The sequence below is a fragment of the Sporosarcina sp. QA0331 genome, from assembly GCF_055808055.1.
This window is the reverse complement of the sequence record NZ_CM147850.1, coordinates 400,982-458,652: the sequence shown is the minus strand read 5'-3', so window position 1 is coordinate 458,652 and position 57,671 is coordinate 400,982. Positions and strand designations below refer to the sequence as shown.

Sequence of the window (57,671 nt, the reverse complement as noted above, 5' to 3'; positions counted from 1 at the left end):
CCGTTGCCAGCATCGGGTCGACGAGAATGAATTCACGCTCCGATACATCGGAAGGAAGTTTCACGAAATACTCATGCGGTTGAAGTGTTTCCGGATCACGGAACAAGCCGATATGTCCAACTTTCGCTGCCGGAATCAAGTTCAAGATGCCATCGACCATGCCGATGCCTGCACGAAGAATAGGTACGATCCCAATTTTTTTGCCTGCCAATACATTTGATTTTGCAGTCTGGACCGGTGTTTCCACTTCCACTTCCGTCAACGGAAGATCGCGGGTAATTTCATACGCCATCAATGTCGCCACTTCGTCGACGAGCTCGCGGAACTCCTTCGTTCCCGTGTTCACGTCACGAATATGCGTCAATTTATGCTGGATGAGCGGATGATCGAATACATGTACTTTTGCCATTGCTTATCGCTCCTTTTCGGAATGTCCTGTACATTATAACAGAAACATGTCGATTTACACATCGCGAATGTGGATAATGTCGGTTATGCGTGGATTTTGTGTTATATGCGGATTTGTGGCGGTTTATGCGTGGGAATTCTGATTTATGCGCGTATTTAATGATTTATGCGAGGAAACTGCGATTTATGCGTTTTTAGGTTGATTTTGGATAGGTCGCGGAGATAGTTTGATGGCAGGGGCTCTTCGGCGCGCTGAATGCTTTTGACAAATTAAATGCACTTCTTTGCGGGCGGCTTAAGCAATAATAAAAATCCCCGCTCTCGCGCAGAGAGCGGGGCTAATTAATTATGCGTAGAGCGGGAAACGGTCTGTTAATGCTTTGACGCGCTCGGCCGCTTCTTTTTTCGCAGCTTCGTCTTCGTGGTTTTTCAATAGGTTGGCGATGATGGAGCCGATCTCCTTCATCTCTTCCTCTTTGAAGCCGCGTGTTGTGACAGCTGGTGTTCCGATACGGATGCCGGACGTGACAAATGGGCTTTCCGTGTCGAATGGAATAGTGTTTTTATTCACAGTGATGCCGACTTCGTCAAGGACGTGTTCAGCGACTTTGCCTGTGATGCCGAGTGATTTCAAATTGACGAGCAACAAGTGGTTGTCCGTTCCGCCTGATACGATGTCGACACCTTCAGCCATCAAGGATTCCGCAAGGGCTTTCGCATTTTTCTTCACTTGCTGGATATGCGATTTAAACTCAGGCTTTTGGGCTTCGCCGAATGCAACCGCTTTTGCAGCGATGACGTGCATGAGCGGGCCGCCTTGGATGCCAGGGAAGATTGTCTTGTCGATTTTGCGTCCGAATTGCTCAGCGAATTCCTCGTTGACAAGGATCAATCCGCCACGTGGTCCGCGCAATGTCTTATGCGTCGTCGATGTGACGAAGTGCGCGTGCGGCACTGGATTCGGATGCTCGCCTACTGCGACAAGGCCAGCGATATGTGCCATGTCGACCATCAAGTACGCACCGACTTCATCCGCGATTTCACGGAATTTCGCGAAGTCGATTTCACGCGGATACGCGCTTGCGCCGGCAACGATCAATTTCGGCTTATGCTCAAGCGCTTTTTGACGGACGTCTTCGTAGTCGATACGCTCGTCTTCTTTGCTGACGCCGTACTCGACGAAATTGTACAGGATGCCCGAGAAGTTGACCGGACTGCCGTGCGTCAAGTGCCCGCCGTGGGAAAGGTTCATACCGAGAACAGTGTCGCCCGGCTCAAGAATTGTGAAATAGACAGCCATATTCGCTTGCGCACCGGAGTGGGCTTGCACGTTTGCATATGCCGCGCCGAAAATTTCCTTCACACGGTCGCGTGCGATGTTTTCAACGACATCGACATGCTCGCATCCGCCGTAGTAGCGTTTGCCTGGATAGCCTTCAGCATATTTATTCGTCAAGTAGGAGCCTTGTGCTTCCATGACCGCTTCCGTCACGAAGTTTTCGGATGCAATCAATTCGATATTCGCGTTCTGGCGGTTCTTTTCCGCCATGATCGCTTCGTACACTGCTGTATCTTCACGTTTCACATTGCTTAAATCCATGATTCCATTTCCCCTTTTCTGAATTTATATATCCGGATGCAGGCGCTGACCAAATGTGCAAGCTTGTCCGGTGATTAAACGCCGCTGTTCTTCTGCCAAGCCGGAATATATACCGGATATGGCGGAGAAAGCTGGCAGGCGCTTCTATTGAAATGAAGATTAGTCTTCCACCGGGCGGCTATAGATTGCCCGTTCACCGCCGATCAATTTCGGGCGGGTCGTCGCTACAGTGACGACGGCGTCCCCGATTTTGTCGATGGACGTGCGCAGCGGGACAGCGACTTGCTTCAGATGCATGCCGATCAGTGTCTGGCCAATATCGATCCCTGCATGTGCGCGGATCGATTCGACGACGACTGCGTCTTTCAAATGCTCAAACGCATATGTGGACATTGATCCGCCGGCATGTACCGCCGGAATGACGGATACCGTGTCGAGATTCATTTTTTCCGCAGCTTTGCGCTCGATCGTCAAGGCGCGGTTAATATGCTCGCAGCCTTGGAAAGCTAATTGTACATCATACTTTTTTGCAAATGCTTCTAACGGCTTGAATAGTGCTTCGGCGACTTCTAGCGCGCCTCCCGTTCCAATCCGTTTGCCAGCGATTTCAGACGTCGAGCAGCCGACGACGAAAAATGTACCTGGCGTGAATGTTGTCTGCTCCGCCATTTCTGATAGCAGCTGTTCGAGCTGAAGCTTCAATAAATTCAATACATCATCCATTGCCTTGCTCACCTCACTTATTTTCAAGCTCTGTCAATTTGGCGACGCGTCGTTCGTGACGGCCTCCCTCAAATGAAGTGTCGAGCCATGCTGTTGCAACTTCCCGCGCTAGGCCTGGTCCGATAACACGTTCTCCCATGGCAAGGATATTCGAATCGTTATGCCCTCTCGTCGCCTTCGCACTGAAGACATCATGAACGAGCGCACAACGGATTCCTTTCACTTTATTCGCAGCGATCGACATGCCGATCCCCGTTCCGCAAATGAGGATGCCACGGTCGAACTTCCCGCTTGCAACACCGTCTGCTACAGGTTTGGCGTAATCCGGATAATCGACCGATTCGTCGGAGTTCGGACCAAAATCTTCATAGTCCAATCCTAGTTCCGATAATAAGTCCATGATTTCATGGCGCAGACGATTACCGCCATGATCCGAAGAGATTGCGATTTTCATTGCGTCCCCTCTTTTCTTAATTTACTCACAAATCATTCTACCATTGTTCGACAAAAAAACACAGCCCTGGTGTTACTATTTCGGGCTGTGAAATGAATGATATTGTTATGAACGATCGAACTGGCTAATGACTTTATAAAGGTCTTCCGATTGCTTCTTCAAGTGGCTCGCCATAATGTCGGTCTGCTCGATCGATTTCACTTGTTCTTCCGTGGCAGCGCGTACTTCTTCTGCGCCTGCTGATGTCTGTTCCGCGATTGCTGCGACTTCTTGCGATTGCATAGCGGTCGTTTCGATATTCGATAGCTGGTGTTCAACGAGTTCCGAAATTTTGACGACGGAATCGGCCATACCATTCACTTTTGCCGCCATCGCTTCAACGTTGCCGCTCGTTGCATCGGCGCGGTTTGCTTCGTTCGCAGCCGTGCTCACTTGCCTTTCCATTTCTTTCACGACTTTCGTGACGACGTCGGACTGGATCATTTTCACAAGTTCGTCGATGCTATGTACCGCTTTCGCACTTTCATCCGCAAGTACCCGCACTTCCTCCGCGACGACTGCGAAACCTTTTCCATGCTCTCCAGCACGTGCTGCCTCAATGGATGCGTTCAACGCGAGCAAATTCGTCTGGCTGGCGATGCTGCCGACGAGCTGTACGATTTCACCGATTTTTTGCGCGTTTTGATCGAGTTCGCGAATTGTACCGAGCGACTGCTCGCTTTGATTCGACATGTCCCGGATTCCTTTTACGAGCGCTCGGAATACTTCTGTCGTGCGCTCAAGTTCCACAAGCATCTCTTTCGATTGCTCGGACGAATCTTCCGCACGGCTGCTCACTTCCGCTGCCAATGTCCGTACATCCTCAATCGCCTCTGCCGTTTCCTGGATCGCCACTGCTGAAGCTTCTGCGCCCGAGGAAATTTCCATAATTGTTGAAGCAACCGCGTCTGCTGTGATGCCGCACTGCTTGTCTCACCGGATAACCGATCAACCGTATGAGCCGTCTTTTCGAAATTCGTCTCTATTTCCGCGACGATTGTTCGCAAATTGACGACGAGCTGTTGGAACGCTTCCGCAACGGAGCGAATTTCGTCGGACGACTTCGGCAGCTCGATATCCGTGCCGATTTTTCCGTCTGCTACCTCGATAGCCGCCTTCTCCAAGTTCTGCAACGGCTTCGTCAAAATTATGCTGAATAAAGCCGCCAAAATGCCTGACCATATGATTCCTAACGCATATGTACTGATCTCAAATACGAACGGCTGGATGTTCGGAAAGAACTCCGGCCCAATATAGTTGATGAACAAGGCGCTCGTCGAATATGTGACAACTGCAAGTACCGTTACGAATAATACCAATTTTTTACGCAAGCCGAATTTCTTCTTCATTCCCCATCCTCCGTCAGCTTCATCTTCAACTGCTCAATCAACATGTCCAATTCATCGAAAGTCGTCCGGTACGTCGCTAAACTGCCGCCGTACGGATCGTGCACATCCCCGAAATCCCCCGGCGTTGCGAACTCTTTCAACGTAAAGGTCTTTTTTCAACTTCCGGGAATACATGCAGCAAAAAATCCTTATGCGACATCGTCATCGTCAATACGAGATCCGCCCATTCCAGCTCCTCCGCTGTAACTGCATTGGAAACTGGCGTGTATGGCATGCCCGCTTCTTCGATTAGCGTCTTGGCGTTCGTTGAGATTGGCAACCCGTCAACCGCACTTACGCCAGCCGACCGAACCTTGACGCCCTCTATCGCCTTTGAACGGAGAATCGCCTCCGCCATCGGACTCCTGCATGTATTCCCTGTGCAAATAAAATAAATATTCATTCATGATCACCTACCTTTAGAATACCTGATAGCCGTGAAGAAAGAAATAGATAATTTCATCGAAACCATGACAATATCCCCATGACCAATAAAGCAAGTCCCGCAATAAAGCGAAGCAGCCTTCCGTTTTTAATGCTCAAAAATCTTCCGAAATAAAGGGCCAAGCAGGAAAAAAGAACGAGAGGAATCCCGAAGCGAGAATGAACAGTATTTTATTCAAATGGAGCATGCCGAAAGAAACGCTCACCGAAAAGGTGTCCAAGCTGACAGCTAGCGCAATGATTGCAGGATGGAGCTGCCGTTTCAGCATGCTGTTATCATCATCCTGCAACAACATGTGGATACCGATCAATGCAAGCAAAACCCCTGACAGCAAATGGCTCCACACCGTAAAAAGATTGGCGGACCAGTCCCCCATGACAAATCCTGCGAATGGCAGCACCATGTTCAGAAATGTTATCCACAGTGCGAGGACGAGCCTTCCTTTCCGCAATTGGAGCAACGATAAAACAACGACGACATCGATTGTCGTGACGCTTGCAGCGAATATTTCCAACAATGATTTGACCTCCCAACTTCCGCATCCATCCATCTTATGCGCTCGTTTAGGAGGTCATTCATATCCTATTATCCATTCATCTTCTTATCCGTTCATCTTCGATTGTTAGGAAAATGGTTCATTCATTACCCGTTGTACCGTTTCCCATCCGCCGCTTTCAACAGCCGGTTCATGACCGCTGCGCCAACTCCTTCTGAATCGGTCGCAGCAGCGAGAATAACATCGGCGTCCGTTGAATCGCATTGGCGGATCGCTCCGTAAAGATTTACCGCCATCGCCTCGTTATCATGGAGCGGACCGACCGGGAAATACCAGTCTGCCAGCGCAATGTCGAATTCATCGGGCCCAATGACAGCTACCCGTTTCCCTTCTGATTTCAGCTGCACGACTGCTTCACGGATTACCGACTCGTCCGGCTGAATGACGAAAAGCGGCGACTCCGGGGCGTAATGCATATATTTCATGCCAGGTGCACGCGGTGCTTCCTCATCGGTCGCACTTGGCGATTTGCTTTCAGCGCGAACTGCGCCAATCACTTCCTCGATCATTTCGCGCGTCACACCACCGGGGCGCAAAATTTCAGGAGGCGTAGCCGTCATGTCGAGAACAGTCGATTCAACACCGACACCCGTCTTTCCGCCGTCGACGATGAGAGGAATCCTTCCGTTGAGATCGGTCATGACATGTGCAGCTTCCGTCGGGCTCGGCTTTCCACTTCGATTCGCGCTCGGTGCAGCAAGCGGTCCGTCAAGCGTACGAAGAAGCTTTAGCGCGACAGGATGATCGGGCATCCGCAAGCCGACCGTATCAAAGCCCGGCGTGACATTTTCCGCAATGACACCAGGCCTTTTATGGAAGACGAGTGTCAACGGGCCAGGCCAAAATGCATTCATCAGCTTACTTGCATTTTCCGGTACGTCCACTGCATATTTTTCCACATCTTCTGCATTTCCTATATGTACGATGAGCGGATTGTCGGAAGGGCGCCCTTTCGCTTCGAAGATCCGTTGTACGGCAGCCGCATCAGTCGCAAGTGCGCCGAGACCGTAAACCGTTTCGGTCGGGAACGCGACGACGTCTCCATCTTTCAACATATCCACAGCACGTTGATAACTTATTGAGTTATCCATATCGTTATCCACTGAAACAATTTCAGTTTCCAAAGTTCAAACCCCCATTTATACACAATTTCATCCACTTATCCACAATTCGAAGTGGATAACTTTAATCAAATAACGACTTTATCCACTCCCAAATGAAGAAAGTGACTTTCTCGTCGTCAGATTCTTCCACATCTTTGTCAGGGAAACAGACCCTTGGGAATAAAGAGCACCACCAATTGTCACCCCGCCCGCTGCCGATCGTCAAAATATACGCGTCATACGGCGCTTGCGGCGTAATAACAAAGCCCGACCGCTTCGGCGGGAACAGAGCTGCTGTCCGCTCGAAGCGTACGTCTTGTCCGTCCGCCATCGATTTAGCAGTTTCCAAAATGGTTGATTCTATCGCTTTTAAGTTATCCACAATTTCTGATTTCGATTCTGCTTGTGAAATCGCTTGATTGATCATCGGCTCGATGACAAGCTGAATTTCTTTCTTCAATTGCTGATCGGCAGGTGCATTTGAGTGCGACAGAATCCGGAACCTGATCTCCTCTTCCTGCTCTCCCTGCCCTGTAAATAACATCAACGCGGATTGGATGAGGAACAGAACGAGAATGAACTCAACAACTGCCATCACACGATCCATCCGCTTATTTGGTTTTAGATTAGTAATTTCATAGTCTTGCAACATATCGATCCCCTCCTGACCTCATTGTGGACAGGGTCGGAAGGTTTTATTCACGAATCTCGCAAAATATCATTCGATCTTTTCCGTTCACATCTTTTTCTATGGAAACCCGCGCACCCGGGAACGCCTTTTGGAAAAGCCCGCTCACTGCCGGCCCTTGAAGATAGCCGATCTCGACGCCGATGAGCGAAGGCTTGTTCATAAGCGGCGGCAATTTTTCCGCAAGCTGCTTATAGAAGAAAAGTCCATCATCATCCGCGAACAACGCGCTATGCGGCTCATAATCGAGCACTGTCGCAGACATTTCTTTGGACTCGTCCCAAGCAATATACGGCGGATTCGACAGGACGATATCCCACTTTTCTCCTGCAATCGGTTCCGTCATATTGCCGTGTCTGAAATCGACGTCGACTCCATTACACTTCGCATTCCGCTTCGCAACTTTGAGCGCCGCTTCACTAATATCTGTCGCCGTGACAAGTGATTCAGGTCGTTCTTTTTTGAAGGCAATCGCGATTGCGCCGCTTCCTGTACCGATATCCGCCACGCGGCATTCAAGGAACTTGCGGCTACGTTCAAGCGCGCCAAATACGAGCTCCTCCGTTTCAGGCCGTGGGATGAGTACGTGTTCGTTCACCTCGAACGACAGCCCGTAAAACTGTTCTGTGCCGATAATATGTTGGACAGGCTTGCCTGTGAGCAGCTCATCGGTTTTATTCCAAAACGCTTTGTGCTGTTCAGGTGTGAGCGGCTCTCGCAAATCTGCGAGCATTGCGGCACCGGATTTTTGCGTCACATGCTCCATGAGCAGCTGTGCGGCATGGCTGTCCAAGTTTTTCGATTCGAGAAGAGATTTCGCTTTATTGAGCGCTTCATAGATTTTTTCAGTCATTCTTATCTAAGCTTTCTAACCGTCTTGCCTGATCTTCGACGATAAGCGAATCGATTACTTCATCGAGCTTCCCTTCGATGATCTGGTCGAGTTTTTGGATCGTGAGTCCTATACGATGGTCTGTCACACGGTTTTGCGGGAAGTTGTACGTGCGGATCCGTTCGGAGCGATCGCCCGTCCCGACGGCGGATTTCCGCTTTTCATCGTATTCCGCTTGCGCTTCCTGCATGAATTTATCGTAAATACGCGCGCGGAGGACTTTCATCGCTTTCTCTTTGTTTTTGATTTGCGATTTTTCATCTTGGCACGAAACGGTGATGCCTGTCGGCAAATGCGTCAGACGGACAGCGGACATCGTCGTGTTGACGGATTGCCCGCCCGGTCCGGATGAAGCGAATGTGTCGGTTCGGATGTCTTTTTCGTGGATATCGATTTCAACTTCTTCCGCTTCCGGCAATACGGCGACGGTTGCAGTCGACGTATGGATGCGGCCGCCCGATTCCGTTTCCGGCACACGCTGGACACGATGCGCTCCGTTTTCATATTTCAGCTTGGAATACGCGCCGCTCCCGTTGATCATGAAAATGATTTCCTTGAATCCGCCAAGCTCGGTCGGCGAGGAGTCCATCACTTCCACTTTCCAATGATTCGTTTCTGCGAACCGGCTATACATTCGATATAAGTTGCCCGCAAACAGCGCCGCCTCGTCGCCGCCCGCCGCGCCGCGGATCTCCATAATAACGTTTTTATCGTCGTTCGGATCTTTCGGAACGAGCAACAGTTTCAGTCTCTTTTCAAGCGACTCGATCTGTTCATCGAGCTCCGCGATTTCCATTTTGACAAGTTCTTTCATTTCGTCGTCTAACGGTTCCTCGAGCATTTCCTTCGCATTGTTATACTGCGTCGTCGCGCTCTTAAATTCACGGTACGCATCGACGGTATCCTGCAAGTCGGACTGCTCCTTCGAATACGTCCGCAGCTTAGTCATATCACTCACAATATCCGGATCGCTCAGCAATTCATTCAATCGCTCATATCGATCCTCAACGGCTTGAAGCCTATCAAACATAGTCATTGCACCTCTTCGTTCTCAGTCTGTTTTGTATACTAATTGTACGGGAATAATGCGCTGAAATACAGTGATTTCTTCGGGTGTGGGTGTTGGCGAGAGTGTTTTGAGCGCGCAGGGCTGACTTTGGACGTGTGAAGGATCACTTTGGACGTGAGGCGGATCGCTTTGGACGTGCGGGGGCTCGCTTTGGACGCGCGACAGCTCACTTTGGACGCACGACGGCTTGCTTTGGACGTGGAGGGAATGCTTTGGACGCGCGGAGGGTCACTTTGGACGCGCGGAGGGTCGCTTTGGACGTGCGAGGGGTCGCTTTGGACGCGCGGAGGATCACTTTGGACGTGCGAGGGGTTGTTTTGGACGCGCGGAGGATCACTTTGAACCTGCGAGGGGTTGCTTTGGACGTGCGACAGCTCACTTTGGACGCGCGACGGCTCGCTTTGGACGCGCGACGGCTCGCTTTGGACGCGCGGCGGCTCGCTTTGGACGCGCGACGGCTCGCTTTGGACGCGCGACGGCTCGCTTTGGACGCGCAGCTAGGGTATAGTATGACGCGATTAAAAAAACGCTTTTGACAAAGCGTTTGTAAAAAATCATCTTATATAAAATGCAGTCCTCCGATTGCCTTTCATGATTAGTCCTGAACTCTTCAATAATCTTTTTGCTATAGGCTGATGTTCTATGCCTGAAAACGAACGAAACTGTCGGTTGGTTATATAACTATCCATTAAGTAGAACCAATCGTCGAGAAGTGGCAGATGACAATTTAAATCACTATGAAAACAGCCTGAACAACGCCATTTTTTATAGCGCCACTCCATTCCTTTACGGTTACACTCCGGGCAAATCACCCCTGGTATTATATCGTCTTTTTGCTATATTCAACGTTTTTGTTAAAGGAAAAGGATTGTATTCCTTGTGCGAATCGATCATAGCATGAGCAATTTCTATGATGCTATTTCTACTCAATAATTCCTGATCGATTACCATGCTATACAGTCGAATCGGAATTTCATGTGTGAATAAAATATCCGCATTCGTTTTCTCTTCAATGAATAATTCATTCGTGTAGGCAAGTCCGATCATTCCTTTAACAGGAACATCAATCCCCTTCTCCTTTAACCATCTTTCCAAGAATATTATTTTTCGTTCCAGCTCTGTGATTGGACTTTGAATAATTTTTCTTTCTCCCTTGATTTCTTGTATGAATTGAGTTGGATTTGCCTTGACTGTGATTTTTCCGCCAAGATTTTTTATTTCAAAGATAATAATTTTGTCTGGCAGAATCAGTACTGAATCCATTTGAAAGAAAATCCCATTGTAGATAAGACAAATATCATGAAGTAAGCCGAAAGGGTGTAATGGGCGGAATTCATTAATGTGCTTGTCGAAATTCAATTCACCTCCGAATCCCGCCTTTCTTCTTCTGAGATCTTCCTCGATTATCGCATATTGTTGGTGGTGGTTAGGCAGCCGGCGGATTAATGACTGTAATCCTACCAAAGACAAGGGTTCGCTCCGTTTTTTGATTAACATTTCATCACCTCGCTAGCATTGTACCAGTAAGGAAATATTTCAAAATGGAAGGAAATTTTGAATTACCCCTGATATCCGGATTAAAATTCATTTTTGGTGCGAAAAGAGCATTTAAAATTAATTTATCGAGGAATTTTTGAAAGCCAAATGGACTTTGATGAGCTCGAAGCGGTCTACTTTTTTGCACATGGAATTGGTTTGGACGCGGAACACTCAGCTTTAGACGAGAATTGAATCTCTTTGGACGCGAGACAGTCGACTTTGGACGTGAGGCGGGTTGCTTTGGACGCGGCGCAGCCGGCTTTGGACGTGTGGCAGATTGCTTTGGACGCGAAACAGCCGGCTTTGGACGTGAGGATTGCTTTGGACGCGAAACAGCCGGCTTTGGACGTGTGGCGGATTGCTTTGGACGCGAAACAGCCGGCTTTGGACGTGAGGATTGCTTTGGACGCGAAACAGCCGGCTTTGGACGTGAGGATTGCTTTGGACGCGAAACAGCCGGCTTTGGACGCAACATTGCAACTTACTTGATAACTTCTACATATTTTTCCGCAGTCCTAATCTCAATCGTCAAAGAACTCTTGCCGTATATGGTTTTAATAAGGAATGGGGCGTCCGCAGTATTCTGGAATCTGAAGTCGAGGCCGCCGTAGGAAACGGTTGCATCTCTTCCTTTCGGGACGTAGCCGATGTCTATTGAATGATGGTGCCACTCGATGTATTTCACCGGAAGCTGATCGACAGCATTGAATAAAGTGGAGGATGTTTGGCAAATCCCTCCACCTATTCCCATGACAAGTTTTTTGTTGATAATTTCAGGGGCTGGCTGGTAGCCGTTCGCTTCGTCTCGCGGTCCGACGACGGTGTTGAAGGAGAATTGGTCGCCCTTGCCGACGATGACTTTGTCAATTGCGGTTGCTGAAAGTTCGATGTTTTTATTCCGATTTTTGTCCGCAGGATTGAAATAGGTCGTATAGGAGGCGATGACAACATCGTCCAAATGCGTGAGATCTTCCGGAGCATAGCCGCTTTTTGTTATTTCAATCGGCAGTTCAACAGTCCCGCCCGTGGCTGACACTTCCATTATCCGCTCCACTAGAATGCTTTCCCGCAAAAGGATCAGCGGGTTGCCTTCGATGAGATTACCCTGTTCGTCCAATCTGTCGAGGACCATCCTTTGATCATAGCCAGGTTTTCCATCGACTCCGCGTGCAAGCTCTTTTGCAAGTTGTTCGATTTTCGCTATGTACGCAGTGATGTCCATTTCATAGCCAAGGTCCATCGGAGTTATTGTGTGGATCATTTCATCGGTTGTCGGGTCGATAATGTTGATAACTGGGGCCAGCGCCGGGATGATTTCCGTTTGGGCAACCGGCTGCTTGGCCGATTCTGCTTGTTGTTCCGCCTGTTCTTCCCGTTCAGGCGTTTCCGCGCTTTCTGTATGTTGTTCAATCACCGATCGCTGTTGGCAGCCGAACAATCCAATCATCATGATAAAAAGAAATGCAGAAATCCATTTTTTCATTTTCATCCATCTCCCTTCCTTTACTCGTTGCCATTAGCCATAGTATTCAAGGGTTGTGGATAGTGTGTGTTTCAATGGCAATAAAAAAACAGCATAGAGAAGATCCATGCTGTCATTTCAATATTTATTTAACCGCCACGTTCGCGGTTACGCCGTTTGGGACTTGATGGTGCATGCGGCATCTTGCTTCGTATGCTTCGGATGCGCCGACGAGGATGATCGGATCGTCATAGCCAGCAGGTTTTCCGTTAATAAGCCGCTGTGTTCGGCTTGCAGGTGATCCGCAAACTGTGCAAACAGCTTGCAGTTTTGTGACGTTTTCAGCGACAGCCATGAGCTGCGGCATTGGTCCGAATGGTTCTCCGCGGAAATCTTGGTCGAGACCTGCGACGATAACTCGGAATCCACGGTCCGCCAATTCCATGACGACGTCGACGATGCCTTCATCGAAAAATTGTGCTTCGTCAATTGCGATGATATCGTAATCATCTTTTACAAATTGCTCAATTTGCGTCGATTCAGCAACCGGCGTTGCTATTACTGTCGTTCCGTTATGGCTGACGACAGCTTCTTCGCTATACCGGTCGTCGATTTCTGGCTTGAAAACAGCAATTTTCTGTTTCGCGAATTGAGCGCGGCGTACGCGGCGAATCAATTCCTCGGATTTTCCTGAAAACATGCTTCCACAAATCACTTCTATCCAGCCGCCTTGCATTGTTACGTACATGTTGGTTCCCCTTTCAATTCTTGCTCTATGTAAAGTTGTTCTATTAGTTGTCGGAATGTCTATCATACATTAAAAAACTGTGGAAAGGACGTCTTTTATTTCGTGTCAGAATATGTTATGGAGGGTCCGTGGGAGGCGCTATTCAAGGAAAATTATCTTCGCGCCGAATGATAAATAAAGGAGTGTATTCAAAAAGAAATCTATTCGTTTTATTCCCAAATTGAAAACCCGCCAAACAATGTTGGCGGGTTGGAAGGTTCTTATTCTTGTCCTTCTTCTTTGAAGCCATATTTTTTGTTGAAGCGGTCGATACGTCCGTCCGCTGCAGCGAATTTTTGGCGTCCAGTGTAGAATGGATGGCATTCTGAACAAACTTCAACGCGAATGTCCTCTTTTACAGAACCTGTTTCGAATGTGTTTCCACATGAACAAGTGACAGTCGCAACTTTGTAATTTGGATGAATTCCTGCTCTCATCGGTCTCTCTCCTCTCGCCCTGAACCATCCGGAACAGAGTATTATTGTAGGGTGTTGCATAAGACTGATGCCTTACACGGTCCGTATATGTCAACCGCATATGCAGCAGATGGCTATAAACCATACTCAAGAATTATAACAAATTCATTAGGTATATGCAACTATTTTAAATCGAATATTACACTTCGATTTCACTTCATAATTGCTGCTCGCAACGCCGTTCTTCGTAACGGCGTTCACTATTTTATTTCGAATCAAAGGAGCCCTTTTCCATTGCGATGGGCTTTCATTTCTTCATTGAGCTTGTCGAAGAACTCTTCGTTCGATTTGGATTGACGTAGTTTTTTCAGGAAGCGTTCTGCGAAATCTGGCGCGTCGGAGAACGTTTTTCGGATTGCCCATAGTTTTTCGAGCTGTTCGGTCGGGATAAGCAATTCCTCTTTCCGCGTTCCAGATCGACGGATGTCGAGAGCCGGGAAAATACGGCGTTCTGCGAGGCTGCGGTCAAGATGCAGCTCCATGTTTCCAGTCCCTTTGAATTCCTCGTAAATGACTTCGTCCATACGTGAACCTGTGTCGATCAAAGCGGTTGCCAAAATCGTCAAGCTGCCGCCTTCCTCGAGATTCCTTGCCGCACCGAAGAATCGCTTCGGACGATGGAATGCTGCCGGGTCGATACCACCAGAAAGTGTACGGCCGCTCGGCGGGATGACGAGGTTATACGCGCGCGCCAATCTTGTAATGGAATCCATTAGAATGACGACGTCTCGTTTATGTTCTACGAGGCGCATGGCGCGTTCGAGAACAAGCTCAGCCACTTTAACGTGGTTTTCTGGAACTTCGTCGAATGTCGAGCTGACAACATCAGCGTTGACAGAACGTTCAATGTCCGTCACTTCCTCTGGACGCTCGTCGATGAGGAGGACGATTAATTCTGCTTCAGGATGATTCGTCGTAATGGCGTTAGCGATTTCTTTCAACAACATCGTTTTCCCCGCTTTTGGAGGAGCGACGATGAGTCCACGCTGACCGAACCCGACTGGGGATACTAGATCCATAATGCGGGTCGACAGTTTATGTGGTTTTGTTTCAAGTTTAATATGACGATCTGGGTAAAGCGGTGTGAGTGCCGGGAAATGGACGCGTTCCCTTGCAACTTCCGGATCTTCCCCGTTGACGGCTTCTACTTGCAGCAGGCCGTAATACCGTTCGTTCTCTTTCGGCGGCCGCACTTTCCCTGTTACCTTGTCTCCGTTCCGTAAATCGAATCGTCTGATTTGGGAAGCGGAGATGTAGATGTCTTCGGAGCTAGGCGAGTAGTTGATCGGACGGAGGAATCCGTATCCTTCTGATTGGATGATTTCGAGTACGCCTTCCATGAAGAAGAACCCTTCCTGTTCGGCTCTTGATTTCAGGATAGCGAAGATCAATTCTTTTTTTGTTAGTTTGCTGTAATAGGAGATTTTGTATTCTCTTGCAAGCTCATATAACTCTTTCAGGGTCATATTTTCCAAGCTGGCGATTGTTAGAATTGGCATAGTATCGTAAGCTCCACTCTTTATTTGTTTTTCGTTTGTTTGGGTGTTTGTTGTTCATTCGGGTAGGTGAATCGGACAATAGAAGTATGCCCGGCGAAATGCCGGGCGAATGAGGCTTGCTATGTGCTAAATAAAACTAGTTGCTTTAAATAAGCTTTCCGTTCCGACGCTCCCTTTCCGCGGGCGTTGCCTTAGCCAATCGAACAGCGAAGTGTTCGATTTGCCGTATTTCTGCGCATTTTGCAGAAATCAAGGCATCCTGCTCCCTTAAGGTCGCAAAAGTCGTTCTTCGTAACGACTTTCGCAGGAGTCTCGCGTCTGCACTCCAAGCTAGAGTGAAATGTAAAAACGGCCTTTTCTACACACAAAATTATCTATGTTTTAGTCTTCCATCACTAAGTTCGGTTTTTTCTTCATGCTGTGGCGTCCTTCTACGAAACGGATTGTTCCGGATTTGGAGCGCATGACGAGTGAGTGGGTTTCGCTGTAGCCGCCTTTGAATTGGACACCTCGCAGCAATTCGCCGTCTGTAACGCCTGTTGCAGCGAAGATGGCGTCGTCGCCTTTGACAAGGTCATCCATGTAAAGGACTTTGGAGACATCGATGCCCATTTTTTCGCAACGGAGGCGCTCTTCTTCATTTGAAGGGACGAGACGGCCTTGGATTTCTCCACCTAGGCATTTAAGTCCGACTGCTGCGATAACGCCTTCAGGTGCTCCGCCGAGGCCGAATAGGATGTCTACGCCTGTGTCGTCGAATGCCGTATTGATCGCTGCTGCAACGTCTCCGTCATTGATGAGCTTGATCCGCGCGCCAGCGGCTCTGATTTCTTCAATAATTTTCGAATGGCGCTCACGGTTGAGGACAGTTGCCACAACTTCATCGATTGATTTGTTTTTCGCTTTGGCGACAGCGTGCAGGTTATCCGTGACGGATGCATTGATGTCGATTTTACCGACCGCTTCAGGTCCGACCGCGATTTTATCCATGTACATGTCAGGAGCGTTGAGGAGGTTTCCTTTATCCGCGATTGCGATGACTGCGAGCGCATTCCAGCCTCCTGATGCGACGATGTTCGTGCCTTCCAGCGGGTCAACGGCAACGTCCACTGCCGGACCTTCGCCTGTTCCGAGTTCTTCACCGATATAAAGCATTGGTGCTTCGTCCATTTCGCCTTCGCCGATTACGACGACTCCTTGCATCGGAATCGTGTCGAACACAGTACGCATCGCTGTCGTTGCGGCGTCATCCGCTTCGTTTTTCAAACCGCGCCCCATCCAGCGGGAAGCTGATACTGCTGCCGCCTCTGTTACACGTACTAATTCCATCGATAAACTGCGTTCCATTATGATTGTTCCTCCCGTTTAGCGCATTTCATTATAACTTAAACGCTATTCTTTTCAATTAAATACTTTTTTTGTCTAGCTTCAGGCGCTAGACAGGTGCCTTAATTTCTGCAAAAACCGCAGAAATACGGCAAATCGAACCCTTCGCAGTTCGATTCGCTGTAAGATTCGTCTTTAGTATAGCATAAGGTTTTTATTCACTGATAATCGCTTTTTCGGGTACCGACTCCTTTCGGATGTCCGCCCCGATACCACGAAGTTTCTCGATTATAGAGCTATAGCCCCGTTCGATATGTTGGATTTCTTGGATTTCCGTTTCGCCTTCAGCGAGCAATCCCGCAATGATGAGAGCTGCGCCTGCGCGGAGGTCGGAAGCTCGGACCGTCGCTGCCTGAAATGATGCAGGTCCCGAAAGAATGACGGATTGCCCTTCCACTTTTCCATCCGCATTCATCCGTCTTAATTCATCTATTTGCTTGAAACGCGCAGAATAGATTGTATCTGTGATGACGGATGAGCCGTTTGCCTGCGTTAATAATACGGAGAACGGCTGCTGCAGATCGGTCGGGAATCCTGGGTAGACGAGCGTTTTCACGTCGACCGCCATCAAATTCTCCGGTTTCGGAATGAAGATGTGCTCTTCCCTCTCCTCCACTTTGACGCCCATCTCGCGCAATTTCGCGGTCAATGCTTCAACGTGGAATGGAATGACGTTATCGATTGTAATGCCGTCACCGACAGCCGCCGCCATAATCATGAATGTGCCCGCTTCGATCCTGTCAGGAATGATCGTATGCTTCGTACCGTGCAGCCGCTCGACGCCTTCGATGCGGATAACATTCGTCCCTGCACCTTTTATGTTGGCACCCATGTTCGAAAGCAAAGTAGCGACATCGATGATTTCCGGTTCTTTTGCCGCGTTTTCAATGATCGTCCGCCCTTTTGCACGAACTGCAGCGAGCATGATGTTAATTGTCGCACCGACAGAGACGACGTCCAAATAGATTTTAGCGCCGCGCAATTCATCAGCACGCAAATAGATGGCACCGTGCTCGTTCGTCACTTTTGCTCCCAATGCTTCGAAGCCCTTAATGTGCTGGTCAATTGGACGAGGACCTAAATGGCAGCCTCCGGGAAGGCCGATTGCTGCATGTTTGAAACGCCCAAGCATGGCACCCATCATGTAATACGATGCTCTCAATTTTTTCACGTTGCCGTTTGGAAGTGGCATGGCGATCATTTCTGTCGGGTCGATCGTCATCTTTCCCGATTCGAATTCCACTTTCCCGCCAATATCTTCAAGGAGCGCTTTGAGAGTGAGGACGTCCGAGATTTCCGGAAGTCCGTCGATCGTTACAGGTGAATCCGCCAAAATAGAAGCCGGAATCAATGCGACGGCACTGTTTTTCGCTCCGCTTACTTTTATCGTTCCACGTAGAGGTTTGCCGCCTCTAATTTTATAAACGTCCATTTCAGTCTCCTTTAGGCGTTTCACTTGTTCTTTCTTGCTTCCCAATCATCGAGGAATTGCTGGATGCCTTTGTCTGTCAACGGATGGTTGAATAATTGCTTGAGCACGTTGAATGGCGTTGTTGCGATATGTGCTCCTGCAAGTGCCGCATCTGTAATATGCTGCGGGCTGCGGATGGACGCTGCGATAATTTGCGTATCCATGTCATGAATTGTGAAGATGTCCGCGATTGTACTGATCAGATGAATTCCTTCTTGACCGATATCATCGAGTCTGCCGAGGAACGGGGATACGTAAGTGGCTCCAGCGCGTGCTGCAAGCAATGCTTGGTTTGCACTGAAAATGAGGGTCACGTTTGTTTTGATGCCTTCTTGTGCGAAAACGGAGCACGCTTTCAATCCTTCTGGCGTCATTGGAAGCTTAACAGTAATGTTTGGCGCGATTTTTGCGAGTTCGCGTCCTTCTTCGATCATTCCTTCTGCGTCGAGTGCGATGACTTCAGCGCTGACAGAACCTGGTACAAGTGCTGTGATTTCGCGCAGTCTGTCGTGGAATGAAATGTTTTCTTTCGCAACGAGTGAAGGGTTTGTTGTTACGCCGGATAGGATTCCCCAGCTATGTGCTTCTTTTATTTCTTCAAAGTTTGCCGTGTCGATGAAAAATTTCATGTGTATAGTTCCTCCTTCGATGTATGGAAAAGAAGGAGAATGCATCTGATTTGTGATGCTTCTCCTGTTTGCTGCATAATAAACCGTTGATTTCCGCTCCGAGCGGACGCTTTCCGGGGGGCGGGGCGGTGAGCCAATCGAACAGCGAAGGGTTCGATTTGCCGTATTTCTGCGCACTTTGCAGAAATTAAGGCATCCTGCTCCCTTAAGGTCGCAAAAGCCGTTCTTCGTAACAGCTTTCGCTAATCCCCCAGGAGTCGGCGCTCTCCGCTTCAATCAACTCAACATATAACATTAAGATTTTCTAATTAAGCCTTCCCCGAGCTACCGAATTCGCGCATTTTGCCGATTACTGATTTCTTGATGGCATCGCGCATTGGTGCTAGGTATTTACGTGGATCGTAGACGTTTGCGTCTGCGTTCAATGTGTCGCGGACTGCTTTTGTGCCTTCGATTTGATTTTCAGTGTTGACGTTTATTTTTGCAGTTCCGAGTGAGATCGCGCGTTGGATATCTTTCGTCGGGATGCCTGTTCCGCCGTGTAGGACGAGTGGAAGGTCTGATTGGCTCGAGATTTCTTCCATTTCCTTGAATCCTAAGTTCGGCTCGCCTTTGTATGGGCCGTGAACTGATCCGAGTGCTGGTGCCAAGCAGTCGATGTCTGTGCTGTCGACGAGCTCTTTACATTCTGCTGGATCTGCGTAAATGACTCCGTCAGCAATGACGTCGTCTTCCTGTCCGCCGACAACTCCGAGCTCAGCTTCAACGGATACGCCTTTTGCGTGGGCATATTCCACAACTTTTTTCGTGATTTCAATGTTTTCTGCTAGAGGTTTGGAAGATGCGTCGATCATGACGGATGTGAAGCCTGCGTCGATTGCCTCTTTGCATTTTTCGAAACTGGATCCGTGGTCCAGATGGATAGCGACGGGAACGGTGATGTTGTAATCATGCATTAACCCTTTCACCATGTTGACGACAGTCGTAAACCCGCCCATATAGCGGCCCGCTCCTTCGGAAACACCAAGGATTACCGGGGAATTCTCTTCTTGCGCCGCTTGCAGGATCGCCTGCGTGTATTCCAGGTTATTCAAGTTGAACTGTCCGATTGCATATCCTTCATTCTTACCTTTGATCATCATTTCTTTCATTGAAACAAGTGCCATTGCATTAGCCTCCTCCGGATCGTCGAGAAAAATTTATTGTTTGAATCAATATTTACCTCTTTTATCATAACAAAAACAGACAGCATTTACTACTGTCTGGGTTGTTGCCGCGGCGCGTCTTCGTTTTCTGTTTTTTTATTATTCTTGACGCATCAAAATTTCTTTGACTGCATCCCGAACTTCGTAAATATTGAATGGTTTCGTAAAATATTTTTCTGCTCCGTTTTCAATGGCCTCATCTGTAAGTTCGACCTCCCCATAGGCCGTCATCATGATTACAGGTATGTGTGGCCAGTCTTTCTTTAGCCTTTTTAACACTTCCACTCCGTCAATTCCCGGCATTTTCATGTCCAGTAAGACGCAATCGGGTTCTTTTTCTGTAACCGATTGGAGAGCTTCCGCGCCATTTGCGGCCAACCTCGCTTCAAACCCCTCTTTCGTGAATACCTCATTCAGTAAAAGTCGTATTCCGGCTTGATCGTCGACGATTAGCAAACTCTTCAAAAGGTCCACCCCTTTTTTATATAATTGACCCAATAAGTTATACAATTTGACAAAAAAGTCGAATCTCCTTCTTTTTTTCAGTTATTATCGCAACATTGTTTTAATTTTAGGGGAAGTGCTGGAAAACTTGGTTTTATTCCCGTGAGAAAATATAATGGGAACGAGGTGGTTTTGATGAAAATATTGACGACACAAATTGGCGGGCTCTTGCAGCGTGCCGGTTCGAATAATGAAGAGGCCGTCGAGGAGACAGCGCGGCTGTTGGCTCAGGCGACGATCGGAGAAGGACGGGTTATATTTGCCGGCTTTGATGAAATGGAAGCTGTCGGGTTGAACGCAAAGTTTGCCGCGGAACCGTTCAAGGGCGCCGTACTTTATGAGGAAGAGATGGAAATTCATTCTGCGGATAGAGTGTGGCTTTTTGCGCGGTCAGCAGCAGACGAGCGAGCGCTGGAATTGGCGCGTTTGCTAGCTGGTAAATTCATTCCGTTCGCAGTCGTTGCGAGTGAGAAGGCGACGGACGATAACGAATTGGCAGATTTGGCGTATACGTATATGGCGACTGGCGTCTTGAAAGGGATATTGCCGGGCGAGGATATCGGCAGCCGGATCGTTCAGCCTAATTTGTTAGCCGCGCTATTCTTGTATGAGGCGGTTAAGATGGCGTATGACGAGATGGTGAGTGAAGAGGATTGAGTTGAGGGATGTTTTATGCGGCTTTGCGGGCGTTTATGCGGCATTTTGCGGATTTATGCGTGAGTATACGGATTTATGCGTGTATTTACGAAGTTATGCGTATTTCAAAGGATTTATGCGTAATCAAATGAATTTATGCGTCTTTAATAGGATTTATGCGTATTTATAAAAATCGAGTAGGAGGGAGTGATTAACTCCCGACCTCTCACACCACCGTACGTACCGTTCGGTATACGGCGGTTCAATTAAGATTGATAACGCAAGTCTTCGTAACGAGATATCAGACTTTTAAGCCCTTGGGAACTCCAATACGAGTCCCCAAGGGTTCTGTGTAGTATTGGACTTTTAGATATTCTCCAGTAACTTTTACGTGAATTGCCCCATTCATATGCTTTTCCCCTCGGGACACCTAGTCCAATGAGTTTTCTCACCTTTGTACTTGGTTTCTTCCAGTTCTTCCACATACACATTCGTAGTCTTCTTTTAATCCACGAGTCAAATTTAATAAACACACTTGGCGTGTCAGCCAGTGCGAAATATCCACACCATCCCATCAGATATTGATTAAGTTTCTCGATCCGGTATTCCATCGCATAAGGTATCTTTCTTGAAGTGATTTCACGGATTTTGTTCTTCATTCGCCTCACACTTTCCTTGGCAATGCGAACCTTCGGTTCCTTACCACTTGTGAAACTGAAGCCAAGAAACTTCCTTTTCCATGGCCGGTCAACTGCGGACTTATTCAGGTTCACTTTCAACTTAAGTTTACCTTCAATAAATGAAGTGATGGAGCTCATGACCCGATTACCTGCTTTCTGTGTTCTCACGTAGATATTGCAGTCATCGGCATATCGGACAAACTTATGCCCTCTCTTCTCCAATTCCTTATCAAGTTCATCAAGGACGATGTTGGAAAGGAGTGGACTCAAAGGTCCTCCTTGCGGAGTCCCTTCTTCACTCATTGTCACGATACCATTTATCATGATGCCCGATTTGAGATATTTACGGATTAATCTAAGAAGATGTTTATCTTTGATTCGTTTCGCAAGTGTCCCCATGAGTCTGTCATGGTTCACTTTATCAAAGAATTTCTCCAAGTCGATATCGACAACCCAGCGATTTCCCTCCTGTATGTACCCTCTTGCTTTTCTGACTCCATCGTGAGCACTTCGATTAGGACGAAATCCATAACTATGGTCTGAGAATGTCGGGTCATATAGAGAAGTTAATACTTGGGCTATCGCCTGTTGGATAAAGCGGTCTATCACGGTAGGGATACCTAATAGACGCACACCCCCGTCAGGTTTCGGGATTTCGACCCTGCGGACAGGTTGCGGTTCATAGGTTCCCTGAAGAAGTTCCATTTTCATGGATTCCCAATGTTCTAGGATGTGCTTCCGTAGGTTTTGTACGGGCATTTCATCCACACCGTGGCTTCCTTTATTGCGCTCCACCCGTTTCAGGGCAGAAAGCAGGTTTTCACGTGACAGTATTCGCTCCATCAACATGCGTTACGCCTCTTTCCGTGAACAACGGTTCTTCTTATGCCAGTCCTGCTCCACCATCTCGAAGTCCCCCGTGGAATTCACCACTTCCTCCTTCAAGCATGCCTTATCGGTTATCTGTGTTCTTCGCAGGTTGCTGAATGCCAAGATGTTGTTCTCTCTTAATTGTTCAGCCCTTCCCATTCTTCTCGAGTTCGAATGGTACTATGGCGTCTGCTGACTTCTGATTGTTCAGCTACCCATCACTGAGTAGGTTACCAAGTGTACTTGGCATACCAATCAGACCTCCCCAGGTAAGAACGTAGTCTTTCCCTCCATCTATCTGCTTCATTTACTACATATGACCTTCGGCAGAAAGGGCTTTGTTTTGAATTGCAAACTCACCCAATCATACATAGCCTTATATGAAGTTCGTGTTCCTCAGACCGGAGGTTTGCCGCTCGCTTCCTTCAGATTCCATGTCACCATGGACACCCTTGCGTTAAGCTAACTGCTACTTCTGCCTTCACAGTTCGGGACTTGCACCCTATAGACTACGCCCATGCTGGGCGCACAATAAAAACAGAAACCAGCCGGTGATGGTGGTTTCTGTTTTTTATTGGCTATTAACCTTGGTGCGTCAGTGCTGCGCGAATGAATTCGCGGATGAGCGGCTGGGGGCGGCTCGGACGTGATGCGAATTCTGGATGGAATTGAGTTCCGATGAAGAACGGATGGTCCTTCAACTCAAGGATTTCCACGAGATGGCCGTCCGGGCTTTCCCCTGCTACGATCATGCCGGCGTTTTCGAATTGCTCGCGATAAATATTGTTGAATTCGAAGCGATGGCGGTGGCGCTCGTATACCAATTCATCGTTATACGCTTCTTGTGCTTTCGTGCCTTCCTTCAACTTGCACGGATGAGCACCTAGTCGCATATCACCGCTTGCTTGCTCAATGTCGGAACGTTCTTCGAAATCACGGTTGTTTTCGATGATCGCGTTCTCCGTTTCACCGTCAAATTCAGCGGAATGTGCGTCTTTGATGCCAAGGACGTCTCGTGCAAATTCTACTGCAGCAAGTTGCATGCCGAGGCCAACGCCGAAGAATGGAATGCTATGTTCACGCGCGTAGCTGATCGCTTCCATTTTGCCGTCGATGCCACGGTCTCCGAATCCGCCTGGAACGAAGATGCCGTCTGCGTCCTTCAAGATTTCTTCAACGTTTTCTTTCGTCACTTCTTCGGAATTGATCCAGTCGATTTCGATGTCTGTATCGAATTCGTAACCGGCATGGCGGAATGCTTCCACTGCGGAAATATAAGCATCTTGCAATTCTACATATTTACCGACGAGTGCAATTTTCACTTTCCGAGATAGATGGCTGACACGATCGATAAGCTCCTGGATTTCTCTCAAATCCGGTTCCTTCGTTTCAAGGCCAAGGAAATCAACGACGATCTTGTCCATGTTTTGCTCATGTAGACGGATTGGTACTTCGTATAATGTTTCCACATCAAGCGCTTCGATGACTTCTTCCGGCTTGATGTTACAAAAGAGGGCGATTTTGTCTTTCATTTCCTGAGGGACAGGATATTCGCTTCGGACGACGATCATATTCGGCTGGATGCCGAGTCCGCGTAATTCTTTTACGCTATGCTGTGTCGGCTTCGTTTTCATTTCACCGGCAGCGTGCAAGTAAGGAACTAGCGTGTTATGGATGTACATGACGTCATCTTTGCCAAGGTCCGTCTTCATTTGACGGATCGCTTCGAGGTATGGAAGTGACTCGATATCTCCGACACTTCCACCGATTTCGGTAATAACGACGTCTGCGTTCGTTTCTTGGCCAGCCCGTTTTATGAGGCTTTTGATTTCATTCGTAATATGCGGGATGACTTGGACTGTCGCCCCTTTGTAATCACCGCGGCGCTCTTTCCGCAGAACGGAAGAGTATACTTTCCCCATTGTGACGTTGGAGTATTTGTTCAATTTGATGTCAATGAACCGTTCATAGTGGCCGATGTCGAGGTCGGTTTCAGCACCGTCTTCTGTTACGAAAACTTCACCGTGCTGGTATGGGCTCATCATGCGTGGATCCAAATTGATGTATGGATCGAATTTTTGGTTGGTAACTTGCAAGCCTCTGCTTTTCAACAGTCTTCCAAGGGATGCGGCATTGATACCTTTTCCTAAAGACGAAACAACTCCGCCGGTTACAAAAATATATTTTGTCATCTAAAGCTCCTCCTTCGTGATGGGGGTCGGTCGAATGTCGTAAAATACGAAAAAAGCGCTCCACTGTAGTTTATCTACAAGAGGAGCGCTTATACACGGATTCATGTGTCCTTTTTCAAGGAGCCCAAATAGAAGCTTAAATCCTTAAACGCCCGAAGTCAAGTCGAAAGTATTAGAGAAGGTCCTCTTCTTCTTCGTCTTCCTCATCTTCTTCGTCTTCATCGTCAATATCTAATTCGTCATCTGGAACGATTTCGAGCTCTTCATCGTCACCGATGAGATCCTCTTCGATTTCGATGATTTCTTCTTCATCTTCTTCTTCGTCCAAGTCATCTTCGTCGTCATCATCGAGCTCGTCGAATTCTTCGTCAAACAACTCGTCCTCGTCGACTTCTTCTTCGTCTTCTTCCTCTTCCTCGTCCTCATCGTCATACGCTTTTTTCTTTTTCTTCTTGCGGACTTTAACGACAGGAGCTGTTTCTTCCTCGATCTGGTCGACCGGATACCATTCACGCAAGCCCCATTCGTTGTTGTTAATGGCAAGGAATCTTCCATCAATATTCATATCTGTGTAGAATTGAAGCAGCCTGTCCTTCACTTCACTCTCCGACATTCCTGTCAATTCACGGATTTCATTCAATAGTTGTTCAAGCGTCAATGCTTCTCGTCGTTCCGTCAATATGGCATAAGCAATATCGATCATTGATTCTTCCAATAGTTCTTCTTTCGTTAATTCATGTAGATTCAACGTACGCACGTCCTTTCTCTGAGCAAAAGCATAATTATCATTATATACAATGAAGTGCCTGTTATGCTACCATCTTCTACTCTTCTTGAAGCGTTGGAATTCTTTGACGCTTAGGAAGCCGAGATAAAGGGCGGCGAGCAAGAATGGAATGGCACCGTAACCTACACCGTATAAGGAAAAGATGAGGATTATGATCACTATGATAATCAATACATGATGATACAGTTTCATTTCCTCACCTCTTTCCCCAATGTTCTTTTATTATACGTGGAAGGAACAGGCAAAATCCACTTTTCAAAATGATTTTTCGAAATGTTTTTATGGATGAAAGCCGTTTGAAAAAGAACGCCCTTTCATAAGAGCGTTCCCCATTTCATTCATTACATATTCCTGCGATATTGGCCGCCTACTTCGTAGAGTGCGTTCGTAATTTGACCGAGACTTGCAACTTTGACGGTTTCCATCAGCTCTGCGAAGATATTGCCGCCTGTCATTGCGACTTCTTGCAGTTTTTGCAACGCTTCTGCCGATGTGTCACCATGCTTTGATTGGAAGGCGCGCAAGTTGGCGATTTGCGTCTCTTTCTCTTCCTTCGTCGCACGCGCGATTTCCATATTGTCAATGTCCTCTTCGGAAGGCGGGTTCGGGTTCAAGTACGTGTTGACACCGATGATCGGCAGTTCGCCCGAGTGCTTCTTCATTTCGTAGAGCATCGATTCCTCTTGGATTTTACCGCGCTGATATTGCGTTTCCATCGAACCGAGCACACCGCCGCGATCGTTTAGGCGATCGAATTCCTGTAGAACGGATTCTTCGACGAGGTCGGTCAATTCTTCGATAATGAAAGATCCTTGAAGCGGGTTTTCGTTTTTCGATAAACCGTGCTCCTTCGTAATGATCATTTGGATTGCCATCGCGCGTCGCACGGATTCCTCCGTCGGCGTCGTGATCGCTTCGTCGTACGCGTTCGTATGGAGCGAGTTGCAGTTGTCCTGCAATGCCATAAGCGCTTGGAGCGTCGTCCGGATATCGTTGAAGTCGATTTCTTGCGCATGCAAGCTTCGTCCGGACGTCTGAACGTGGTACTTCAGCTTTTGGCTTCGTTCATTCGCGCCGTATTTTTCGCGCATCGCGACTGCCCAAATGCGGCGAGCAACCCGGCCGATGACCGTATACTCCGGATCGAGTCCGTTCGAGAAGAAGAACGACAAGTTCGGTGCGAAATCATCGACGTTCATTCCACGGCTCAAATAGTACTCAACGTACGTGAAGCCGTTCGCGAGCGTGAACGCAAGCTGCGAAATCGGATTCGCTCCCGCTTCCGCAATATGGTAGCCGGAAATCGAGACGGAGTAGTAGTTGCGCACTTTCTGGTCGATGAAATATTGCTGGATGTCGCCCATCATGCGAAGTGCGAATTCCGTCGAGAAGATGCACGTATTTTGACCTTGGTCTTCCTTCAAAATATCCGCTTGCACCGTTCCGCGGACGACTTGCAGCGTCTCATTCCGGACTTCCGTGAATTCCTCGACCGTCAGCACGCGGCCAAGTTCTTCCTCTTTCAACTTCACTTGCTGGTCAACAGCCGTATTCATGAACATCGCAAGGATGATCGGCGCGGGACCGTTGATCGTCATCGACACGGACGTTGATGGCGCGCAAAGGTCAAAACCGTCATACAGCTTTTTCATGTCTTCAAGTGTACAAATGCTGACGCCGGATTCCCCGACTTTCCCGTAAATGTCCGGACGCTCGTCAGGATCTTCACCGTATAACGTGACCGAGTCGAATGCCGTGGACAGCCGTTTTGCGTCATCGTCCTTTGAGAGGTAGTGGAAGCGGCGGTTCGTCCGTTCCGGCGTACCTTCTCCCGCAAATTGGCGTTTCGGATCCTCGCCTTCCCGCTTGAACGGGAACACACCAGCCGTGTATGGGAATGAACCCGGGACATTCTCTTTGTACACCCAGCGAAGGATTTCGCCGTAATCTTTGAATTTTGGCAACGACACTTTTGGAATCTTCAACCCTGACAAACTTGTCGTCGTAAGTAGTGTCCGAAGCTCTTTATCACGGATTTTTGTAATGAATTCATCGCCCGAATACGATTCTTTCAAAGTTTCCCAGTTGTTGAGAATCCGCTTTGATTCCCCAGACAGCTCTTCGCGCACACCTTCCGCTAACGATTCGAGCGAAGCGACGAGCGCATTGTCAGGCGATTTTTCATTCACAGCCTCAATCGCGCCCTCCAGTTGGAATAAACGGCGGGCAAGATCGACTTGCTGCGCGGATTTCTTATGGTAATCGCGGATCGTGCTCGCGATTTCACGTAAATAATGAACGCGGTCGTTCGGGATGATGACGTTCTGCTTTTGCGTCTTCACAAAATCGGCATAGGACGTCTCCCAGTCGAGGCCGCATTTTTCATTCAACTTCGAAACGAGTGCAGCGAACAGCGAGTTCGTCCCTTTGTCGTTGAATTGGCTCGCAATCGTGCCGTAAACAGGCATCGTGTCGAGATCTTTATCGAAAAGGAGATGGCTCCGTTGGTATTGCTTTTGCACTTGGCTAAGCGCATCTTCGGACCCTTTCCGTTCGAATTTATTAATGACGATCAAGTCTGCGAAATCGATCATGTCGATTTTCTCGAGTTGCGTCGGCGCTCCGAATTCGCTCGTCATGACGTACATTGACACGTTGGATACTTCCGTGATTTCAGCGTCCCCTTGCCCGATCCCGCTCGTCTCAACGATGATCAAATCGTAGCCCGCCGTTTTCACGACGTCGAGAACGTCCTTGATGGCGCCCGATAGTTCGGAGCGGGAGCCGCGTGTCGCCAAGCTGCGCATGAAGACGCGCTTGTTGAAGATGGCATTCATGCGGATCCGGTCGCCGAGCAGTGCGCCGCCCGTTTTCTGCTTCGTCGGGTCGATCGAGAGGATGGCGACTTTTTTATCCGGCAATTCACGTAGGAAACGGCGGATCAGTTCGTCAGTGAGTGAAGATTTCCCTGCTCCCCCTGTACCCGTAATCCCAAGGACAGGCGTGTTTTTCGATAATTCCCTAGCTTTTTGGATGAGGTTAATCGCGTCACGGTTTTCCTTGTTATACATTTCCTCCGCGTACGTGATCAAATTGGCAAGCACTTCAGGATTGTCTGTGCCTACTTTTTCCAAATTCTCCATCTCATCTTCCACTTCGGTAAGGAAATCGCATTCCTCCACCATCCGGTTGATCATCCCTTGCAGCCCCATCTTGCGGCCGTCCTCCGGCGAGAAAATCCAGGCGATGCCGTAGTCATGCAATTCCTTAATTTCCTTCGGCAAAATAACGCCGCCACCGCCGCCGTAAATGCGGATATGCGGAGCGCCTTTTTCCTGCAGCAGGTCGTACATATATTTGAAGTATTCAACATGTCCGCCTTGGTAGGAAGAAATGGCAATCCCTTGCACATCTTCCTGGATTGCCGCATTGACAACCTCCTCGACAGAACGGTTATGCCCGAGATGGATCACTTCCGCTCCCGTCGACTGGAGGATACGACGCATAATATTGATCGACGCGTCGTGCCCATCAAACAAGCTCGACGCCGTCACAAAACGCACATGATGCTTCGGCTTATAAATCTCGGTTGTAGTCATTTTATTGCAACCCCCTTTTATTGATTTCCCACGATTCCCTTAAACAATTGGTCTGTCTGATAGTCGATGAATTGATTGATTGTGTAGGTGCTGCGCAATGCCCATCTGCGGAATGCCCACATTTGGCCTTGGACGACGACATGGTGAGCTGCCATGTCGACCGCCTCCTCGCCGATGCGCAACTCGCCCGAGCGGACGCACGCGAGCAGCAAATTCTTGAATAAAGCGACCATTTCCATCTCTTTTTTGAGGACGTATTGAAGCGCGTCCTTCGGCAATGATTTCGATTCCTGGTACATGACGACGAATTCGTCGGACATGTCATCGATCAGGTGGTAATACGAATCGATCGCTTCGCGCAATCCTGCAATATTCCCTTCCTGATCCAACAATGTAGACAGTCGGTTTTGCACTTCGTTGTAAATGCTATCGCAGACGAGATAGAGGACGTCTTCCTTCGTACGGATATATTCATAGAGCGTACCGATGCTGAAGCCAGCCGCTTTGGCTATCTCTCTCGTTGTCGCCCGGTGGAACCCTTTCTCCTTGAAGAGTTGGACAGCCCCATCGATGATCTGCTCGCGCCTTTTTTCAATTAACCCTTCATCTTTGACAGAAGATTTTACTTCACGCTTCACTTGCATCATGCACCCCCGATTATTTTGTCAACATGCGGGAGATGACGAGACGCTGGATTTCCTGCGTTCCTTCGTAGATTTGCGTAATCTTCGCGTCGCGCATGAACCGCTCGACCGGATAGTCCTTCGTATAGCCGTAGCCGCCATACACTTGGACCGCTTCCGTCGTCACTTTCATCGCCGTATCTCCTGCCATCAGTTTCGCCATCGCGGATGCTTTTCCATACGGCAAGTCGTTCGATTCGAGCCACGCCGCCTGGTATGTAAGCAAGCGGGAAGCTTCCGTCGCCGTCGCCATATCAGCAAGTTTGAAGCCGACACCTTGATTCGCCGCAATCGGCTTTCCAAACTGAACGCGCTCCTTCGCATAATCGACCGCTGCGTCAAGTGCTCCCTGCGCAATGCCGACCGCTTGCGCAGCAATCCCGTTTCGACCGCCGTCCAACGTCTTCATCGCGATAATGAACCCTTCGCCTTCCGCACCTAGCATATTCTCCTTCGGCACACGGCAGTTGTCGAACATGATTTCCGTCGTAGGAGATGAACGGATGCCGAGCTTCTTCTCCTTCTTCCCGACCGAGAAGCCTGCAAAGTCCTTTTCAACGATGAATGCACTTGTGCCTTTATGCTTCGATTCTGGATCAGTAACTGCAAAAACGATATAGATGTCAGCAATTCCGCCGTTTGTAATGAAAATCTTTGAACCGTTTAGAACGTATTCGTCACCATCAAGCTTCGCAGTCGTGCGCATGCCGCCAGCATCAGACCCAGAACCTGGCTCCGTCAATCCGTACGCACCGATTTTCGTTCCTTCCGCCATCGGACGAAGATACTTCTGCTTCTGCTCCTCCGTACCGAATTTGTATACCGGCCATCCAGCGAGTGATGTGTGCGCGGATAATGTAACCCCAGTCGACGCGCAGACGCGTGACAATTCCTCAACCGCGATGCAATACGCTAGAAAATCGCTGCCGATGCCGCCATATTCCTCGGGCCAAGGAATCCCCGTTAGTCCGAGTTCAGCCATCTTATTCCAAATATCCATATCGAAGCGCTCTTCCTCATCGCGCTCTGCAGCTGTCGGCGCGACATCCTTCTCCGCGAAATCACGCACCATTTTCCGAATCATTTCATGCTCTTCCGATAATCTAAAATCCATGTCAACTTCCTCCTCTAAGTAGATTCTCTCTGTTATTACTTCGTTAAATGCTTATTGATGACGATGCGTTGGATTTCGCTTGTACCTTCGTAGATTTGCGTTACTTTGGCGTCGCGGAAGTAGCGCTCGACTGGGTAATCTTCGGTGTAGCCGTATCCGCCGAAAATTTGGACCGCTTCGATCGCGTTATCCATTGCGGTTTGTGATGCGAACAGTTTCGCCATCGATGCCTCTTGGCTGCATGACTTGCCTTCCGCGCGAAGTTGAGCTGCGCGATAGACGAGGAGCCTTGCCGCTTCGGACGCGGTCGCCATGTCCGCTAATTTGAAGCCGACGCCTTGGTTCGCCACGATTGGTTTCCCGAACTGAACGCGTTCTTTTGCATATGCGGTAGCTGCTTCGACCGCCGCTTCCCCTATACCAAGTGCTTGCGCAGCGATGCCGATTCGGCCTACGTCGAGGTTCGCCATTGCGATTTTGAAGCCCTCTCCCTCTTCACCGAGACGGTTCTCCGCGGGCACTTTCATGTCTTCGAATGTAAGCTGCACGGTTCGCGATCCGTGAAGACCCATCTTTTCCTCATCTTTTCCGATGATCAAGCCCGGCGTGTTTTTATCAACGATGAAACCTGTAATGCCGTACGTTCCTTGCGAAGGATCGGTTGAGGCGAAGACGATATAGACGTCCGCCTCGCCGCCGTTCGTAATGAACACCTTCGAGCCGTTCAGTACGTAATGGTCACCTTTGTTTACGGCTTTCGTTTTCAACGATCCTGCGTCCGATCCTGCGCCAGGCTCCGTCAGGCAGAACGCCCCCAAATGTTCGCCCGATGCCATTTTCGGCAAGTACCGATTTTTCTGTTCTTCATTGCCGAAATACATGATCGGGTTCGTGCCGACGGAAGTATGGACGGAAAGAATGACGCCCATGACCGCGCTCACTTTCGACAGCTCGTGGATGGCGATGATATAGGAAACGAAGTCCATATCAGAGCCGCCGTATTTTTCAGGAACGGTGATGCCCATCAAGCCGAGCTCGCCCATTTTCGTTAAGATTTCACGCGGAAACTCCCCCGCTTCCATCCGTGGAATGAACGGCTCGATTTCCGATTTTGCAAAGTCCCTCACCATCGTGCGCATCATCTGCTGTTCTTCGGTGAATGTTAAATTCATTGGAATTAACTCCTTTATTAATGAAATGCCCATCAAGATGCCAGTCCTTGAGCGAATATCGATCAAATCCATGGAGTTATCTATCGAATATGGATCGTTATCTATCGAATCCTCTTAGTTATCTATCGAATAACGAGTATTATCTATCGAATCCAGAAAGTTATTACCATTTCATGACCTTTGAACTAGCCCTATTACGCATAAGAATCAATATTCATAGAAGCCGCGGCCCGATTTCTTCCCGAGCCAGCCTGCATTGACGTACTTCCGAAGCAATGGGCAAGGGCGATATTTCGAGTCGCCGAACCCTTCGTGGAGCGTTTCCATAATGTACAAGCAAGTGTCGAGTCCTATGAAATCCGCTAATTGCAACGGCCCCATCGGGTGATTCATACCGAGTTTCATCACTTCGTCGATCGCTTCCTTCGATGCAACGCCTTCATAAAGCGTGTAAATTGCCTCGTTGATCATCGGCATGAGAACGCGGTTCGCGACGAACCCCGGGAAGTCATTCACTTCAACCGGCGTCTTCGATAGTTTACGAGTCATGTCCTCGACAGCTTCATACACTTCGTCTGACGTCGCTAGCCCGCGAATAATTTCAACGAGCTTCATGACAGGCACCGGGTTCATGTAGTGCATGCCGATGACGTTCTCCGGACGATTAGTTGCAGCCGCGATTTCCGTAATCGGAAGGGATGATGTGTTTGTTGCGAGGATTGCATGTGCTGGCGCAATACCATCAAGTTGCTTGAAAATCGATTTCTTAATGTCCATATTTTCGACCGCCGCCTCGATGACAATGTCGACGTCATGCGCGTCTTGCAGATCGAGCGACTTCGTAATACGCCCGAGAACTGCGTTTTTTTCATCTTCCGTCATGCGTTCCTTCTCGACGTTGCGGGAAAGATTTTTCGCAATGACCGCAAGTCCCTTCTCATAGGACTCCTCTTTAATATCATTCAATTTCACTTCGAATCCAGCTTGCGCGCACACTTGGGCAATGCCCCCACCCATTTGCCCCGCTCCGATGACCATCACTTTTTTGATTTCCATAATGAAATACCTCCGTCTCCGTCGTAAAAGCTCATAAACTCCTATAAATACGCATAAATTCATTTAAACACTCATAAATTCAAATACCGACGCATAATCCATTCCAAACACGCATAACTCCGTATAAAACTCCATAAACGAGCGTAATCAAGCATAAATCAACTTGTTTACGCTTTCGCCACTTCAATCATGACCGCGTCGCCTTGCCCGCCGCCTGAACAAATCGCAGCAATCCCGATGCCGCCTCCGCGCCGTTTCAGTTCGTAAGCAAGCGTCAAAATGATCCGTGCCCCACTTGCGCCGATCGGATGGCCAAGTGCAACCGCTCCGCCGTTGACGTTCACTTTTTCAGGATCGAGCCCCGCGATTTGCGAGCTAGCAAGTGCTACTGCCGCAAACGCTTCGTTTATTTCAAATAAATCAATGTCCTGCAATTCTTTGCCCGTCTTTTTCAGCAATTCATTAATGACAAGGCCTGGCGTCTGCGGGAAGTTTTCCGGCTCGATCGCGACTTCGGCGTGACTAATAATCGTTGCGAGAGGCTTTTTCCCTTCCTTCAACGCTCGCTCTTCATTCATGAGGACGAGCGCACACGCCCCGTCATTGACGCCCGGTGCATTGCCCGCTGTAATCGTCCCGTCGTTGCCGAAAGCAGGACGCAGTTTCGCGAGAGATTCGAGAGATGTGTCACGACGCGGTGCTTCGTCCGTATCAACGACAACCGGATCCCCTTTCCGCTGCGGAATTTCTACTCCGACGATTTCCTCCGCAAATTTCCCTTCGTCGATTGCGGCATTCGCCTTCTCATGGCTGCGCAGCGACCATTCGTCCTGCATTTCGCGTGTCAATGAAAACTCGCTCGCCGTCCCGTTGCCATACGTACCCATATGAACGCGGTCTGGTGAAAATGAACAGGATAAGCCGTCATAGATCATGCCGTCCACTAATGGCGCATCGCCCATCTTCAATCCGAAACGCCCTTTCGGCAAATAGTAAGGCGCGTTCGACATCGATTCCATGCCGCCCGCAACGATGACTTCTTCGTCCCCGAGCCGGATGAGCTGGTCGCCGAGAGTGACGCTTCGCATGCCGGATGCGCAAACTTTATTCACCGTCTCGGTTTTTACGGCCCATGGAAGCCCCGCCTTTACCGCCGCCTGCCTCGAAGGGATCTGCCCCTGCCCCGCTTGCAGTACCGTTCCGATGATCACTTCATCGACTTCTTCTTCCTTCACACCCGACCGTTTCAATGCTTCCTTAATGGCAATTCCACCTAGATCACTAGCTGTTTTTGTGGATAAAGCACCGCCAAACTTTCCGAACGGCGTCCTTGCACCGTCCAAGATGACTGTTTTCCCCATTCCCTTCTCCTCCATTTCAGCATGATAACGTTTTCATTTCTTGCAAAGAGCGATGACTGAACGCTCGCTCGGTAACCGTTCGAAAAAAAAGGGAGCGCATAGACTCCCCTTTTCCCGGAAGCATTTCTGCTCCCAATTTTCTTAATTATATCGTTCTTTCCAAACTCTCGCAATATATCTTATTCCGCATTAACTGGCTGTAAGATCCCCATATCGGAGATCAACAGCCAGTAAATACCCGATTGGTTCGGGACTGCAGGATGCAGGTCACAAAGGCGTTGCAACAGGACGTTGCGAACTTAGCCTTTGTTCAGCTAATCAGTGAAAAACCACTACTGATTGAAGTTTCACTTTATTGTAAAATAGGTTCCTCTTCCTCGACGACAGCCGGTTGGAAGTCTCCACCGAAAATGGATCGCTCGAGCAATTCTGCGATGTCGTACGTGCCAACTTTGTCTTCCACTTCGATCGCCTTCGTTCCGTCCGAAAGCATCGTCAAGCAGTACGGACATCCGGAGGAAATAATGCCCGGGCTCACTTCCATCGCCTGTTCCGTACGTGCAACGTTGACTCGATGTCCTGTATCCTCTTCCATCCACATGAGTCCGCCGCCCGCTCCACAGCACATGCCGTCCTGGCGGTTCCGCTTCATCTCAACGAGGTTGACGCCTGGAATCGCTTTGAGGATCTCCCTCGGTGCATCGTACACATCGTTATATCTGCCAAGGTAGCACGAATCATGGAATGTGATCGTTTCATTGATTTCATGGACCGGCTTCAGCTTCCCTTGCATGACAAGGTCGTACAGCATCTCAGTATGGTGTAGAACTTCCGCCTTGAAGCCGAAATCCGGATATTCGTTCTTAAAAATATTATATGCATGCGGGTCGATCGTGACGATCTTCTTGACGCCCGCTTTTTCAAATTCATCGATATTGCCTGTTGCAAGTTCCTGGAATAAAAACTCATTCCCTAAACGTCTCGGCGTGTCGCCGGAGTTCTTCTCTTTATTTCCAAGGATAGCGAACTTGATGCCCGCTTCGTTCATGAGATGCGCGAAAGCAAGCGCAATCTTTTGCGAACGGTTGTCGAAAGCACCCATCGAGCCGACCCAGAACAGATACTCAAACTCTTCGTCCGCTTTCTTCATTTCCTTCACTGTTGGAATATGAAGATCTGGACGTGCGTCGCGCCAGTTCTCCTTCTCTTTTCGGTTAAGCCCCCACGGATTCCCTTGTCGTTCGATATTCGTCATCGCACGCTGCGCATCCGCGTCCATCTTCCCTTCCGTCATGACGAGATAACGGCGGAGGTCAATAATTTTATCGACGTGTTCGTTCATGACTGGACATTGGTCTTCACAGTTACGGCACGTCGTACATGCCCAAATTTCCTCTTCGGTAATGACATCGCCAATTAGGGATGGGTTGTAAATATCGTCGAGCGTCGCGCCTTCCAAACCAGCGGCCAACGCGATTTGATTCCCTTTCGTATTTCCGAAAGCGAATGTCGGCACCCACGGCTGTTTCTTCGTGACGAGCGCCCCCGTATTCGTCAAGTTATCACGCAGTTTTGTAATCAAATCCATCGGAGAAAGCATCTTGCCCGTCCCGGTCGCTGGACACATATTCGTACAGCGTCCACATTCTACGCACGCGTAAAAGTCAATCATCTGCTTTTGCGTAAAATCGGTGATCTTGCCTACTCCAAGCGCAGGCATATCATCTTCGTCTTCCGCTTCTTCAAGCGCTTCAAAGTCGATCGGCGCAAGCTTACCTCTGCGGTCAAAACGCATCATATACGTATTGACAGGACCTGCGATCAAGTGCGCGTGCTTTGATTGCGGCACGTACACGAGGAATGTGAGCAACGTCAGCAAGTGAATCCACCATGCGATGAAGAAGACGACTGCAGCGGCTGTCGGACTCATAAAGCTGAAAACGCTTGCAATTGCAGACGCCATAGGCTCCGTCCACGTCGGTTCATGCCCTTGCCAAATCATGTTCATGCCGTTTGATACGAGTGTCGACACCATAAGTGTACCGATGAAAATAAGGACAAGCCCTGATTTCCAGCCTCGCTTCAAGCGGACAAGCTTTTCAACATAACGGCGTTGGAATGCCCAAACGACCGCGACCAAAATGACAGCTACAACGATTTCCTGGAAAAACGTAAATCCGCCGTAAATTGGTCCAAACGGTAAATGCGAGCCAGGCTTCAGCCCTTTCCAGAAGAGATCGATCGCCCCAAATTGGACGAGCAGGAATCCATAGAAGAACATAACGTGGATCGCTCCACTTTTCTTATCCTTCAATAGCTTTTTCTGCCCGAACACATTCACCCAAACTTCTTTCAGACGGCGGGACACATTATTGTCGAACTCTTCCTTCCGTCCAAGCTTTATGAATTCGACCCGTGTCTTGATCAAATACGTGAACAATGCAAGTGCATATGCCACAACCGCCAAGAAAAGAACCCAGTTAGCTATCAATAAAGCATTCATTTTGTATTCTCTCCTTCCCTTATCGGAACGTTATGAATAGTGTAGTAGAAAATAAGTATTGTGTCGATGTTCTATTTCATAGTCTAAGTTATGAATGAGCATTCAGTCAACGTAAATTTTTATGTAGGGATAATTTTTAGAGCATTTCGAATGGGAGTTTATTGACATGAGGGAGATTGCATAGGGCTTGTGTGGATGCGCTTTGGACGCAGGGGGATGCGCTTTGGACGCGAGGATGCTTGTTTTGGACGCAGGGGGGCGCGCTTTGGACGCGAGGATGCTTGTTTTGGACGCAGGGGGACGCGCTTTGGACGCGAGGATGCTTGCTTTGGACGCAGGGGGACGCGCTTTGGACGCGAGGGTGCTTGCTTTGGACGTAGGTGTGTTTGTTTCAACATCAAAAACAGCTTCCGGTCATATTTCATCCCGAAAGCTGTTAATTTCATTGATCTTATAAAGGGATCCACCAAACAACTGACGGGCTTTTTTGATAGCATGGGCGTCAATTCCAAGGAGCACCGATGTTGAAGGACCGGCCGATGAACGGATGTCGACATCCGTTTCAATCTCGATGTGTGGATTCCCCATCAACCTTCTATATTCCGCAAGAATTCCTTGCGATCCGACAGGCCAGATTTTTTGAATCAACCCGCCGGCCATCGCTTCCTTAATCAACCCCAACGAGGCAATTTCTTCCCGCCTTTCAAGCACTTCATTCCCAACGAGAGGCGTTCCGTAGACATACCATTCCAGCCCGTCAACATCCTCAACTGACCGTTGCTTACCGATCATCGTAACTGCAACAGCCGATTGCATAAGCTGCATATTCGTCTCCGTGCTGCCTGTAATGACGGGCATTTCCACGTTCGCTTCCCGGAAAACATCCTCCACTCCTGCCACGTAAGAGTTCCAGCTGTCCGGGCCCGTAAAATTATGAATGAGGACGGAAACAGGATCCGCGTGCGCAGCCCACTGCTCGAGCAACGCGACGCGGGCGGCGAAATGCGCCGTCACTCGATCGGGAACTGCCACAATATCATGCGGCTTCTCCCCGATTCCGCCCGAATTATCCGTCGTAATGACGAGCCCATCGCCGAGCGCGACCGCATTCCTCATCGGACAATCCCGAATCTGCCGCTAGCCGCTTTAGAAAGAACCGGCATGACAACTGCCGCCACTATGGCATTCACGACTGTTGCCAATAAAATCGCGGGCACCGCCCCGACAAAAAACGCTGGCGACACGAGGAAATAAAATGGCAGCGGCGCAAGCAACCCGTTCGCAACGATGAAGAACACCCACTTTGAGGAGTGGTGGCCCGCTTTATGAAGACGCGCGAAACCATAAAGGATGGTCATCATTTCAATCGCGATCAAAATATGGAATGGACCGAGCGGAAAACCCGCGTACATGGCGGACGCGAGATGGCCCGTCATCGAGGCGGCTCCGACGAGTACAGGCGGCAAGAAGGATGCCGCAAGCAGCGCCGGCACCGTATCAAGCGCTAAAGAGCCGACTCCGGACGGGATTTTAATGAACCCGCCCACCGCGCAAAGTGCCGCAAATAATGCGGTGAGCGTCATTTTTCTAAGTTTCATCGTCAATCCTCTTTCTTTTTCGCTTTCTCATTTCCAGTACGGAACACTTTCGCACTGCGGACGTATTCATTATCAGGAACACCAAGACGCGCATTGACGATGCGTGCCGCGACGAAAAGGTAGTCCGATAGACGGTTCAAGTACTTTTGAACAGTCCCCGGCACGTCTTCCTCGGCCTTCATCAACGTCACCGTCAACCGTTCCGCACGACGCGTAACCGTACGTGCGATATGCAATGTCGCTGCAGCAGGCGATCCACCCGGCAAAATGAATTTCTCAAGCGGCGGCGCTTCTTCCATCAAATCGTCGATCCGCTTCTCAAGCACTTCGATCGGCTCTTCAGTTAGCTTGTAATGGCGCTCTTTCATAACATTCGCCAAATCACCGCCGCCATCGAATAATTCATTCTGAATCGCTTCCAAATCCGCAAGCAAATCCGCGAACTTTGCTCCATCGAGCTCCGTCATCGCCTTGCCGATGAACGAATTCAATTCATCCATCGTCCCGTACGCTTCAATGCGGACACTGTCCTTGTCGACACGCCCTCCGATCAAGCTCGTTTTTCCTGTATCGCCAGTTTTCGTATAGATTTTCATATGATTTCTCCCCTTTTCTTCAATGTTTGTGCAAGCCCGTACCAAATTCTCGTCACGTCATCCGCCTGCGCGATTAACCGCTGGTACAGCCGGCCGCAAGTATCCCGCAGCTTCCGCTGTTCCGCATCCATCGGCACAATTCCTCGTCCGATGTCGGTTAGGATGAAAACGACATCCTTGCCTTCAATCGATTTCAAAATGAATTCCACCGCTTCCGCTTCAGTCAGCTCCGTCTGCGCAAGCCATTGCTCAATACGATCGATGACGACCGTCACATCTACCGGAAGCTCCAACTCACCGACGGAGCAATCGACCCACTGATGCGGAACATTTGCAAGCATCCTCTTCACATACTCTCTTTTCCCGTTATGGGCACCTCCGATAATGACACGCAACGTCCGCCCTCCTTCATTTCGTCGTGATTGCGCCACTCAAGCTTCCAAATGGACCCGTGCCGAATTTGCCATGACCAGAAATCCTGCGGGTCCGGTGAAAATTGCGTGAGCGCAATACGGATCGGGCCGCCGTGTGTGACGACAACCGAGCCATTCGGCAATGAAATCAATGCTTCCATTACACGACGCTCCATTTCCGCCAAACTTTCCCCGCCGCGAGGTGCAAACGTATGCGGATCATCAAGCCAATTCCGATAGTCCTTATCCATTTCAAGGTCGGCATACGTTTTCCCTTCAAAATCACCGAAATGGCATTCACGCAATCTTGCATCCGCTATATAATCCGCGTCAGGCATTAACAACTCCGCACTTTGCCGCGCCCTCAGCAGATCGCTCCCATAAACGATTCCGCTGGCAGGCATCGGAAATGTCCGAGCACGTTCGCTCACCTGTTCAATCGGCTCATCCGTCCACCCGATATATTTCCTCTCACGATTTCCAACCGTCGGCAAATGCCGAATCAAATACAAATGATGATCACTAGCCATATCAACGCCTCCGTCCCTTCGATGAACGCCCCGCATAAGTCGCCCGAGACGCCGCCGAAATGCTTCAACGACCAGCTTCTGAAAAGGAATACAGCTCCACTTATAGCAATGAGGAATACGACAGGCAAGATGATGGAATGAAGCACAAAGCCAAGTGCTGCGACAACCGCAAGTCCTATACCAATCGACGACGCCATCAGTGTCCCTGTCGCCAGCTTCTCCTTAAAGAAATGGGCAATTCCTCTCTCTTTCGCAAGGCGCGTCGTTGAAAAGTAGACGTTCATGCTTGCACGCGCGAGTAGCGGAACGGCAATGAAGTACGACAGAAGACCAGTATTGCGATGAAGCAATTCTTGAAACAAAGCGATTTTCACAATGATCAACAGGACAAGCGCCATCGTCCCGAACGCGCCGATACGCGGATCGTCCAAAATTTCCAACCGTTTTTCACGATCGCGATACGAAAAAAATGCGTCTCCCATATCCGCAAATCCATCCATATGCAGGCCGCCCGTCAGCGCGATGCCTGCCACGACGACGAAAACTGCGGCGAGCAACGAACCTGTGACGATTACTTCCACAAAGAGCCCTGCCGTGCCAAACATCGCAAGCCCGATAAGCCCTCCGACAAACGGCAGTGCAATATACATCCCCGTCACGTCTTTCCGTTCCATCGGCAGCTCTTTGCGGATCGGGATGGACGTGAAAAATTGAAGTGCGAGCAACAAACCGTTCACATCAGTCCACCTGCCCCGCGATGACCGACAGGACGAACGGCCAATCGACGTGCGTTTTCACATGTTCCGCCCAAGCATCGTACACATCGGTTCCGGCTGGCGCCTCAGTCATCGGCCGGTCCATGTCTTCCTCTTCGATCCCGTGATTCATCTTATGCGGAATGATCCCGGCGACGCGAATGCCCGTGTAGGATTCGATAAAGTCGACACCTTCTTGGAATAAAGTGGCGTCCCCGTGGAATTTATTGATGATGATCCCTTTTATACGAGCCCGGTGTTCTGGCTCCAGCAATTGAAGCGTCCCGACAATCGATGCGATCGCGCCGCCCCGGTCGATATCCGCCACGAGCAGCACAGGAACGTCAGCCATATCCGCCACACGCATATTGACAATTTCCCGATCGTTCAAGTTCACTTCCGCGGGACTTCCCGCCCCTTCGATGACGACCGTGTCAAACGATTCCGCGAGTCGATCGAGCGAAGTCCAGATTGCTTGTAAACCGCGTTCGAAAAACTGCGCCCGATATTCCATCCCGTCCACCGCTTCGAACGTCTCCCCGAAAAACCGCACGTCCGATTTCATATTGCCTAACGGCTTTAACAGAATCGGGTTCATTTCAATGACCGGCTTCGTCCGCGCCGCTTCCGCCTGCAGAAACTGCGCCCGGCTCATCTCTTTCCCGTCTTCCGTTGTGGCGGAAAATCGCGACATGTTCTGCGATTTGAATGGGGCGACCCGCATCCCTTCGTCTGAAAGCAGCCGGCATAACGCCGTGCAGATCATCGTCTTTCCGACATCCGAAGCCGTTCCCATCACCATGATCCCTTTCATCGCACAGCCACCCGCCCTTCCTTTTTCCAATACTGCGGCAGTCCGCAGTCCATCTCGATCGCGTCATCGCTTATGCCGACGAGGTGTTGATGCAACTTGCCGATCCACCTGCAGTATGTTTGTGTCTCTTCATACTTTGAAGTTGGTTCATCCAGCACTTCATTTGAAACGATGATGAAATGCACTGCCTTTTCACGGATGTTGTCGATCGTTTCAAAAAGGCGTGCCGCTTTCTTTTCCATGCGTCCTTTTTTGTGGATGCAATATGTACCGTCCTGTTCTTCATACAGTTCATTCGCCAGCCAAGTCGTTAAGCAATCCCATAGGACGAAATCGTTTTGTTGAATGAAAGGCAATGCCCCGGCAAGGTCGACCGGTTGTTCAATAGTCGTCCAGCTCGCGTCCGCCCGGTCCAGCTTATGCTTTTCAATCCGCTGCTTCATTTCTTCATCAACTGCGCGACCGGATGCGATATAGACGAGCCTGCCGCTGCAATTTGCGGCCTCTTCAACGAGCAGTCGTTCCGCAAATGCACTTTTGCCGCTCCGCACGCCGCCGCTAATGAACGTCAGTTTTCCTCCCATGAAATCGGACCACCTTTCCTTACCTTTCGTCAGTTATGAGCGCAGTTCCATCTGTTATGAGCGCACCTGCGAGCTCTCTCCGTAATTCTTCCATTGCCGCACTGCTTTTCATGCAGATGCGGAGCCAGCGTCCTTCCATCCCGCGGAAGTTTTCCGAATGGCGGAGGACGATGCCTTTCGCGAGCATATCCTTGTACAGTTCTTCCGCATCTTGCGGCTTGAATGATAAGAAATTCACTTCTGAATCAGTCACCGCGCAGCCGAATTGTCTCAAGAAGGCTGTCATTTTTTCACGTTCCATCCCAGCATGACGGATTGCCGCTTCACGGTACGCTTCTTCGCCAAGACAAACCGCACCGATTACGGCCGCCATCCCATTGACATTCCAATGCGGTGCCGCAGATTTCATCTCCGCGATGACATCCGGATGCCCAACGACGTACCCGAGGCGGATGCCAGGGATCGCGTACATCTTCGTCATTGAGCGCACGATGATGACATGCGGAAATTCGTTCAACTCATGAATGAACGATCTGCTTTCATCAATGAAATCGATGAACGCCTCATCGAGAACAACTTCGCATTCCACTTCCTTCGCCTTCCGGATGACCGCAAGTACATCCTCTCGCTCTGGCATGACGCCCGTCGGATTGTTCGGCGTGCATATGTATATGACTGATACCTCTGCAAGACGAGCTAAAATCAAGTCAACCGGTAGCTTGAAGCCGCCTGCCTCGGAAGCGATGACTCGTTCAATCTCCACTCCCTTCGCCTGCAACGTCGCCTCGTATTCCGAAAATGTCGGATGGACGACGATTGCCCGCTTCCCTCGGTATCGTTCCGCAATGAGCGACAAAATTTCCGCCGCACCGTTGCCTGCAAACACCGATGCCCTTGGAACGCCATGATATTCTGCCACCTTCGACAGAAAAGGCTCGCCTGACGGGTCTGGGTAGGCGTGTAATCGCGTCACAAGATTCGGCCACAAATCGATGACAGCCCGCGGAGGCCCCGCCGGATTACAGTTTTCACTGAAATCAAGTATCCGCGCAGGCGGAGTCATGCCGAGCTTCTCGTAGACATGGTGAGGATTCGCCCCGTGTTCAGGTAATTGCATAGAAAATCACTCCAATGATCGTCATAAGTATCCAAAAGGCGAAAGATGCGGCATGCATTTGCCCGATCGCCGATTTGATGTGCGCCGCTTGCACTGGCTTCAATCCGGGGCCGATTTCCGGCCGTTCCGAAACGATTCCCCGGTATGTACTTTTCCCTCCTAATGTGACGCCGAGCTGCCAAGCAGTCGCTGCTTCTAGGAATCCGCTGTTCGGGCTCGGATGGTTACGCGCATCTTTGCTCCAGCCGAAGAATCGTTTCCGGAAAGAGATGCCCCCTTCATTTGGAGTGAACACTAGGATGAGGAAGCCCGTAATCCTTGCGGGGATGAAGTTCAGGACATCGTCGGCGCGCGCGGAAAACTTGCCGAAATCACGATAACGATCATCTTTATAGCCGATCATCGAATCGAGTGTGTTCACAGCTTTGTACATCCATAATCCCGGCGCACCGAAAAGGAATGCCCAAAACAACGGAGACGTAACGCCGTCTGCCGTGTTTTCCGATACTGTTTCGATCGCACCGCGGGCAATACCGCTTTCCTTCAGCTTGTCGGTGTCGCGGCCGACAATCCAAGAAAGCTTCGTCCGAGCTTCTTCTAGGTTACCAGTTTCAAGCGGTGTGTACACGTCGAGCGCGGCGTCCTTCAAGCTTTTCTGGGCAAGGCCGATTGCAATGAGAATGGCTTCGACGACAATCCCGACAGCGATATGTAGTTGGTAGGCTGACCAGACGATCGCAAGAACAATCGCTGTTACGAGGAACACAGTTATGAACAGCATTCCAGCGCCTTTCAGTATGCGGGTACGCCCTTCGTTCAAGAGCGCGGTAAGCTTCGAGATGAATGTGCCGATCCAGCGGACGGGATGCGGCCAGTTCGGGGGATCCCCGATGACGCGGTCGAGGAGGAACCCGATCGCGATTGCAACAAAATGGGCTTGCATTATGACGTCCAGCCTTTCGCTTTTTTATACGCCTGTATCGCGCGGACCGTGCAGTCGTAGACGCCGTGGCCGATTAGTTTGCCAAGTGGAGTGATCGGGCCTGCATACGGCAGATGCTCCCCTATCTGTGTCGCTGCGACGAGGAGGCTGTCGGTCGATGTGCCGGTCGCGATCGTTCCGGTGAGCGGGTCTTTGACGCTTTCGGTTTGGAGCGCTTTCGTTTTCGCTTCGGTTGCGGTGATCATCGCCTGAATGAAAGCTTCTTCGGGCAGCTCACCGTTAATGATGACCCACGTATTGATCGTGCCAATTCGTTGTTCTCTTTCAAGCGCCTGCGAGACGTCTACGGCATTGCCTACGCCTGCTGTCACCATGACGAGGACGGTGCCGAAATCGCCTTCGTATTCACCGATTTCTGCGTGCTCTGTCGTGACGGCTGTCATCATGCCGACGGTGTCTGATAGAGGAAAGCCGTTTTGCTCGAGGTAGGCGGACATTTCCGCTTTGACGTCGTCGCAGTTATAATTCGCGTCGACGTGGCGGTTGACGAATGCGCGGTACCAGCCGAAACCGGCATTCACGACTGCGGACGATACCGTTTTCAATGGTTGGTTGACCTGTAATGAAACGTGTTCCGCATTGACGGTGAAGTTTCCTTTATTGACGGTGAACGGGTTACTTTCCTCAATTTTGTGAGGGAGAAGTGTCATTTGCGGCTTCGGCAGTTCCGGATGGGGCTGTGTTTTGACGCGTGCGTTATACACTTTGCTGATTGTCGCCTCGCGGATGACGTCCTGCGGTTCGCCTAAAATAGCAATTTCCCCTTTTTCCATGAGAAGCAGTCTGTCGCAATAAAGCGAGGCGAGGTTAACGTCATGGAAGACGGAGATGATCGTGACGCCTTTTTCGATTGCATGGTTACGGATCGTGTCGAGCAATTGTTGCTGGTGGGCGATGTCGAGATGGTTCGTCGGTTCGTCGAGCAGAAGGATTGGTGCTTCTTGCGCGAGCGCTTGTGCAACGAAAACCCGTTGCTGTTCGCCCCCTGAAAGCAGTTCGATCGCTGTATCTTTGTAGCGTGTGACGCCAGTGTATTCGAGCGCTTCCGTCACCGCCCGCTCGTCTTCATCGGACCAAGACGAAAAAAGCCCGGTCTGGTGCGGATACCTGCCGAGCGCAACGGTGTCTTTGACAGTATGCGAGAAGGCGTGCGCATGGAGCTGCGGAAGGACTGCCACCTTTTTCGCGAACTGTTTTTGGGAATAAACCGAGGCATCCTCTCCGTCGATCAGGACGGTTCCAGTTTTGGCTGGCAAGATGCCCGAAATGATTTTCAGCAACGTCGATTTGCCGCTGCCGTTCGGGCCAAGGATGCCGAGGATTTCCCCTTTTTTCACACGGAATGAGATGTTTTTGACGATCGGCTCTTTGCCGTATCCCCCGGTGAGGTTGTCGACTTGCAGCATATTACATGGCCCCTTTCCTTCTCTGTCTATAGAAAATGTACGCGAACACTGGCGCACCGATGAACGCCGTAATGACGCCGACCGGGAGCTCAGATGGCGAGATAATTGTCCGGGCGATGAGATCGCAAATGATGAGCAAACTTGCGCCATTCAAGAATGACAGCGTGAGCAAATGCCGGTGATCGGCCCCCCACATGAGGCGTGTCATATGCGGAACGACGAGGCCTACGAAGCCGATCGTGCCGGATACCGCTACAGCCGATCCAGTCAAAATGGATCCACCGATGAGAATCATGAATTTCCGGCGTTTGACGTTGACGCCTAAATGATGGGCGCGTTCCTCACCAAACAGCATGGCGTTCAACTCCCTCCGGTTCATCCAAAGAATGAAGGAACCGATGACGACGAACGGCAGCACCATGACGATATAATTCCAACCTCGCATCGATACACTGCCGAGGAGCCAGCCGATAATTTGCCGCAGCTCTTCTCCAGTGAGCGCGATCATAAGCGACAGTACAGAGCCTAAAAATGAACCGAAAATGATTCCAGTTAAGATGATTGTCTCCATTTTCATAGAACGGTCGACAAGCCTTGCGAAGCCGATGACGAGGAACATCGTCAAGGCGGCTCCCGTCATGCTGAAGACCGGTAATGTGTATGTGCCTAAAATTGGAATCGACAAACCGAAAAAGAGTGTCACGACAGCACCCACCGAGGCGCCGGATGACACTCCGAGTGTGTAAGGATCTGCGAGCGGATTTTTCAGCAATCCTTGGAATGCGGCCCCGGAAATTGCGAGCGCCGCACCGACGAGGCCGGCTAATATGACGCGTGGCATCCGGATTTTCCATAGAATATTAGTCGCTGTCGTATCCGACGAATCCCAAAACGTGCTGATCGGAATTTTAACGGTTCCAATCGAAACACCGAGCCATACCGCCACGATCAATGTGGCGGCGGACACGATGTAGGCAATTGCAGATTTATTCACTGAACGCCTCTGGATAGACAGCCTTCGCTATTTCTTCAAGTCCGAGTGCGAGACGTGGGCCTGTGCGGCTCGTCAAGTTTTCGTCTACTTGGACGACTCGGTCTTCCTTCACAGCAGTGATGTCGCTGAAGCCATCGCGGTTTTTCACGCTTTCCACAATATCCGGCACATAGCTGTACATGACAATGATGACGTCAGGGTTTTGCTTAACGATTTCTTCCGGGCTGATCATAACCCAGTCTTCTTCCGTCACAACGTTTTCCGCGCCGATCATGTCAAGGATTTGCTGCATGAACGTATTTTTGCCCGGTGCATAAATTTCCGGTGCATCCGATGTTTCGATGAATACGCGTTTTTTATTCTCGACGTTTGCTGTTTTCGCAAGAACTTCTTCGACCTTCGCTTTCATGTCCTCAACGATTGTTGCGGCTTCTTCCGTTTTACCGGTTGCCTTGCCGATAGTTTCGATTGTTTCATATGTCTGTTCGAAATCCGCCGCATTTTTCACGACGAATACGTTAATTCCCGCGTCGCGGAGTTGTTGAAGCCCTTCATCGCCTGTGCCGAGCATGGACTCATGCGCGAAGACGACATCCGGCGTCATTGAGACGATTTTTTCAACGTTGAATTCCATACCACCGATTTTCTCTTTTTCAAGTGCTTCTTCAGGGTAATTGTCCCAGTCATTGACTCCGACGATTTCATCGTTCAAACCGAGCGCGAATAAAATTTCCGTGTTGCTCGGAATCATGGAGACGATCGTTTCAGGTGCTTCTTCGAGTGTTATGTCATTGCCGACTGCGTCCGTTAATGTGACCGGGAATTCGGCTACTTCCTCAGATGTTTGATCCTCTGTTTGCGAGCTGCCGTTTACCGGTGTGTCGTCTTTCTTTGCATCGTCCGTGCCGCATGCTGTGAGCAAGAACGTTGCAAGGATTGCTGTTAGCCAAAGTTGCCAAAACTTTTTCATTCTGATTTCCTCCTGTTTGTTCCAAATAAAAATCCCCCGTTTTGTGGACGGAGGAATGTGCTTAGTAAAAATACAGCTACGAAAGGACGTGCCGATTTCCACCAAACCTATCCTCGTAGGGTACGGGTGACTCATGAAGGCAGGTCTCCTGGCTCATGCTCATCGCGTACCGCGCCTTCCCGGAATCTCTTCCAGTGGCATGTTGCAGCTTGCGAGCACTTACAGTGGCGGGACCGCGCCGGAATCAAACCGGCTTCCCTTTTAACCCCGGCGTTGACGGCGGGGCACCTTCATGTTTGGTTATGTAATTGATGTTCGGATTAATTATACTACAGTTTTGGAAGTTGTCGAGAGAGGGTTTATTCTGCATGCTTCACGTAGTACGAAGGTAACAAGATGAGTATTACTCCGCTAGATTGCACCATAACTTGTTTAAACTCGCGCATAACCTTGCCGACTGCTTTCGCTATGAGTTCTCGTGAAAAAGAATGGGTCTTCACGTTGGATGAATGGACCTTTGTACAAAAGAATGGACCTTCACGCGGGATGAATGGACCTTGGCGTGATTGAAATGGGCCCTCGTTGAAGTAAATATAAAAACGCCCCTCCGCTAGCAGAGGGGCGTGACATAATTACATTCTTTCCGGTGCGGCAACGCCGATGAGTTTCAACGCATTCGCAATTGTCGTGCGTGTTGCTGTGATCAATGCGAGACGTGCTTCGGACAAGTCGCGGTTATCCGGGTCGAGCACTTTTTCAGCATTGTAGAAGCTGTGGAATTCCGCAGCGAGCTCCTGGATATAGTTCGTAATCCGGTGCGGCGAGCGGAGTCTTGCCGCATCGCTGACGGCACGCGGGAAATCGCCGAGTTTCTTCAACAGTGACAATTCTTTTTCTGTCTGCAATAAATCAACATGATCCGTTGAAGCGGCAAGATTCTTTTCCTCCGCTTGGCGAAGGATCGATGAAATGCGGGCATGCGCGTATTGCGAATAGTAAACCGGGTTTTCATTCGACTGCGAAATCGCCAAATCCAAGTCGAAGTCCATTTGTGAATCGGCGGAGCGCATCGCAAAGAAATAACGGACAGCGTCCAAGCCGACTTCTTCAACGAGTTCGCGCAGAGTGACCGCTTTTCCGGTACGCTTGCTCATTTTGAATTTCTCGCCGTCTTTATACAACTGCACCATTTGCGCAACTTCCACTTCGAGCGTGTCGCGGTCGTAGCCAAGCGCCTCGATCGCCGCTTTCATCCTTGGAATGTAGCCGTGGTGGTCTGCTCCCCAAATGTTGATGAGCTTATCGAAGCCGCGGCGCAATTTATCCTCATGGTACGCGATGTCCGGCGTCAAATACGTGTACGAGCCGTCATTTTTAATGAGGACACGGTCTTTATCATCCCCGAACGTCGTCGAACGGAACCATGTTGCTCCTTCTTCCTCGAACACATGGCCATTTGCACGCAATTTATCGAGCGCGATGCCGATTTTGCCGTCCGTATAGAGCGATGTTTCCGAAAACCAGTTGTCGAACGGAACGCGGAAATCTTCCAAGTCCTTCTTCAACTTCGCCAATTCGAACTCAAGGCCGTACTTCCGGAAAAACTCCTGACGCTCTTTTTCGCCGACGTTCACGTACTTGTCGCCGTATTCCTCTGCAAGCTTCTCACCGATATCGATGATGTCCTGTCCATGGTAGCCGTCTTCCGGCATTTCTTTTTCAAGACCTAATGCTTGGAAGTATCGCGCCTCGACTGAAAGGGCCAAGTTATTCACTTGATTGCCCGCGTCATTGATGTAATATTCCCGTGACACGTCGAATCCTGCGAAATCGAGAATATTGCACAATGAATCCCCGATCGAGGCTCCGCGCGCATGTCCTAAGTGCAAGTCGCCCGTTGGATTCGCAGAGACGAATTCGACTTGGACTTTTTCATTTTTACCGTATGTTGAACGGCCGTAATCCGCTCCTTGAGCAAGTACCGTTTTGACGACTTCCCCTAAATAATCACTTTTCAGCTTGATGTTAATGAATCCTGGACCAGCGATTTCCAATTCCTTGATGGAAGTCGAAGACGTGTCCAATTTTTCAAGAATAGCTTCTGCAATTGCACGAGGAGGCTTTTTTGCGATCTTCGTCAATTGCATCGCGATATTCGTAGCATAATCCCCGTTGTCTTTGTTTTTAGGTGTTTCGAGGATGATATCCGGCATTACGGATTCATCAGCAAGTCCTGAAGCGAGAACTGCCTCGCGGAATGCGTCTTTTATTTCCTGTTGTATCTTTTCAACTGCGTTCATTTTTGTCCCTCCGTAAAGTAAATCGTCAATTCGTGCCTGCCTAGCAATGCGCCTTCCGCATGCAGTTCATAATGAGCTATGAATTTGTCCGCCCCGACTTCAAGCTTCGTCGTTTTCACGAGGAGATCGAAAGTTGTAGGACCGCTGCCGTATGTACCCGGCCTCATTTCGCCAGTAGAAAACGGCAAGCGCATTTGAACAGCTCCGCTCCGCATGATCAATGCGTCTCCATCTTCCAACTTCACCGTCGTTCGAACTTGCTGGCCGTTCAGATCTTCCACAAATCGCAAGTACGTCTTTCCGGCTTTTTCAATCAACGCCCCCGAAGCTTGAAGCTCGTGCTTGTCCGCAGCCTGTCCAACGTGACGGATCGTTGATTCGAGCCGGACATCGACGTTTTGCCCTTCCTTGTTTGATTCCACTCTTGCACCGCCCTTGACGTTCAAAATATCTATTCATTATATCGTTTTTCCCCGCACTATTCCAATAGATCGTGATAAATCTATGCTTTTCGCCGATTTGCCGTTTAACTTTTGCGCTCTGGTTCCATACTGATTGGAAAGAACGGTGGGAGAAGGGATTGTATGAGAAGAGTCGATTATATAAAGAAAAAGAAAAGACATAATTTCGTTCGGCGGATCGCCCTATTGATCGTAACGGCACTGACTGCGCTTTTCACTATGTTTCTATGTCTTCGACTTTACGCGCAAATTACGGGTGCCCCTTCGCTGAGCGTGCCGAAAGCGAGCGTGTTTCTTGATAAGAACGGGAAGCAGATCGGCGATAAGTTTTCAGCGGAGCGCCGTTATTGGGTGAATCTTGATGAAATTTCTCCGTTTCTGATCGATGCTGTCATCGCGACGGAAGACCGAAATTTTTATGAGCATAACGGGTTTGATTACAAACGGATTGCCGGAGCCGTGTTGAAAGACATAAAGACGATGCGGAAAGCGGAAGGCGCAAGCTCCATCACTCAGCAGTATGCCCGGAATTTGTTTTTGACACATGAAAAATCGTGGAATCGAAAAATAAAAGAGGCGCTCTATGCGTATCGCTTGGAAACCTTTTACGACAAGGACGTTATTTTGGAAGGCTATTTGAATACAGTTTATTTCGGTCATGGAATGTATGGCGTCGAGGCGGCGAGCAGGTTTTATTTTGCAAAGTCAGCGGAAGAATTGACGCTTGAGGAAGCCGCGGTGATTACGGCGATCGCGAAAGGTCCGTCCGTTTACGATCCACTGGATAATCCTGAGCGTTCCCGTGATCGCCAATTGCTGATCCTCTCCCTTATGGAAAATCAAGGGTTCATTACAAATGCACAACGGCAGCGCGCGGAAGACGTAGCAGTGACACTGAAAACAGAGGATTGGAAGGATATGAAGCGTGTCGCTCCTTACTTTTTGGATGAAGTGTGGCGGGAAGCGGAACGGATTTTGAGTAAAAAAGGTCGATATCCTGCTGAAGGCGGCTGGACAATCCGAACGACGCTCGATATGCAGCATCAGCAAACAGCCGAGGAATTCATTGATAAATGGATGCCGGATAACGGGCTGCAAGTCGGTTTCATGTCGATGGAGCCTGAAACAGGGAATATCACTTCGCTCGTCGGCGGGATTGATTACAAAGAAAGTCCCTTCAACCGGGTGACGCAGGCGAAACGGCAGCCAGGATCCGCAATGAAGCCGATTTTGTATGCGGCTGCGCTAGAAGATGGCTATAATCCGCTCACATTCATGTCGACGGAACGGACGATTTTCACCTATGACGAAGGCCGTTCTACGTATGAGCCGAAAAACATTAACGGCAAGTTTGCGGGCCATCCGATTTCCCTCGCTCAGGCAATCGCCATTTCGGATAACGTTTACGCTGTGAAGACGCTTGAAGATGTAGGATATAAAAAGTTCAATAAAATGGCGGAGCGGCTTGGTCTTGATGTCGATTTCCAAGAATCCCCCGCCGTCGCTTTAGGCACTTCGACCGTTACGCTGCTTGAAATGACGAATGCGTATAACCGGATTTCGTCGGGCGGGTTGGAAGTGGAACCGACGACGATCTTATCGATCACCGATGCAGATGGGAAAACGGTGTACGAGCAGCCGAAGAAAAGCACGAAACGGGTCATTACCGAGCAGGACGCATTCGTGCTCACCCATTTGATGACAGGCATGTTCGACCCGGTCTTCAACGATTACTCCGTCTCAACAGGGCTGTCGATGCGCTCAAAACAAAAGAGACCGTACGCCGCAAAATCGGGGACGACCATTTCTGACCAGTATTTGATCGGCTACACCCCTTCGCTGACAGCGGGGATTTGGACGGGATACGACATCGGACAGCAATTGACGGAGCTTGAAGACAAGTCCGCCACGAAGAAAATATGGATCGACTTCATGGAGACGGTGCATGCCGGTAAAACACCAGAGCCGTTCATCCCACCGAAGGGCGTGAATGGCGTCATTGTCGATGTAGAAACCGGCGGCATCGCGGTGAACGAATGCTCGAAGCAGCGGCTCATGTATTTAAAGGAAAAAGACATGCCGCAAAAGCTGTGCACCGATAAAAACTTGCGCGAAGAACGCAACGGCGATGACGATGATTCCGGCACGTTTGAACTTTTCCCGTTTTCTTTCTTTGAATAAACAAAAGCGAAGGGCGCCTGCCTAGAAGCGACAGGCATAAGGCGAAGATGCGGCGTGGCGCCTTTTGCCACAAAGCAGCTTTGACTTATGACCCCGAGCTTCTGGCGTCCGGAGCTAGATGATAACAAAAGCGAAAGCCGTTACGGAGAACGGCTTTTGCGAGCACAAGCACTAACAAGATTTGCATAGCAACTTTGCCTTATGAGCTAGCGCCTGAAGTCTGGACGATGAACAAAAGCAAAGGATGGAAATCAAAAAAGCTTTGCCTTCTGAAATAATTCAGTGAGGCAAAGCTTTTTTACCGTCGAACGCAGTCTCGCACATAATGGCTCTTCGCTTGGGTTATGTAGAACCATCAGATTGGCAAGCGCCGCATACTTCGGTTGTCCTAGCTTACAATTGCAAGCTGTAAGTTCAGTGTACTTCCTTTTTCCAAGACATTCAACCTCATAAGTCGTGGAAGTCATCAAATTTCACAGTTTGTTCATAATTCAGGAGAATCGACACCAAGGCCGATGTGCAATTTCGGTTCGCTCCGCTCCCACATTTCGTGATTGTGGCTTGAAAGGAAGTCAGCGAGAATCTGCTTCGACTTGTCGTCCATATGATCGACGATAATATTCCGCTTCATTGACTTGTCCATTTTATTCACATGATCCGCAAGAATTTTATACCCTCTGCGCTTTTCGCGGTTTACGACCATTTCACACGCAGTGACGCCTGCATAATATGGGCCGTCCTCCTTGAAATCGATCGTCACCCAGACGAGCCAGTACGGTTTGCCGCCTTCCGAATCTTCGCGGTTCGTCGTGAATTTCACGCCGCGCTCCGTATCGCTTCGGGCATGCATCGCCCCGATTTCGATGCGTGCCTCCCCTTCTTCGATATCAACGATGACCGGCGAGACGTTTTCGAGTGACAATGATCCGATGCCGAACCCTTTATGTCCATCTGTCGGATCATCTTTTATAATGGTGAATCCCATTTTCTTTTTCGGTTTCTGCTCATTCGTCATTCCTATAACCCCTCCCACTCTGCTATTATATACACTATACATAAGTTTGGGCGAAAGGGGGAACTAGTATGCCATATGTAACCGTGAAAATGCTCGAAGGTCGTACGGAGGAGCAGAAGCGCAATTTGGTTAAAAAAGTGACGGACGTTGTTGCAGAAACGACAGGCGCGCCTGTTGAAAACGTTGTTGTTTTCATCGAGGATATGCCGAAAAACCATTACGGCGTTGCAGGCAAGCTTTTTAGCGATAAAGAATAATTGGAGCGATGCGAGAATCGAGATTCTCGCGTCGTTTTTTATTGCCGGGGGATGGCTTTGGGCGCGGGACGACTTGCTTTGGACGCGCAGGGGCTCGCTTTGGACGCGCGGCGACTTGCTTTGGACGCGCGGCGATTCGCTTTGGTCGCGCGGCGAATCGCTTTGGTCGCGCGACGACTTGCTTTGGACGCGCGGCGAATCGCTTTGGACGCGCGGCGAATCGCTTTGGACGCGCGGCGAATCGCTTTGGACGCGCGACGACTTCCTTTGGACGCGCGGCGAATCGCTTTGGTCGCGCGACGACTCGCTTTGGTCGCGCGGCGAATCGCTTTGGTCGCGCGACGACTCGCTTTGGACGCGCGGGAGATTGCTTTGGATGCAGGCTTGCCCCATCCCCCCCCCGCCCCATGTCGCGATTCCAACAAAAAAACCCCCTCGGCAAAGGGGATTTCTGTAACTTATGCAACCACCGTACACGCCTGCAGCTCCGCAATGAAATCAAATGCGGCTTGCATTTCGTCTTCGGTGAAGTTCAGTTTATTTTTCACGATATGCACTTTGGTAATTTGCTCGTCCTTCGGCAAGTAATCGAAATAGAGCAATGTTGACACAAGCTCCAAAAATCGTGAGCTTTTGCCATTTAGCCGATCAATGCAGTCCGCCAGTTTTTCATGCGGCGCATCGGCTGTTTCGAGGAACTGGCCTCCCTCTTCTGTCACATTGTAGCTATATTGAACGTACGATCCCTTGTCCGTGCAACTCTCCGATAGGAAACCCATTTCACAAAGCTCCTCAACACGGAGCGTCAATTCCTCCGAATAGGGGCCGTACATATGCAATTCGTATTTTTCGGCGAACGGAAATTCCATCTTCTTCGCGATATAGATCATCTTCTGCAATTTCTTACGCCCGTTTACTTCTTCTGCCATGGCAATGAATTGCACAATTCTTGCATGTTCCTGCAGCAATTTATTCACCTCTTAACATTCGTAAAATCTTATCATACAACGGATCTTCTTTTGATTCCAAAAGGTCTTCCGGGAAATATATTTTATGGTCGGTCCGCCGTTTGCCTGAAATGGCATCGACGATCTCCGATGATCGCGACAGCTCGCTTAGCTCGCCGTTTGGCATTTGCAAATAGATCGGCACGCGTTCATTTTCTTCACCGGGCCGGTAAAAATCATACGGCAAGTCGGACGAAGAGTCCGTAACGAGATAATATTCCGGATCGAGTCCCGCTTCCTTGAACAGTCTCTCAAGCTCGCCGATTTTCCGGTATTCGGTCGCCGGATTGAACTCGGCATATTGGAACAGTCTCCGGTTCAAGAAACGGTCGCACAAATCAGCCAATATGGCGTCTTCTTCGTTGCGCCACCATTGGAAATACGTCGTGAGCACACCTTCATCTAACATGATGTACTCCTCTAGACCGAATGTCCGATCGAAGAACGCTTTGAAATGGACAGGCTCGTACGTAAACGGATAACCACTGTTATGTAGATGTCTTGCTCGATGCAGGATTTTCATGAGAATAACTTCCGCGCTACGCGAAACGGGGTGGAAATAGACTTGCCAATACATTTGGTAGCGACTCATTATATAATCTTCCACTGCGTGCATTCCGCTAAACTTAATAACTACCTGTTCTTCAGCAGGCCGCATGACTCGTAAAATCCGCTCCATATCGAAGTGGCCATAGGAAACACCAGTGTAATAGGCGTCCCGTTGCAAATAATCCATTCGGTCGGCATCAATCTGGCTTGAAATGAGGCTGACGACGAGCTTGTCCGGATATGTTTTTCCAATGACGTCCGCGATCCTTTGCGGAAAATCGGACGAGACGCGGCGCAGCACTTCATTCACTTCCGTATCTCCGGTCAAAATCGCCTGCGTGAACTTCTCGTGGTCGAGCGTGAACACTTTTTCAAATGCATGCGAAAACGGGCCGTGGCCGAGGTCATGCAGCAAAGCAGCGCACAGCGTCAATAATCGCTCCTCGTCATTCCATTCCGCCCGCCCGCTAAAGCCGTCGTCAATGATCCGCCTTACAATTTCATAGACGCCGAGCGAGTGTTGAAAGCGGCTATGTTCCGCTCCGTGGAAAACGAGATAGGTTGTCCCGAGCTGCCGAATCCGGCGAAGCCGTTGAAATTCCCGCGTCCCGATGACGTCCCATATGACTTTGTCGCGCACATGGATATACCGGTGGACCGGATCCTTGAATACTTTCTCTTCGAAAAGCTTTTCATTTTTATAGTCCACTTATTCACCCACCTCCGTCGACGCATTTTCTTAAGTATATCAAAAACTGAGCCAGAGAAAAGGAAGGTTTCATTGAAAAGAAAGCAATTATTTTTATCTGTGTTCCAGTTTGGATGAATAAAAGGCTTACACACTGTGCACACTGACCGTAAGAAAGAGACTATGAACATGGCAGGAGGCAAGGAGATGGTGAAAGTTAGACAGGATGCTTGGCTTGAGGAAAATGATATTTTATTAGCCGAGACGGTGCTGCGGCACGTCCGGGAAGGCAGTACACAGCTAAGCGCATTCGAAGAGGTCGGAGATGCGCTCAACAGAACCGCTGCCGCGTGCGGTTTCAGATGGAATGCAGTCGTCCGCCGCGATTATGAGAAAGAATTGGCAGAGGCGAAAAAAGAACGGAAGCAGGCAATGCGCGTTCTAGGCGCGGACTTCAAACGACGCAGCCAGCAATTATATAGCCCTTCGCCAGGGGTCGATCAGGAGGAAAGGACAGCTGTCCCTCTATCCGCCTTATCGCTCGACACAGTCATTGCTTATTTGATCCGTTTACACCATACAGGCGGAGGCGACTCTGAATCACTCAGATGGAAGCAGACTGCTAAAATGGCAAACGACAAAGTTGAATCTCTCCAAAAAGAGATCGACAAACTGCGGCAGGAGAATACAACACTCCGCAACGACTATGAAGCGTTCGTTCAAATCATGAACCGGGCACGCCGCCTCGTCACTTTGGAAGACGATTCCGAGCGCACGGCTCCCGTCTTCACGATGGAGCGAAACGGAAATCTCGTATCGAAAGAACCGCCGATCAATCACTGATCCGGCGGTTTTCTTTTGATAAAAACGCATAAACGTAGATTCTCACGCATAATTCGCTATAAAAACTCATAAATCGATGCTAAAGCGCATAAATAAATTTTCTCACGCATAAATCGCCGCTAACACGCATAAATGGATTTATCGGCGCATAAACGCGCCGACTTCATCAACCTCGCGCAAGCATTTTCTGATTCCGCTCAACGACTCGGTTCAAATAAAATAAATAAAGCTCCATCTCTTCCGGCGTAAAGCCGCCCACTTGCACTTCCTCTTCCGAAAGAGCTCGGAGCAACAGCTGGACGCGGATGCCGACTTCATTCACCGTCAACGGCGAGCCGATCAACTCCGACAGCGATGCCATCACTTCCGGACGGATGTCCGGATAGACAAATTTCGTCTGCTCACCTTGCAAACCAGTTTCGTATAAATCGCGAATGAGGCGAGCGCGCTCGGCACCGCTGCCTTCCACGCACAAGTACACTTGGACCGCGACACCTTGGCGCAGTCGGCGCTGCGAAATTCCCGCGAACTTCCTGCCGCCGATGCTCAAATCGTACGTGCCCGGGCAGTATGAGCCAACGATTTCATACGTCTCGATCTGTTCAGCCACTTCT

The 57,671-nt window shown here is 49.6% G+C and carries 58 protein-coding genes, 1 pseudogene and 1 riboswitch (2 of these 60 running past the window's edge); of the genes and pseudogenes, 7 read left to right on the top strand and 52 right to left on the bottom strand.

Annotated features, from left to right (window positions below):
• The 12 genes and pseudogenes from upp to prfA all read right to left on the bottom strand — a co-directional run.
• Positions 1–409, bottom strand: the 5' portion of a protein-coding gene (gene upp, locus AC0L13_RS02375; RefSeq protein WP_060209505.1) for a uracil phosphoribosyltransferase. 221 nt of this gene lie to the left of the window's left edge; the window shows 409 of its 630 coding nt (coding positions 1–409); it begins with the start codon at positions 407–409; its stop codon lies off the left edge, out of view.
• Positions 410–754: 345 nt separating this feature from the next.
• Positions 755–2,008, bottom strand: a complete 1,254-nt coding sequence (glyA, locus tag AC0L13_RS02370) for a serine hydroxymethyltransferase (protein ID WP_473643571.1) — start codon at positions 2,006–2,008, stop codon at positions 755–757.
• A 159-nt stretch (positions 2,009–2,167) separates the two neighbouring features.
• Entirely contained in the window at positions 2,168–2,731 is a 564-nt protein-coding gene (locus tag AC0L13_RS02365) for a TIGR01440 family protein (RefSeq protein ID WP_473643569.1), read from the bottom strand.
• Between the two features lie 13 nt (positions 2,732–2,744).
• Positions 2,745–3,185, bottom strand: a complete 441-nt coding sequence (gene rpiB / locus AC0L13_RS02360) for a ribose 5-phosphate isomerase B (RefSeq protein WP_440498233.1) — start codon at positions 3,183–3,185, stop codon at positions 2,745–2,747.
• Positions 3,186–3,290: 105 nt separating this feature from the next.
• Positions 3,291–4,573, bottom strand: a pseudogene (locus AC0L13_RS02355) (methyl-accepting chemotaxis protein).
• Positions 4,570–4,713, bottom strand: a complete 144-nt coding sequence (locus tag AC0L13_RS02350) for a hypothetical protein (protein ID WP_473643566.1) — start codon at positions 4,711–4,713, stop codon at positions 4,570–4,572. The pseudogene AC0L13_RS02355 and the gene AC0L13_RS02350 overlap by 4 nt, the downstream one beginning before the upstream one ends.
• Positions 4,710–5,015 carry an arsenate reductase/protein-tyrosine-phosphatase family protein gene (locus AC0L13_RS02345; RefSeq protein WP_473643564.1) on the bottom strand — a complete coding sequence of 102 codons (306 nt, stop codon included), beginning with the start codon at positions 5,013–5,015 and terminating at the stop codon, positions 4,710–4,712. Before AC0L13_RS02345 ends, AC0L13_RS02350 begins: the two co-directional genes overlap by 4 nt.
• 136 nt (positions 5,016–5,151) lie before the next feature.
• Complete coding sequence (locus AC0L13_RS02340) at positions 5,152–5,574, bottom strand: manganese efflux pump (RefSeq protein WP_473643562.1); 423 nt, start codon at positions 5,572–5,574, stop codon at positions 5,152–5,154.
• A 125-nt stretch (positions 5,575–5,699) separates the two neighbouring features.
• The gene (locus tag AC0L13_RS02335) at positions 5,700–6,737 is read right to left on the bottom strand and encodes an L-threonylcarbamoyladenylate synthase (RefSeq protein WP_473643559.1); all 1,038 of its coding nucleotides are present in this window, start codon (positions 6,735–6,737) and stop codon (positions 5,700–5,702) included.
• A gap of 61 nt (positions 6,738–6,798) precedes the next feature.
• Positions 6,799–7,368, bottom strand: coding sequence for a stage II sporulation protein R (locus AC0L13_RS02330; protein WP_473643557.1), 570 nt, complete (start codon positions 7,366–7,368; stop codon positions 6,799–6,801).
• A 43-nt stretch (positions 7,369–7,411) separates the two neighbouring features.
• Positions 7,412–8,257 carry a peptide chain release factor N(5)-glutamine methyltransferase gene (gene prmC, locus AC0L13_RS02325; protein ID WP_473643554.1) on the bottom strand — a complete coding sequence of 282 codons (846 nt, stop codon included), beginning with the start codon at positions 8,255–8,257 and terminating at the stop codon, positions 7,412–7,414.
• A complete protein-coding gene (gene prfA, locus AC0L13_RS02320; protein WP_473643552.1) occupies positions 8,250–9,326 on the bottom strand; it encodes a peptide chain release factor 1 in 1,077 nt (358 codons plus the stop codon). The genes prmC and prfA overlap by 8 nt, the downstream gene beginning before the upstream one ends.
• A 134-nt stretch (positions 9,327–9,460) precedes the next feature.
• Between prfA and AC0L13_RS02315 the strand changes: the two genes are divergently transcribed.
• A complete protein-coding gene (locus AC0L13_RS02315; RefSeq protein ID WP_473643550.1) occupies positions 9,461–9,901 on the top strand; it encodes a hypothetical protein in 441 nt (146 codons plus the stop codon).
• Between the two features lie 256 nt (positions 9,902–10,157).
• Here AC0L13_RS02315 and AC0L13_RS02310 read toward each other — a convergent pair whose 3' ends face one another.
• Entirely contained in the window at positions 10,158–10,862 is a 705-nt protein-coding gene (locus AC0L13_RS02310) for a nuclease-related domain-containing protein (RefSeq protein ID WP_473643548.1), read from the bottom strand.
• Between the two features lie 240 nt (positions 10,863–11,102).
• Here AC0L13_RS02310 and AC0L13_RS02305 point away from each other — a divergent pair, with 240 nt between their 5' ends.
• A complete protein-coding gene (locus AC0L13_RS02305; protein WP_473643545.1) occupies positions 11,103–11,393 on the top strand; it encodes a hypothetical protein in 291 nt (96 codons plus the stop codon).
• Here the strand turns inward: AC0L13_RS02305 and AC0L13_RS02300 are convergent.
• The 9 genes from AC0L13_RS02300 to AC0L13_RS02260 form a co-directional block, all read right to left on the bottom strand.
• On the bottom strand, positions 11,386–12,393 hold the full coding sequence (locus tag AC0L13_RS02300) for a VanW family protein (RefSeq protein WP_473643543.1): 1,008 nt from the start codon (positions 12,391–12,393) through the stop codon (positions 11,386–11,388). The genes AC0L13_RS02305 and AC0L13_RS02300 overlap by 8 nt on opposite strands.
• Before the next feature lie 118 nt (positions 12,394–12,511).
• Complete coding sequence (locus AC0L13_RS02295) at positions 12,512–13,114, bottom strand: thymidine kinase (RefSeq protein WP_473643541.1); 603 nt, start codon at positions 13,112–13,114, stop codon at positions 12,512–12,514.
• Between the two features lie 260 nt (positions 13,115–13,374).
• Positions 13,375–13,590: a 50S ribosomal protein L31 gene (rpmE, locus tag AC0L13_RS02290; protein WP_060209476.1), complete on the bottom strand. Its 216-nt coding sequence runs from the start codon at positions 13,588–13,590 to the stop codon at positions 13,375–13,377.
• Between the two features lie 254 nt (positions 13,591–13,844).
• A complete protein-coding gene (gene rho / locus AC0L13_RS02285) occupies positions 13,845–15,128 on the bottom strand; it encodes a transcription termination factor Rho (protein WP_473643538.1) in 1,284 nt (427 codons plus the stop codon).
• Between the two features lie 381 nt (positions 15,129–15,509).
• Positions 15,510–16,475, bottom strand: coding sequence for a class II fructose-bisphosphatase (gene glpX / locus AC0L13_RS02280; protein ID WP_473643536.1), 966 nt, complete (start codon positions 16,473–16,475; stop codon positions 15,510–15,512).
• 193 nt (positions 16,476–16,668) lie between these two features.
• Positions 16,669–17,946: a UDP-N-acetylglucosamine 1-carboxyvinyltransferase gene (locus AC0L13_RS02275; protein ID WP_473643534.1), complete on the bottom strand. Its 1,278-nt coding sequence runs from the start codon at positions 17,944–17,946 to the stop codon at positions 16,669–16,671.
• 20 nt (positions 17,947–17,966) lie between these two features.
• Positions 17,967–18,614, bottom strand: coding sequence for a fructose-6-phosphate aldolase (fsa, locus tag AC0L13_RS02270; protein WP_473643531.1), 648 nt, complete (start codon positions 18,612–18,614; stop codon positions 17,967–17,969).
• A 308-nt stretch (positions 18,615–18,922) separates the two neighbouring features.
• On the bottom strand, positions 18,923–19,780 hold the full coding sequence (locus AC0L13_RS02265; RefSeq protein ID WP_473643529.1) for a class II fructose-bisphosphate aldolase: 858 nt from the start codon (positions 19,778–19,780) through the stop codon (positions 18,923–18,925).
• A 138-nt stretch (positions 19,781–19,918) separates the two neighbouring features.
• On the bottom strand, positions 19,919–20,284 hold the full coding sequence (locus tag AC0L13_RS02260; RefSeq protein WP_473643527.1) for a response regulator: 366 nt from the start codon (positions 20,282–20,284) through the stop codon (positions 19,919–19,921).
• Between the two features lie 174 nt (positions 20,285–20,458).
• Between AC0L13_RS02260 and AC0L13_RS02255 the strand changes: the two genes are divergently transcribed.
• The gene (locus AC0L13_RS02255) at positions 20,459–20,980 is read left to right on the top strand and encodes a DUF2529 family protein (RefSeq protein WP_473643525.1); all 522 of its coding nucleotides are present in this window, start codon (positions 20,459–20,461) and stop codon (positions 20,978–20,980) included.
• Between the two features lie 245 nt (positions 20,981–21,225).
• Here the strand turns inward: AC0L13_RS02255 and ltrA are convergent, their stop codons facing one another.
• The 11 genes from ltrA to AC0L13_RS02200 form a co-directional block, all read right to left on the bottom strand.
• Positions 21,226–22,488, bottom strand: a complete 1,263-nt coding sequence (gene ltrA / locus AC0L13_RS02250) for a group II intron reverse transcriptase/maturase (RefSeq protein ID WP_473639970.1) — start codon at positions 22,486–22,488, stop codon at positions 21,226–21,228.
• 602 nt (positions 22,489–23,090) lie between these two features.
• Positions 23,091–24,701 carry a CTP synthase gene (locus AC0L13_RS02245; protein ID WP_473643523.1) on the bottom strand — a complete coding sequence of 537 codons (1,611 nt, stop codon included), beginning with the start codon at positions 24,699–24,701 and terminating at the stop codon, positions 23,091–23,093.
• A gap of 172 nt (positions 24,702–24,873) precedes the next feature.
• On the bottom strand, positions 24,874–25,458 hold the full coding sequence (gene rpoE / locus AC0L13_RS02240) for a DNA-directed RNA polymerase subunit delta (protein WP_473643521.1): 585 nt from the start codon (positions 25,456–25,458) through the stop codon (positions 24,874–24,876).
• 57 nt (positions 25,459–25,515) lie between these two features.
• Positions 25,516–25,680 carry a hypothetical protein gene (locus AC0L13_RS02235; RefSeq protein ID WP_440498253.1) on the bottom strand — a complete coding sequence of 55 codons (165 nt, stop codon included), beginning with the start codon at positions 25,678–25,680 and terminating at the stop codon, positions 25,516–25,518.
• A 149-nt stretch (positions 25,681–25,829) separates the two neighbouring features.
• The gene (gene icmF, locus AC0L13_RS02230) at positions 25,830–29,087 is read right to left on the bottom strand and encodes a fused isobutyryl-CoA mutase/GTPase IcmF (protein ID WP_473643518.1); all 3,258 of its coding nucleotides are present in this window, start codon (positions 29,085–29,087) and stop codon (positions 25,830–25,832) included.
• Between the two features lie 17 nt (positions 29,088–29,104).
• Positions 29,105–29,731, bottom strand: a complete 627-nt coding sequence (locus AC0L13_RS02225; protein WP_473643515.1) for a TetR/AcrR family transcriptional regulator — start codon at positions 29,729–29,731, stop codon at positions 29,105–29,107.
• A 13-nt stretch (positions 29,732–29,744) separates the two neighbouring features.
• Positions 29,745–30,884, bottom strand: a complete 1,140-nt coding sequence (locus tag AC0L13_RS02220; RefSeq protein WP_473643513.1) for an acyl-CoA dehydrogenase — start codon at positions 30,882–30,884, stop codon at positions 29,745–29,747.
• 35 nt (positions 30,885–30,919) lie between these two features.
• The gene (locus AC0L13_RS02215; protein WP_473643511.1) at positions 30,920–32,056 is read right to left on the bottom strand and encodes an acyl-CoA dehydrogenase; all 1,137 of its coding nucleotides are present in this window, start codon (positions 32,054–32,056) and stop codon (positions 30,920–30,922) included.
• 207 nt (positions 32,057–32,263) lie between these two features.
• On the bottom strand, positions 32,264–33,112 hold the full coding sequence (locus AC0L13_RS02210) for a 3-hydroxybutyryl-CoA dehydrogenase (RefSeq protein WP_473643509.1): 849 nt from the start codon (positions 33,110–33,112) through the stop codon (positions 32,264–32,266).
• 167 nt (positions 33,113–33,279) lie between these two features.
• Positions 33,280–34,473: an acetyl-CoA C-acetyltransferase gene (locus AC0L13_RS02205; protein ID WP_473643506.1), complete on the bottom strand. Its 1,194-nt coding sequence runs from the start codon at positions 34,471–34,473 to the stop codon at positions 33,280–33,282.
• Between the two features lie 352 nt (positions 34,474–34,825).
• The gene (locus AC0L13_RS02200; RefSeq protein ID WP_473643505.1) at positions 34,826–36,976 is read right to left on the bottom strand and encodes a (Fe-S)-binding protein; all 2,151 of its coding nucleotides are present in this window, start codon (positions 36,974–36,976) and stop codon (positions 34,826–34,828) included.
• Between the two features lie 223 nt (positions 36,977–37,199).
• Here AC0L13_RS02200 and AC0L13_RS02195 point away from each other — a divergent pair, with 223 nt between their 5' ends.
• On the top strand, positions 37,200–37,433 hold the full coding sequence (locus tag AC0L13_RS02195; RefSeq protein ID WP_473643503.1) for a hypothetical protein: 234 nt from the start codon (positions 37,200–37,202) through the stop codon (positions 37,431–37,433).
• Here AC0L13_RS02195 and AC0L13_RS02190 read toward each other — a convergent pair.
• The 15 genes from AC0L13_RS02190 to AC0L13_RS02120 form a co-directional block, all read right to left on the bottom strand.
• Positions 37,391–38,092: an alpha-ribazole-5-phosphate synthase gene (locus AC0L13_RS02190; protein ID WP_473643501.1), complete on the bottom strand. Its 702-nt coding sequence runs from the start codon at positions 38,090–38,092 to the stop codon at positions 37,391–37,393. The genes AC0L13_RS02195 and AC0L13_RS02190 overlap by 43 nt on opposite strands.
• On the bottom strand, positions 38,089–38,574 hold the full coding sequence (locus tag AC0L13_RS02185) for an ECF transporter S component (protein ID WP_473643499.1): 486 nt from the start codon (positions 38,572–38,574) through the stop codon (positions 38,089–38,091). The genes AC0L13_RS02190 and AC0L13_RS02185 overlap by 4 nt, the downstream gene beginning before the upstream one ends.
• A 2-nt stretch (positions 38,575–38,576) precedes the next feature.
• Complete coding sequence (locus tag AC0L13_RS02180; RefSeq protein ID WP_473643497.1) at positions 38,577–39,170, bottom strand: cob(I)yrinic acid a,c-diamide adenosyltransferase; 594 nt, start codon at positions 39,168–39,170, stop codon at positions 38,577–38,579.
• The gene (locus tag AC0L13_RS02175) at positions 39,167–39,565 is read right to left on the bottom strand and encodes a bifunctional adenosylcobinamide kinase/adenosylcobinamide-phosphate guanylyltransferase (RefSeq protein WP_473643495.1); all 399 of its coding nucleotides are present in this window, start codon (positions 39,563–39,565) and stop codon (positions 39,167–39,169) included. The genes AC0L13_RS02180 and AC0L13_RS02175 overlap by 4 nt, the downstream gene beginning before the upstream one ends.
• Positions 39,517–40,113, bottom strand: a complete 597-nt coding sequence (locus AC0L13_RS02170; protein ID WP_473643493.1) for a histidine phosphatase family protein — start codon at positions 40,111–40,113, stop codon at positions 39,517–39,519. Before AC0L13_RS02170 ends, AC0L13_RS02175 begins: the two co-directional genes overlap by 49 nt.
• On the bottom strand, positions 40,086–40,850 hold the full coding sequence (cobS, locus tag AC0L13_RS02165; protein WP_473643491.1) for an adenosylcobinamide-GDP ribazoletransferase: 765 nt from the start codon (positions 40,848–40,850) through the stop codon (positions 40,086–40,088). Before cobS ends, AC0L13_RS02170 begins: the two co-directional genes overlap by 28 nt.
• Before the next feature lies 1 nt (position 40,851).
• A complete protein-coding gene (locus AC0L13_RS02160) occupies positions 40,852–41,682 on the bottom strand; it encodes a cobyric acid synthase (RefSeq protein WP_473643489.1) in 831 nt (276 codons plus the stop codon).
• A complete protein-coding gene (locus AC0L13_RS02155) occupies positions 41,679–42,266 on the bottom strand; it encodes a bifunctional adenosylcobinamide kinase/adenosylcobinamide-phosphate guanylyltransferase (protein ID WP_473643487.1) in 588 nt (195 codons plus the stop codon). The genes AC0L13_RS02160 and AC0L13_RS02155 overlap by 4 nt, the downstream gene beginning before the upstream one ends.
• Positions 42,267–42,285: 19 nt before the next feature.
• The gene (gene cobD / locus AC0L13_RS02150) at positions 42,286–43,383 is read right to left on the bottom strand and encodes a threonine-phosphate decarboxylase CobD (RefSeq protein WP_473643485.1); all 1,098 of its coding nucleotides are present in this window, start codon (positions 43,381–43,383) and stop codon (positions 42,286–42,288) included.
• A complete protein-coding gene (gene cbiB, locus AC0L13_RS02145; protein WP_473643483.1) occupies positions 43,370–44,326 on the bottom strand; it encodes an adenosylcobinamide-phosphate synthase CbiB in 957 nt (318 codons plus the stop codon). Before cbiB ends, cobD begins: the two co-directional genes overlap by 14 nt.
• Positions 44,326–45,792: an adenosylcobinamide amidohydrolase gene (locus AC0L13_RS02140; protein ID WP_473643480.1), complete on the bottom strand. Its 1,467-nt coding sequence runs from the start codon at positions 45,790–45,792 to the stop codon at positions 44,326–44,328. The genes cbiB and AC0L13_RS02140 overlap by 1 nt, the downstream gene beginning before the upstream one ends.
• Before the next feature lies 1 nt (position 45,793).
• On the bottom strand, positions 45,794–46,786 hold the full coding sequence (locus AC0L13_RS02135) for a FecCD family ABC transporter permease (protein WP_473643478.1): 993 nt from the start codon (positions 46,784–46,786) through the stop codon (positions 45,794–45,796).
• Positions 46,779–47,756 carry an ABC transporter substrate-binding protein gene (locus tag AC0L13_RS02130; RefSeq protein ID WP_473643475.1) on the bottom strand — a complete coding sequence of 326 codons (978 nt, stop codon included), beginning with the start codon at positions 47,754–47,756 and terminating at the stop codon, positions 46,779–46,781. The genes AC0L13_RS02135 and AC0L13_RS02130 overlap by 8 nt, the downstream gene beginning before the upstream one ends.
• Positions 47,757–47,877: 121 nt before the next feature.
• A riboswitch (cobalamin riboswitch) is annotated at positions 47,878–48,063 on the bottom strand.
• A 325-nt stretch (positions 48,064–48,388) separates the two neighbouring features.
• Positions 48,389–50,056: an arginine--tRNA ligase gene (gene argS / locus AC0L13_RS02125; protein ID WP_473643473.1), complete on the bottom strand. Its 1,668-nt coding sequence runs from the start codon at positions 50,054–50,056 to the stop codon at positions 48,389–48,391.
• Positions 50,053–50,478, bottom strand: a complete 426-nt coding sequence (locus AC0L13_RS02120; RefSeq protein ID WP_473643471.1) for a YwiB family protein — start codon at positions 50,476–50,478, stop codon at positions 50,053–50,055. The genes argS and AC0L13_RS02120 overlap by 4 nt, the downstream gene beginning before the upstream one ends.
• 162 nt (positions 50,479–50,640) lie before the next feature.
• Here AC0L13_RS02120 and AC0L13_RS02115 point away from each other — a divergent pair, with 162 nt between their 5' ends.
• On the top strand, positions 50,641–52,698 hold the full coding sequence (locus AC0L13_RS02115; RefSeq protein WP_473643468.1) for a transglycosylase domain-containing protein: 2,058 nt from the start codon (positions 50,641–50,643) through the stop codon (positions 52,696–52,698).
• A gap of 484 nt (positions 52,699–53,182) precedes the next feature.
• Here AC0L13_RS02115 and AC0L13_RS02110 read toward each other — a convergent pair whose 3' ends face one another.
• Positions 53,183–53,713: a YwhD family protein gene (locus AC0L13_RS02110; protein ID WP_473643466.1), complete on the bottom strand. Its 531-nt coding sequence runs from the start codon at positions 53,711–53,713 to the stop codon at positions 53,183–53,185.
• 68 nt (positions 53,714–53,781) lie between these two features.
• Between AC0L13_RS02110 and AC0L13_RS02105 the strand changes: the two genes are divergently transcribed.
• A complete protein-coding gene (locus AC0L13_RS02105) occupies positions 53,782–53,970 on the top strand; it encodes a 2-hydroxymuconate tautomerase (RefSeq protein ID WP_473643464.1) in 189 nt (62 codons plus the stop codon).
• 458 nt (positions 53,971–54,428) lie between these two features.
• On the opposite strand, the gene AC0L13_RS02100 is transcribed toward AC0L13_RS02105, so the two are convergent.
• Together AC0L13_RS02100 and AC0L13_RS02095 are read right to left on the bottom strand one after the other, a co-directional pair.
• Positions 54,429–54,938, bottom strand: a complete 510-nt coding sequence (locus AC0L13_RS02100) for a YwgA family protein (protein WP_473643462.1) — start codon at positions 54,936–54,938, stop codon at positions 54,429–54,431.
• A gap of 1 nt (position 54,939) precedes the next feature.
• Entirely contained in the window at positions 54,940–56,235 is a 1,296-nt protein-coding gene (locus tag AC0L13_RS02095; protein WP_473643460.1) for an HD domain-containing protein, read from the bottom strand.
• A 186-nt stretch (positions 56,236–56,421) separates the two neighbouring features.
• On the opposite strand from AC0L13_RS02095, the gene AC0L13_RS02090 reads away from it, so the two are divergent.
• Positions 56,422–57,057: an RsfA family transcriptional regulator gene (locus AC0L13_RS02090; RefSeq protein WP_473643458.1), complete on the top strand. Its 636-nt coding sequence runs from the start codon at positions 56,422–56,424 to the stop codon at positions 57,055–57,057.
• A gap of 166 nt (positions 57,058–57,223) precedes the next feature.
• Here the strand turns inward: AC0L13_RS02090 and lipL are convergent, their stop codons facing one another.
• A protein-coding gene (gene lipL / locus AC0L13_RS02085) for an octanoyl-[GcvH]:protein N-octanoyltransferase (protein ID WP_473643456.1) crosses the window boundary here: on the bottom strand, positions 57,224–57,671 show its 3' portion. Its footprint extends 386 nt past the window's final position; only the last 448 of its 834 coding nucleotides appear in the window; its start codon lies beyond the right edge, outside the window; its stop codon occupies positions 57,224–57,226.

Bases quoted from the DNA above. Each gene is read 5' to 3' on its own strand.
- glyA (WP_473643571.1), bottom strand. From the start codon at position 2,008: ATGGATTTAAGCAATGTGAAACGTGAAGATACAGCAGTGTACGAAGCG.
- AC0L13_RS02365 (WP_473643569.1), bottom strand. From the start codon at position 2,731: ATGGATGATGTATTGAATTTATTGAAGCTTCAGCTCGAACAGCTGCTA.
- rpiB (WP_440498233.1), bottom strand. From the start codon at position 3,185: ATGAAAATCGCAATCTCTTCGGATCATGGCGGTAATCGTCTGCGCCAT.
- AC0L13_RS02345 (WP_473643564.1), bottom strand. From the start codon at position 5,015: ATGAATATTTATTTTATTTGCACAGGGAATACATGCAGGAGTCCGATG.
- AC0L13_RS02330 (WP_473643557.1), bottom strand. From the start codon at position 7,368: ATGTTGCAAGACTATGAAATTACTAATCTAAAACCAAATAAGCGGATG.
- prmC (WP_473643554.1), bottom strand. From the start codon at position 8,257: ATGACTGAAAAAATCTATGAAGCGCTCAATAAAGCGAAATCTCTTCTC.
- prfA (WP_473643552.1), bottom strand. From the start codon at position 9,326: ATGTTTGATAGGCTTCAAGCCGTTGAGGATCGATATGAGCGATTGAAT.
- AC0L13_RS02310 (WP_473643548.1), bottom strand. From the start codon at position 10,862: ATGTTAATCAAAAAACGGAGCGAACCCTTGTCTTTGGTAGGATTACAG.
- AC0L13_RS02300 (WP_473643543.1), bottom strand. From the start codon at position 12,393: ATGAAAATGAAAAAATGGATTTCTGCATTTCTTTTTATCATGATGATT.
- AC0L13_RS02295 (WP_473643541.1), bottom strand. From the start codon at position 13,114: ATGTACGTAACAATGCAAGGCGGCTGGATAGAAGTGATTTGTGGAAGC.
- rpmE (WP_060209476.1), bottom strand. From the start codon at position 13,590: ATGAGAGCAGGAATTCATCCAAATTACAAAGTTGCGACTGTCACTTGT.
- rho (WP_473643538.1), bottom strand. From the start codon at position 15,128: ATGCCAATTCTAACAATCGCCAGCTTGGAAAATATGACCCTGAAAGAG.
- glpX (WP_473643536.1), bottom strand. From the start codon at position 16,475: ATGGAACGCAGTTTATCGATGGAATTAGTACGTGTAACAGAGGCGGCA.
- AC0L13_RS02275 (WP_473643534.1), bottom strand. From the start codon at position 17,946: ATGGACGTTTATAAAATTAGAGGCGGCAAACCTCTACGTGGAACGATA.
- fsa (WP_473643531.1), bottom strand. From the start codon at position 18,614: ATGAAATTTTTCATCGACACGGCAAACTTTGAAGAAATAAAAGAAGCA.
- AC0L13_RS02265 (WP_473643529.1), bottom strand. From the start codon at position 19,780: ATGGCACTTGTTTCAATGAAAGAAATGATGATCAAAGGTAAGAATGAA.
- AC0L13_RS02255 (WP_473643525.1), top strand. From the start codon at position 20,459: ATGAAAATATTGACGACACAAATTGGCGGGCTCTTGCAGCGTGCCGGT.
- ltrA (WP_473639970.1), bottom strand. From the start codon at position 22,488: ATGTTGATGGAGCGAATACTGTCACGTGAAAACCTGCTTTCTGCCCTG.
- AC0L13_RS02245 (WP_473643523.1), bottom strand. From the start codon at position 24,701: ATGACAAAATATATTTTTGTAACCGGCGGAGTTGTTTCGTCTTTAGGA.
- AC0L13_RS02235 (WP_440498253.1), bottom strand. From the start codon at position 25,680: ATGAAACTGTATCATCATGTATTGATTATCATAGTGATCATAATCCTC.
- icmF (WP_473643518.1), bottom strand. From the start codon at position 29,087: ATGACTACAACCGAGATTTATAAGCCGAAGCATCATGTGCGTTTTGTG.
- AC0L13_RS02225 (WP_473643515.1), bottom strand. From the start codon at position 29,731: ATGCAAGTGAAGCGTGAAGTAAAATCTTCTGTCAAAGATGAAGGGTTA.
- AC0L13_RS02220 (WP_473643513.1), bottom strand. From the start codon at position 30,884: ATGGATTTTAGATTATCGGAAGAGCATGAAATGATTCGGAAAATGGTG.
- AC0L13_RS02215 (WP_473643511.1), bottom strand. From the start codon at position 32,056: ATGAATTTAACATTCACCGAAGAACAGCAGATGATGCGCACGATGGTG.
- AC0L13_RS02210 (WP_473643509.1), bottom strand. From the start codon at position 33,112: ATGGAAATCAAAAAAGTGATGGTCATCGGAGCGGGGCAAATGGGTGGG.
- AC0L13_RS02205 (WP_473643506.1), bottom strand. From the start codon at position 34,473: ATGGGGAAAACAGTCATCTTGGACGGTGCAAGGACGCCGTTCGGAAAG.
- AC0L13_RS02200 (WP_473643505.1), bottom strand. From the start codon at position 36,976: ATGAATGCTTTATTGATAGCTAACTGGGTTCTTTTCTTGGCGGTTGTG.
- AC0L13_RS02190 (WP_473643501.1), bottom strand. From the start codon at position 38,092: ATGAGGAATGCGGTCGCGCTCGGCGATGGGCTCGTCATTACGACGGAT.
- AC0L13_RS02185 (WP_473643499.1), bottom strand. From the start codon at position 38,574: ATGAAACTTAGAAAAATGACGCTCACCGCATTATTTGCGGCACTTTGC.
- AC0L13_RS02180 (WP_473643497.1), bottom strand. From the start codon at position 39,170: ATGAAAATCTATACGAAAACTGGCGATACAGGAAAAACGAGCTTGATC.
- AC0L13_RS02170 (WP_473643493.1), bottom strand. From the start codon at position 40,113: ATGGCTAGTGATCATCATTTGTATTTGATTCGGCATTTGCCGACGGTT.
- AC0L13_RS02160 (WP_473643489.1), bottom strand. From the start codon at position 41,682: ATGAAAGGGATCATGGTGATGGGAACGGCTTCGGATGTCGGAAAGACG.
- AC0L13_RS02155 (WP_473643487.1), bottom strand. From the start codon at position 42,266: ATGGGAGGAAAACTGACGTTCATTAGCGGCGGCGTGCGGAGCGGCAAA.
- cobD (WP_473643485.1), bottom strand. From the start codon at position 43,383: ATGCAATTACCTGAACACGGGGCGAATCCTCACCATGTCTACGAGAAG.
- cbiB (WP_473643483.1), bottom strand. From the start codon at position 44,326: ATGCAAGCCCATTTTGTTGCAATCGCGATCGGGTTCCTCCTCGACCGC.
- AC0L13_RS02140 (WP_473643480.1), bottom strand. From the start codon at position 45,792: ATGCTGCAAGTCGACAACCTCACCGGGGGATACGGCAAAGAGCCGATC.
- AC0L13_RS02130 (WP_473643475.1), bottom strand. From the start codon at position 47,756: ATGAAAAAGTTTTGGCAACTTTGGCTAACAGCAATCCTTGCAACGTTC.
- argS (WP_473643473.1), bottom strand. From the start codon at position 50,056: ATGAACGCAGTTGAAAAGATACAACAGGAAATAAAAGACGCATTCCGC.
- AC0L13_RS02115 (WP_473643468.1), top strand. From the start codon at position 50,641: ATGAGAAGAGTCGATTATATAAAGAAAAAGAAAAGACATAATTTCGTT.
- AC0L13_RS02110 (WP_473643466.1), bottom strand. From the start codon at position 53,713: ATGACGAATGAGCAGAAACCGAAAAAGAAAATGGGATTCACCATTATA.
- AC0L13_RS02105 (WP_473643464.1), top strand. From the start codon at position 53,782: ATGCCATATGTAACCGTGAAAATGCTCGAAGGTCGTACGGAGGAGCAG.
- AC0L13_RS02090 (WP_473643458.1), top strand. From the start codon at position 56,422: ATGGTGAAAGTTAGACAGGATGCTTGGCTTGAGGAAAATGATATTTTA.